We start from the raw sequence: 51,039 nt of genomic DNA, 5'->3' as shown, positions 1-51,039 counted from the left end.
CTCCCAGAACGCATTCCCGCGGGGTGGAGCAGCCCGGTAGCTCGTCAGGCTCATAACCTGAAGGCCGCAGGTTCAAATCCTGCCCCCGCAACCAATCGCAAGGGCCTCCATGTGCAAGCATGAGGGCCTTTGCGATTCTGGCTCCAGGCAGAGAAGTGACCCTGGGGAGGGAGCAGGTTCAGCCAAGGGGCCGACGGGCGGGAGCCTGGCGAAACAGCCCCCAAGGCCAGCGCAGCTAAATCCTGCCCCCGCAACCAAACATGACGAAGCCCGCCCTCTCCGTGAGTGCGGGCTTCGTCGTTTCAGGCCCCAAATGAGACTTGGGCCCCGAGTGTCCTGCCTTGGCCGGAACCTCGGCGTTGCGTTTCCGCTCACCCTATACCTGCCGATAGCGCACGTTCATCCAAGCTTCTACCGGCCTGAAGCGTAGATGTCAGCGCGGCGTGGCCGGCACGGGCGGTGGCGGCAGCAGCCGGCCTTGCAGGATGCGGTAGACCGTGCCAACGGCCACCACGCCCACCACCACATTGGCCAGCAGGAACAACGCCGGGGCCAGTTGCGCCAGGACGCCGGTATCGCCCCGCGCCACCATGCGGACCGGGGTGGTGGCCAGGGCGGTGGCGCCGAAGGTGAAAGCCCAGAAGGCCGGGGTGAACGGTTCCTTCAAAATCCAAGGCAAGAGGCGCAGCAGCACCAAGGCCTGCAATAGGCCGTAGCCGACCAGCATGCGGGGGAAGAAGGCGGGCAGATCTGGCGCCACGCTGATCAGGGCGACCGCACCCACCACCGGCGGCGCCAGTTGCACACCCAGGGTGGGGCGCAGGGCGGGGGCCAGGGCCGGTGCGGTCAGCAGCCGGTGCAGCAGTACGGATTCGATCGCTAGCCAGCCGAAGAAGCCGGCACCGAAGGCCATCTGTCCCGCCTCGCGATAGCCCAGGGCCGCCGCCACGATGCCGGCGACGAAGCTGCCCGCCACCGTGGGCAGGTACAACACGGCGGTGGTGGTGGCGGGGTCGCGCCCGCCCTGCCACAGCCCGCCCGTGCGCCACACGGCGAACAGCAGGGTGAAGGCGGCACCCAGGGCGTACAGCGCCAGGGCCAGGGGCCGTGAATGGGGCAGGGCGCCCCCGGCAACCAGCATGGTGGCGACGCCCGCCAAGCCAATGAAGCAGCATTGGACGGGGTGATCCACCTCCGCCAGGGCGGCCGCGCGGTGGTTGATCCATTTGGCGATGTACAGCAGCAGCACGACGGCCCACACGGCCGCGCCGGCGGCCATCAGCGCCTCACCCACCGCCGACGGCAGGCCCCAGGCGTCATGGGCCGCCCGCCAGCTGGCGCCCAGGCCGGTCAGGCCCAGCACGATGCCGAAGAAGGCGGCCGGCACGGGAGGCAGGAAGGGACGGGTGCTCATGGGGGCTCCTTGACGGGTCGAGCGGCATACGCCAGGGCAAACAGCCTGACCGACTAGCCGCGCCCGTCAAGGTGGCGCTTAAGCCCCGCAACAAAGTTGCCGCGGAACCTAAAACCTAAATGGAGTAGTTGAAGGAGTTGTAGGCTAGGTCGCTCAGCACCTGGTCCAGCTGCTGGGCCGCCTGCCGCCCCGCCTCGTCCACCTTCACCACCTTGGCCGGGATGCCAGCGACGGTGGAATAAGGTTCCGTGGGCCGAAGCACCACGGACCCGGCTGCTACCCGGGTATAGGCGCCGATCTCGATATTGCCCAGGATCTTGGCGCCGGCACCGATGATCGTGCCCTTGCGCACCTTGGGATGGCGGTCGGTCGTGTTCTTGCCGGTGCCGCCCAGGGTCACGTCCTGCAGCAACGACACATCATCCTCGATCACCGCCGTCTCGCCCACCACCAGGCCGGTGGCGTGGTCGAGGAAGACGCCCTGGCCGATGGCGGCCGCCGGATGGATGTCGGTCTGGAACACTTCGGATGAGCGGCTTTGCAGGTACAGCGCGAAGTCCCGCGCCCCGTTGATCCACAGCCAGTGCGCCAGCCGGTGGGTCTGGATGGCGTGGAAGCCCTTGAAATAGAGGAAGGGCTCGATCAGCCGCTCGCACGCCGGGTCGCGGTCCAGCACGGCGGTGATGTCGGCGCGCAGGGCCGCCGCCAGGGTGGTGTCGTCGGCCGCCGCCTGGTTGAAGGTATCAACGATCAGGGGCTGGGACACCACGTCGTTCTTCAGGCGCGCCGCGATGCGGTGGAACAGCGCCGTCTCGAACGAGGATTGGTTGATGATGGAATCCAGGAACAGCGGCGCCAGCATGGGCGCGCCGGCCAGCGCGTCCTCCGCCTCGGTCCGGATGCGGTCCCACAGACCGTCGCCGGTCAACTGGGCTGCTGCTTTTTCACGGCGCACCAAAGCCAACCGTCCCCCGAGCACCGGCATCGCCATCCCTCCGCCCACGCGTCCACGCGACAGCGAAGGCTGCGCCCGGAAGCTATAAAGCCCCCGTCGGGGCGTCAACAATTTGACAATGCTCAAGCGAGCCTCGCGGTTCCTTGAGCCGGCCTCATGAAAGCAGAAACGGCCGCGACAATAGCCGCTGCCGTTTCTTGTGTGAAATGACGCGTGTCACATGGGGACTTAGCGGCCCCTGGACTAACGACCGATCACCTGCACTAGGTCCGCCGGCGCCTTGGCGAAGGGCTCGTGGGCGCCCTCGGCCGTCAGCTTGCCCGCGTGATCGTCCCAATGCAGGGTGGCGGTGGCACCGCCCTTGCCCTTCTCATAGTCCAGGCTCAGGCCGTCGTCGTCATAGACGGTGAAGCTGGCGTCGCGGCCGGGATAGACCTTCAGGGCCACGATCTTTTGCTTTTCCGCCGTGGACTGCACGGGAGAGCCCAGGGGCAGGATGGACCCAGCGCGCACGAACAGGGGGATCTGGTCGATGGGGGACGCGACGGTCACCCACTGGCCGCCGGCCAGCTTCTCGTTGGTCCAGTAATTGTACCAGTCGGTCCCGGCCGGCAGGTAGACCTGCTTGCGCGTCTGGCCGGGCTCCGTCACCGGCGCCACGAGGAAGGCCGGACCGAACATGTATTCCGTGCCGATGTTCGCCACGGCGGGGTCATGGGGAAAGTCCATCCACAAGGCCCGCATGAAGGGCACGCCTGTGTCGTAGGTGGCCTTGGCCTGGGCGTAAAGGTAGGGCACCAGGGCATAGCGCAGCGTGTCATAGCGGGCCATGATGGCCTCCGCCTCCGGACCGAAGGCCCAGATCTCCGTGTGCTTGCGGTCGCCGTGCAGGCGCAGGGTGGGCAGGAAGGTGCCGTATTGGAACCAGCGGACCATCAGTTCGGGATAGTCGTGGTTCTGGCCCACCGTTTCCTCAGCGCCCACGGGGCTGACCAGGGGGGTGCCGGTATAGCTGGTGGTTTGCGGCAGGTACTGCCAGCCGCCGATGTCGTTGCCCCAATAGGCGATGCCCGAGGCCGTCATGTTCAGGCCGGTGGGGATCTGGCGGGCCAGTACCTCCCACTGCGGGCTGATGTCGGACGACCAGAACAGGGCGCCGGTGCGCTGGGACCCCAGGTAGGCGGCGCGCGACAGGATCAACGGCCGGCGGTTGGGCCGCCAGGCCCGCAGGCCTTGCGACGCATTTTCCACATGCAGCAGCGGGAAGACGTTGTGGTACCGGTCGCCGGAACCGATGGAATAGAAGAAACCGTCGGGTACCAGGTCCGGCTCCGTCTCGTCCAGCCAGGGATAGTCGAAGCCGTGGCTCAGCACATTGTCGCGGGCGTGTTCCCAGAACCACTTGCGGGCGGCGGGGTTGGTCACGTCGATCAGGCCGCCGGTGCGGTCGGAGCGGAAGGGCAGGCCATCCACGCTTCTGCCGTCCTCATCCTTCAGCAGATAGCCCTTGGCGTCCAATTCGTTGAAATAGCGGCCCGAGGTCTCGAAACGCGGCCAGATGGAAATGATGGACTGCATGCCCATGGCGTGCAGGTCCTGGTTCATGGCGTCGGGGTTGGGGAATTCCGCCGGGTTGATGTCCAACTGGCCCATGCGGGTCCAGTAGAACCAGTCAATGACCATGATATCCAGCGGGTACTTCTTCTGCCGGTAGGTCTTGGCCACCCGCAGGATTTCATCCTGGCTGTCGTACCGCGCCTTGGACTGGATCAGGCCGAAGGCGGCCTTGGGGGGAATGGGCGTCTTGCCGGTCAGGCGGGCGTAGGCGCCATAGATGTCGGCGGGCGTGTCGCCGGTGATGACGAAGAAGCTGACCCGCTCCCCCACGGTGGAGGTGAGGGAGGTGGCGCCGTTGATGCCGGCGTTCAGCACCGTCTCCGCCGGGTTGTCCCAAACAATGGCATAGCCCTTGGAACTGACCAGCACCGGCACGCACACGGTTTCACCACCAGGCGCGTCGTACCAGTGCTTGCAGTCCAGAGTGCGGCCGCGCAGGTCCAGCGGGCCGACCGACTGTTGGTTCTGCCCCATGCCGTAATAGTGCTCGTCCGCCGGCGACTTGAAGCTGGCGCCGACCTGATAGGTCTTCTCGCCGGCCACGGTATGTGGCGCCATGGACCAGCCGTCCATGTTCAGCACGACCTCACCGCGCGCGTTCTTCACCTGCAGGGTGACGGGCGGCAGCTGGGGGGCGAAGTACTTCTCCATGGTGGAGGGCACGCGCGGCGCCTTGGCCGCGTCGACATGCAGGGTCAGGGCGCTGGAGGCGAAGCTGTCGCCACCCTGATCGCTGGTCCGGTGGAAGCCGCTGTTGTCCACGGCGCCGGGCAGAAGGCCGTAGCCAGGGCCCTTCAGCGCTTGGTCCTTTTCGGTGGCGATGGTGACGCGCACGACGTTGGCGCCGTAGCCTTCGACCGAGACGTAGGCGCCGTAGCGATCCAGCACCGCGATGGGGTCGGCCTTGGCCCCCGTGGTCAAAGTCGCCGTGATGGCCAGGGCCGACACGAAACCCGCCAGCGCCGCCCGCAGGAACGGCTTCCTTTTTCTCGAACTCAGCATCTCGCGACCATCCCCTCCGGGTGCCGGGCGTATCCATCCCGCTGGGAAGGGGCCGGCTTTATTGGGCATTAATAATACAAAACCGTTCTCGCACGTCGCGGTCCAGGCGCCAAGACGGGAAAATGGGACGGGAACCGAATGCCACGGCACGTTGAAATGGATTTCAGATGGCGAGTCCGATGGGAATGCCGTCCAAGCGCGCGCCGCCGCCTCATAGAACCCGGAATTGGCATACCATGAAAAGTTTCAGCCCATCGCCGACGGCACTGGAGCGATCGGGCGGGGCTTCCTTCGTCCGGGAACTTTGCCCCCCGGCGGCCGGTTTTTTCGGCGTGCGAAACGGAGGGCTCTACGATGTCCAATACCCAGGAAATGACCGGTGACGGCACCCCGGCGGCGGAACTCAACATCAGTCTGGAAAAGGTCTGCTTCATCATCGTCAAGGCGCGGGAATTCGATGTGAAGGTTGATCCGGTGGAACCGGACCCGGCATCCAACCCCGCCGATGACGGCGAGCGTGGCATCCTGGAGGATTACGACGACGATCCCACCCAGGCGGAGCTGGTGGGTGCCATCACGTCCCTGAACGAGGATGAGGTGGTGGACCTGATCGCCCTGACCTGGATCGGGCGTGGTGACTACACCGCGGCCGAGTGGGCAGAGGCCCGCGCCCTGGCGTTCGAGCGTCACCGGGAAAGGTCCGCCCGCTATCTGATCGGCATTCCGACCTTGGGCGACTTCCTGGAGGAGGGGCTGGCCGCCCTGGGTTATTCCTGTGAGGAATTCGAGGTGGACCGCCTGTGACGGCGGCGGAACGGGCATTCAAAAATCCCGGAACCGGGTCGGGGTTCGGGAATTGAGTGCTGGCTGGCCACTCCAACCGAGGCCGGCGCCACAAACACATCCCGCGTCCAATCCCCAGGAGGAACACCATGGGTTTGTTCACCAAGGACATTGAGACCATGAACGACCTGTTCGTTCATCAGCTGAAGGACATCTATTACGCGGAGAAGCGCATCCTGAAGGCGCTGCCCGACATGATCGAAAAGGCCACCAACCCGGAACTGAAGCAGGGCTTCCAGACCCATCTGCGGGAAACCGAGGGCCAGATCCAGCGGCTGGAACAGGTGTTCCGCCAGCACGGTGTGGAGCCGGAGGCGGTGAAGTGCCCCGCCATCGACGGGATCATCGATGAGACCGACGACATCGCCGGCGACGTGGACGACAAGCAGGTGCTGGACGCCGCCCTGGTCGCCGCCGGCCAGGCGGTGGAGCATTATGAGATCTCGCGCTACGGCACGCTGGTGACCTGGGCCAAGCTGCTGGGCCGCGATGACTGCGCCGCCCTGCTGCACCAGAACCTGGAAGAGGAAAAGGCCACGGATGAGAAGCTGACCATGCTGGCCAAGTCGCATATCAACGCCATGGCGGCGGAATAAGCGACCCGGCGTCAGCCGGTCGTGGTCCGGGCGCCTCCCATGGTGGGGCGCCCGTCCTCGGCCATCCCGCTACCGGCTGGCCGCGCCCGTTTGGAGGCCGTCCCCCTCGCGCTTGCCCGGGGGACGGCCTTCTTCGTTGGGAGCCCGCCGGTCCCGTCGCGCTCCGTTTTGGTTCGCGCCATCTTGCGGTTGGCCAACGCGTCGGCGAAGGCCTCGCCCCACGCCAGGGCCGACGTGTCCTTGATGACGTCCCACAGATCGCGCCAGCGCTCCTGCCGCTCCGCCAGCGGCATCGTGAGGGCCCGGCGCATAGCCTCCTCGATCTGGTCGGGGTCATAAGGGTTGACCTGCAGGGCGGCGTCCAACTGCGTGGCGGCGCCGGCGAAGCGGGACAGCACCAGCACGCCCGGGTCGTCCGGATCCTGCGCCGCCACGAATTCCTTGGCCACCAGGTTCATGCCGTCGCGCAAGGGGGTGACCAGCCCCACACGGGCATGCCGCATATAGCTGGCGACGGTGTTGCGGGTGCTGCTTTGCGTCACCAGCTTCAACGGCGTCCAGTCGGGTTCGGCATAGGCGCCGTTGGTGGCACCGGCGATCCTTTCCAGGTCCCGCAACAGGCTGCGGTAGGCCTGCACCCCTTCGCGCGACTTGGCGGCGATCTGCAGGAAGCTGACACGGCGGTGCCATTTCGGCTCTGCCGCCAGGAACTGCCGGAAGGCGGTCAGGCGTTCCACCAATCCCTTGCTGGGATCCAGCCGGTCCACCCCCAGAACAAGCGCGCGGTCGCGCAGGTTGTGGGCCAGATCCTGGGCCGGCCGCCGTTCCATGGCTGCCTTGGTCACGCGTGCGAATTCCTGCGCGTCGATCTCCACCGGGAAAACCCCCAGACGGACGGTACGGTCGCCCAGGCTAAGCCCCAGTTTGCCCACCCGGCGGGCGCCGGCGTACAGCGCCGCCGTCTGGGCGAAATGCTCCGCGTCCGTCGCCGTCTGGAAGCCTATGAGGTCGGCGGCCAACACGTCACGCACCAGTCCCAGCAGGCCTTCGGAAATGGCCGCCACCACGGGCGGCGGGAAGGGGATGTGAAGGAAGAAGCCGATGGGGTTGCCAACCTTCTGGTCCCGCAGCGCCGCCGGCACGGCCAGCAACTGGTAGTCCTGCACCCAGATCAGATCGTCCTTTTTCAGCAGACCCTTCAATGCCGTGGCGAAACGGACGTTCACGGCGCGATACGTCTCCAGCTCGTTCCGGTGGAAGCTCACCACGCCGGGCAGGATGTGCATCAGCGGCCATAGCACGCCGTTGGCGAAGCCGAGGTAGTATTTGCGATGCTCGTCCGGCGTCAGGTCGATCATGGCGCAACTGATGCCCTGCCGATCGACCACCCGCGGCTCGGGGTCGGGATGGTCCGCCAACGCGTCGCTCCATCCGAACCAAAGGCCCTTGTGCCGGCGCAACAGGCCCACCAGCGCCACGACCAAGCCGCCGGCCTGCGGCGTGCCGGCGGCTGGAACCCGGTTGGAAACGATAACCAGGCGCTTCATGGGTGCCCCCTCGAATGATGTCTGCCCATGCAGGCAACATCCTCGGGCGCCACCGGTTCCCGCCTGAAATGAAAAAATCTCTACGCTTCAATGGCTTCGCATTAATGGCTTCCAGGGTGGCTCTCCATCCCCACAACGCTGGCGCCCGGCGTGGGCAGGGCGTAGGCCATGATGTAGTCGCCGTTGCGCGTGCGCAGGCCACCGTGCCCGCCGGCGGCGATGACCACGTACTGCCGCCCATCCTTGCCCTGGTAGGTCATCGGGTTGGCTTGGCCGCCCGCCGGTAGGCGCGCCTTCCACAGCTCCCGCCCCGTATGCTCGTCGAAGGCGCGCAGGTACTGGTCGGCGGTGGCGCCGACGAAGATGACGCCGCTGGCCGTCACCAGGTTGCCGCCGATGTTGAAGATGCCGGTCGGCAGGGGCAGGTTCGCCCGCGTGTTGAACAGGTTGGTGTCCCGCGTGGTGCCTAAGGGGCGCTGCCAGACGATCGTGCGGCTTTGCAGGTCGATGGCCACCAGCTTCCCCCAGGGCGGGGCGTGGCAGGGGGCGCCGAACGCGCCCAGCCACGGCTGGACCACGGCGGCATAGGGGGTGCCGTACTGTGGCCCGACGCTGAAGTCCTTGGGCTTTGGGTAGGGTTCGCTCCAGCCCTTCCACGGTTTGATCATGCCCTTCTTCATCGCCTTCTCGCGCGGCAGGATGTCGACGGTGAAGGGGATGTAGCTGGCGTTGGCGATCAGCAGGTGGCGGCTGGGGTCGATGCTGGCGCCGTGCCAGTCGACCACGCCATCGAAGGCGGGATAGGCGATGGTCCCGCGGTCCAGCGTGGGCGGAGTATAAAGCCCATCATAGCGCCGGCGCTGGAAATCCAGCCGGCACAGCAACTGGTCGATGGGCGTGGCGCCCCAGGCGTCCGTGGCCTTCAACGGCGGCGGGGTCAGCGAGGGCATGCCGGTGGAAAAGGGCTGGGTGGGGGACAGGCGCTCACCCGGCAGGCCCCGGCCGGGCACCGCCTTCTCCTCCACCCGCGCCAGCGGATGGCCGTCGCGCCGGTCCAGCAGGTACAGCTCCCCCATCTTGGTGGTCTGCACCAGGGCCGGGACGACGCCGTCCGGCGTCGACACCTCCACCAGCGAGGGGCCCACGGGCAGGTCGAAATCCCAGACGTCATGGTGCACGGTCTGGAAGTGCCAGCGCTCCTGCCCCGTGGCGATGTCCAGCGCCACCACGGCGCTGGAATAGGCGTCGTCGAAGGGGCGGCGGTCGGCGCCGTAATAGTCCGGCGTGGCGTTGCCCAAGGGGATGTAGACCAGGCCCAGCGCCGGGTCGGCGGTGTAGGTTCCCCAGCCGTTGGGCGTGCCGCGGGTATACACCTCACCCGGCTTCAGCGGCGCCGTGGGGTCGGGCCGGCCCATGTCCCAGGCCCAGGCCAGCGCGCCGCTGACGGGATCATAGGCGCGTACCACGCCCGAGGGTTCGCCCTTGGACTGGTTGTCGTAGATCCAGCCGCCCAGGATGACGCGGTTGTTCACCACCAGCGGCTGCGAGGTGATGAAGTGGAAGCCCGGTGGCACCGGACCCATGGCGTCTGTCAGGTTGACGTAGCCGTTGCTGCCGAAATCAGGGCAGGGCTGTCCCGTGTCGGCATCCAGGGCCATCAGCCGGGCGTCCGCCGTGGTGGCGATGATGCGCCGGGGGCAGGCAGCGGCCATGGGGTTGGCCGGGGGAGCAAGGGGCGTGGGTGCCGCCTCGGCCGGCTTCTCGTAATAGGCCACGCCCCGGCAGGCCAGGTACTCGTTGGCCGAGGTGTCGTTGTGGGGATCGTATTTCCACTTCACGGTGCCGGCGGTGGCGTCCAGGGCGATGACCTGGCGGTGCGGGGTGCAGAAGTAAAGGGTGTCGTTCACCTTGATGGGCGTCGCCTCGAAATTGAATTCCCGCCCGTTCTTGTTCTCGAAATCGCTGGGCAAGTCGCCGGTGCGGTAATACCAGGCCAAGTCCAGCTGGTTCACATTGTCCGGCCGGATTTGGCTCAAGGGGGAGAAGCGGTCGCCGTCGGCGGTGCGGCCGTAATACTGCCAGCCGCCCTCGGGCACCGGCGGGTTGGGCGCCGGTTCCGTGACGGGCTTGCCGCCCACCAGGGGGCCACCCTCCACCGTGCGGATGGCCGAGACGCGGTAGCCCAGCACGACGATCGTCAGTACCACCAGGGCGTAGACGCCCACGCCCAGCCAGGGTCGGTAGGTCAGGGGCCGGGGCCGGATGCTGTGCGTGGCCAGGGGATCATCCTCCGGCGGCCCTGCCGGGCGCGGCCCGCCATGCAGGGGACGCACCACCCACGGCAGGCTGAGCCAGACGCCCAGCAAGGCCGGCGTCAGCAGGCGGGGAACCAGCTGCCAGCCGTCCAGTCCCACCTCCCAGTAGGCCCAGAGCGCCGTCGCCAGGAACAGCACGGCGTACAACCATAAGGCTTCCCACCGGCCCAGGCCCAGCAGCACACCCACCGCAACCAGCGTCAGGCCGGCCAGCAGGTAGTACCAGCTGCCACCCGCCACGATCAGCCAGCCGCCGGGGATCGCCAGCGCCAGCCCGAAAAGGATGACGACGACGCCTGTCAGACCGGGCCAGGACAGCCAGGAGGAGACGTGGCGCGATTTCAGGGGCGTAGGCATGGGTCCGACCTCCGTTCGTCACGGGGAAACGCTCCAACTTGTGCCCGGTTCCGCCTCAGTAATCCGGCGGGTCGGGCAACCGCGCCGGATCCACCGGCTGCCAGCCCAACCCCAGGCTTTTCTGCAAGGCGATGTAGTCGTCGCTGGTTTGCGCCTGGGCCTGCGCCAAGCTCTGCTCCACCGTCAGGCGTTGGCGCTCGGCGTCCAGGGCCTCCAGCGCGGTGGCGGTGCCGCCGCGATAGCGGGCGTCGGTCAGGCGCTGGGCGCGGGTGGCCACCTCCAGCGCGGCCGCCAGCTGGAAGGTGGCCTCGCGTTGGTGGCCGTAGCGGGACAGGCTGCTCTCCGCGTCCTGCAGCGCCTGCAGCACCGTCCCCTGGTACTGTGCCAGACTTTCCTCGTTGGCGGCGCTGGCCTGGCGGATCTGGGCGCGCACCCGGCCCCAGTCCAGCACGTTCCAGCTCAGCATGGGGGCGCCGATCATGCTGAGGCTGCTGCTGCGGAACAGGGTGTCCACCTTGTTGGAACCGAAGCCGATGCTGCCGAACAGGCTGACGTTCGGAAACAGCTGGGCCATGGCGTGGCCGATTTCCGCATTGCTGGCGGCCAGCTGGCGTTCGGCGGCGCGAATGTCCGGCCGGCGCCGCAGCAGGGCGGCCGGGTCGGCCACCGGTACCACCGCCGGCGGCAGGGGCAAGGGGCGGGTGGGCGTCAGCTCGGCGTCCAAGGTGCCGGGCTCCTGGCCCACCAGCAGGGCCAACTGGTCCATGGCCTGTTCCACCTGGCCTTCCAGTGGCGGAATCTGGGCGTCGGTCTGCCGGGCCTGGGTCTCCATCCGGGCCACGTCGGCGTCGGTGGCGGTGCCCAGGCGGCGCCTGTCCACCGTCAGGTCCAGCATGCGGTGCTCGGCCGCCGCCGACGCGCGGGTCAGGTCCAGCCGGTGTTGGGCATCGCGCAGGCCGACATAGGCCTGGCCCACCTCCGCCGCCAGCTGCACCTGGGCGTCCTCGACCTTGGCGGCGGCCGCGTCGGTCTGGGCCGCCGCCGCTTCGATCTCCCGTCGCGTGCCGCCGAACAGGTCCAGCTCCCAGCGTGCGTCGAAGCCCAGGTTGTACAGCTCCGTCGTCACATGGTTGGGGATGTCGATGTGGGGCGGCGTGCCGCCGGGGAACAGGCTTGGGTTGGTGATGGCCTCCCGCGCCAGGGCGGCGTTGATCTGGTTGTCGGCCGTGGACAGGGCGCCGGTGGGGATGCGGGCCTTCGCCGCCAGGGCGGTGGCGTTGCCCTGGGGGAACAGGGCGGCCCGCTGTTGCGCCACCAGGGCGCGGGCCTCCAGCACGCGGGCCTGGGCGGCCTTCAGCGTCGGGCTGGCGGCCAGGGCCAGGTCCACCAGGTGGGCCAGCTCCGGATCGCCCCTGCCGTCCCAACCCATGCCGTCCCACCAGCGCGCCGGCGGGGTGGCGACATCCACCGGCGCGCTGCCGGCGCGGTGGAATTGGCCGGCGGCCTCGGATTGGGGCGCCGCGTCGGGTGGGCCCTTGTAGTCGGGCCCCACCGTGCAGGCGGCCAATAACAAAAGCAGGGGCAGCGGAGACGGGCGCCGCATCGTCAATGCCCCCCGCCGGGCGCGCCGCCCTTGGGCAGCGGCCGCATCATGAGCACCAGGGGGATGGAGCCGAACAGGATCATGCCAAACAGCCAGAACAGGTCGCTGAAGGTCAGGACGTTGGCCTGGTGAGCCACCTGCTGGCTGAACACCGCCAGGCCGCGCAGCCGGCCGCCCTCCGGATCGCCGTTGGCGAAGGCCTGGGTCAGCTGGGCGACGTAGGCCTGTCCCTCGGGGGAGTTGTAGGTGACGCTTTCGCCGATGCGGTTGATGTGCAGCGTGTCGCGCTGGTCCAGCAGGGTGGAGATGACGGCCAGGCCGAACGATCCGCCCAGGTTGCGGGCGGCGTTGAACAGGCAGGACGCGTCCTCCGCATGGTCCTTGCCGGCCGACGCGGTCGCCGCCTGGTTCAGGAACAGCATGGAAAAGAACTGGCCGACACCGCGCAGCAGCTGCGGCACCACCAGTTCCGGCCCGGCGATGTCGGGTGTCAGGTGGCTGTTCAGCATGCAGCTGATGCCGTAGAAGCCCAGGCCCATGGCGACGGCCAGGCGCACGTCGATACGGCGCACGGCGATGGGGAAGAGGGGCATGAGCATCAGGGTGGGCACGCCGCTGATCATGGCGATATAGCCCGACTGTTCCGGGTTGTAGCCCTGCACGTTGGCCAGGTACTGCGGGATCAGGTACAGCAGGCCATACAGCGCCCCGCCCACCACCAGGCTCATGGCGAAGACGGCGGCGAAGCTGTGGTTGCTGACCAGGATGCTGAGGCGGATGACCGGGCGTCGCGCCACGAACTGCCCCGCGATCAGCAGCACGAAGCCGAGGATGGACACGCCAGCCAGGGTGTTGATCATGTCGGATTCGAACCACCGCTCCCGCTGGCCCTCCTCCAGCAGGGTGGTCAGGCAGCCCAGGCCCAGGGTCAGCCCCAGGATGCCCAGCCAGTCGGCGTCGGCCAGCTGGCCCCAGTCCCCCTTTTCCGAAGGCAGCCCCAACGTCAGCAGGCCCAGCAGGGTCAGGCCGATGGGCAGGTTCAGGAAAAAGGCGTAATGCCAGCTGACGTTTTCCGCCAGATAGCCGCCGATGGCCGGCCCCAGCACGGGCCCCAGCACGGCGGTGGCGCCGAACATGGCGATACCCACCGGCTGCTGGCTGGGCGGCAGGCGGGTGGAGACGATGGTCATGGCGGTGGGAATCATGGCGCCGCCGGTCATGCCCTGGCCCACGCGACCGATGATCATCTGCACCAGGTTGCTGGAGATGCCGCAGGCCATGGACGACAGGACGAAACCGGCGGTGACGATCAGCAGGAAGGTGCGCAGGCCCAGCAGGCGAACGAACCAGCCGGCCAGCGCGATCATGATGATCTCCGCCACCAGGTAGGCGGTGGAGATCCAGGTGCCCTCGCTGCCGCTGGCGCCCACCTCACCCTGGATCAGGGGCAGGGCGGCGTTGACGATGGAAACGTCCAGCGTGGCCATTAGGGCGCCGATGGTGCCGGCCGCCACGGCCAGCCAGGCACCGCTGTCGGCCTTCGACGCATTTCCCTTCGGGGCCGCTGCCGCGGCGGCGGCACTCATTTCCCGGCCCCGTTCTGCGGCTGGTTGTTCTTCTCCGCCTCCCGGTTGCGCTCAACGGCGTCGTCATGCTCGCGCTGACGGCGCTCCTCCGTGCGTTTGGCCTCTTCCTTGATACGGCGCTGCTCCTCCTTGGCGCCGATGGTGTCGACGGTGACGATGACCGACAGCCCCGGCACCAGCACCTTGCGCGCCTCCGGCCCGGCCTCGATGCGGATGCGCACCGGCACGCGCTGTACGATCTTGGTGAAGTTGCCGGTGGCGTTCTGCGGCGGCAGCAGGGCGAACTGGGCGCCGGTGCCGGGGGCGAAGCTGTCCACGGTGCCGTGGAACTCCCCGCCGCTGACGGCATCGACGGTGAAGGTGGCGGGCTGGCCGATGCGCATCAGGCCGATCTGCGTCTCCTTGTAGTTGGCGACCAGGTAGACGCCCTCCAGCGGCACGATGGACATCAGGCGCGTGCCCGTTTGCACGTATTGGCCGACGCGCACGGTGCGGTCGCCTACCCGGCCCTTGATGCTGCTGCGCACCAGGGTGCTGCGCAAATCCACGTCCGCCTGGTCCACCTGGGCCTGGGCTTGTTCCACCTGGGCCTGGGCGCTCTGGATCTGGGCGTTCAGCACATCGATCTGGCGCCGCGCGCTTTCCAGCTGCGCCTCGTCGGCGACGGCCTCGGCCTTGGCCTGGTCGCGGGTCTGGCGCATCTGGTCCAGCTGCTCCGCCGTCTGGGCGCCGCTGGCGGCCAGGGGGGTGTAGCGGTCGACCTGGCGCTGGGCATAGAGGGCGGTGCTGCGGGCGCCGGCCAGTTGGGCCTGGGCGCGCACAATCTCCGCCTCCTGCCGGCGGATCTGGGCCTGGTACTCCACGATGGCGGCTTTGCCCTGGGCCACCTGGGCCACGGCCTGGTCGTGGCGAGCCTTGGTCTCGCGCTCATCAATCTTCACCAGGGGCTGGCCGGGCTCCACCAACTGGTTGTCCTCGACCAGCACCTGCTCGACATAACCGCCTACCTTGGGCGCGACGGTCACCATGTCGGCCTGCAGATAGGCGTCGTTGGTCTCCTGCTCGTACTGGCCGGTGGTCCAGTAGTAGACGCCCCAGGCGATCAGGGCCGCGACGACCACCACGGCCGCGATGATCAGGCCGATGCGCACCCGCGGGTTGGCGAGGGGGGAGGGTTTCTTCTCCTCCTTGCCGTCCTTGTCCCGGCCGTCCTCATCCCGCTTCTTGTCGTCCTGTCGCTTGTCGTCGCCCTGATGCCGATCACCCTGGGGCTGCTGGTCCTTGCGTGGCGTCTCGTCATCACTCATGGGCAGGCCTGCTCGGGTAGGGGGCGGCTGGGTGAACGGCCGCTGTAAACGGACAGGCCTGTCCAGATGTTCCGTGACAATCGCTGTGGTGGGAAATTTTTGAGGCCGTGCAACCCGATACGCCACCGGGATGTTCCGCTTGAGTAATCTCCCAAGGGAAGGAGCGGCCCCGTGCGTCGGGATGCGCAGGACCGTCGGGAACGGCTGATCACGGCGGCGGCGGCGCTGTTCCAGTGCCACGGCTATCATGTCGCGCTGGAGGCCATCGCGGCGGAGGCCGGGGTGGGCCGCGCCACCCTCTATCGCAACTTCGCCGATCGGCGCGCGCTGGCCCTGGCGGTGTTCGAGCGGCAACTGGCGGCCTTGGCCCAGGACTGGGCGGGCACCGGCGGCGACCCGGCGGCCTTCTATCCCTTCCTGTGCCGCATCGCCCGTCAGGCCGTGCTGCACGGCCCCCTGATCGCCAGCCTGGAGGCGGAGGAGGACGGGCCCGTCCTCATCCAAGGGCTACACCGGCTGCTGGACGCCGTGCTGGCCCCGCCGCTGGCCTCGGCGCAGGCGGCGGGCCTGGTGCGGGCGGACCTGACGGTGGGGGAGTTGCACCGCGCGGCCAAGATGCTGGTGGGCGCCGCCGACCGCTTGGCGGTGGAGGCGCAGGAGCAAGCCCTGGCCGAGGCCTTGGCCCTGCTGGTCGAGGGCTTGCGGCCGCGATAGGGTCAGCCCGCCAGGAAGGGGCGCGTGATCGCCATGAACGCGTCAAGGCGGTCGTGATGCGGCCAATGGCCGGCGTCTGCGATCATTGCCGTCCGGCCCTGCGGGAACAAAGCGGCGGCACCATTGGCCACCGGATCCTCCACCCAGCTTTTCCCGCCATTGATCAGCAGGGTGGGGCAGGTCACCGCCGACCAAAGGTCCCGCAGCTCATCCAGGCTGATACGGAAGGGATAGGCTGTGCGGATGTAGTTGTCGAACTTCCAGCTGTAGGTGCCGTCCTCATTCTGGTGCAGGCCGTGGACCGTCAGGTGATGCGCCTGGTCGGTCGACAGGAAACTGTTCTCCGTCTGCATGCGGGCCACGGCTTCCTCCAGCGTCTGGTATTTGCGGGGGCCCCTGGCTGACAGTTCGTGCACCTTGTCCACCCAGTCGCGGAAACGGTCGGCCAGGGGCTTCTGCGTCCGCAGTTCCTGCCAGGGCCAGGTGCCCTCCACCACCGCCAGCCGCTCCACCAGCTCGGGGTACAGGCTGGCCAGGAACAGGGCCGCCGCCCCGCCGTAGGAATGGCCCATGACCACCACCTTGCGGCCGGCGCGCTGGCGCAGCAGCTGCACCAGGTCGGCCACCACCTCCGCCAGGGTGTAGGCGCCCCCTTGCGACCAGGCGGAGTCGCCGTGGCCGCGCAGGTCGGGCGCCAGGATGTGGAATTCGCGCGCCAACTCCTGCGCCACCCAATCCCAGCTGCGGCAATGGTCGCGGCCGCCGTGGACCAGCAGCAGGGTGGGCTTGTCCTCCCGGCCCCACTCGACATAGTGCAGGCGCAGGCGGTCGGAGAAATAGAAGCGAGAGACGGGCCCGTTCATCGGCGTTATCCCTGTGACGTTACGGGGGCGGAATGACTGCCGCCCCCTTCTTGTTGGCTCAGTCGCGGGGGGCGATGGACTCCCGCTCCACCTCCGGCGACACCCAGTCCAGCATCAGGCGGTTCTGCCGACGCGCCAGCAGCACGGCCATTTCCGGGTCGCGGGCCAGGATGGCGTCCACCATGCGCAGGCGGCCGGTGCGCCAGTGGGCGCAACGGTCGGGATGGCCCTGGAAGACGCGCAGGTTGGCGTCGCGCTGGCCGAACTCGAACAGCGTGCGGTGGAACAGTTCCAGCGCCGGGTTGCCCGCCATGCGCATGAGGATGGCGTACAGGGCCACCTCGTCCCGCACCACGTCGGCCGCCAGGTAGGTCACGTCCTTGCGGTCCATCAGATGCTGGCGGAATTCCGCCAGGTCCAGCCGCGCGCCCGTGGCGTCGGCCGCCATCGTGTCCGCCAGGGCGGCCAGGCGGGCAGCCTCCACATTCACCAGCTGGAAGGCGTCCAGCACGTCGCGCACGGTGGTCTGGCGCAGGCGCAGGTAGAGCGCCGCGGCCTGGGTGACGGCGCCGATGTCCGGCCGCCGGCCGTAATAGCCGCCGCCGTTGCCCCGGCGCACGACCAGCAGCTGTTCCTGCTCCAGGATACGCGCCGTCTGACGCAGGGTGGGCCGGCTCAGGCCGTAGCGGGCCAGCAGTTCCTCTTCCGAGCCGAGCGGCGCGCCATCGGGCAGGGCCAGGATCTCATCGCGCATCCGCCGCGCCGCCTGGGCCGGCGCCCCGCCACGGGGGGGAACCGCGGGCGTCTTTGCAGTCTGGGTCGTCACGGTGTTGGTTTCACGAGCGGGCAGGGCCATAGGTACCGGTTTGGGGCCGCCAGGCCCGCGCATCGCGGCGGATCATTCCAGGATTGCCCGTAACAGGCAACCTTTCGGGCTTGGGCATGGCGGCGCGGCAGCTGTGCGCGAGCCAGTTCACAAACTTCGCAAGCCCCTTTTCCAGCCTTCACCCCCTTTTCCTAGTCAGGCCGGGCGGATCGCTGAATAATCCTGGGAACTTCGGTATTCGCTGCCCTTTCCAAGGTATGGGGCAGTTTGCAGGGACTGTCGGGGCCTTGGTGCGCTCCCGGTCCCACCCCGGCGCCGACGAGACGACGCCCGCGGCAATCATCCTGGAGAGGACCCCAATGTCCGAGTTCGCCTACGAGAACATCCTGGTCGAGGTGCGGGGGCCCGTGGGCCTGATCCGCCTGAACCGTCCCAAGGCGCTGAACGCCCTGTCGGACGGCCTGGTGACCGACCTGCAGGACGCGCTGGACCGGCTGGAGGCCGATGATTCCATTGGCGCCATCGTCGTGACGGGCAGCGAGAAGGCCTTCGCCGCCGGCGCCGACATCAAGGAGATGCAGTCCAAGACCTATATGGACGCCTACCTGGGCGACTTCATCACAAAGAAGTGGGGCCGCCTGGCCACCTGCCGCAAGCCGACCATCGCGGCGGTCGCGGGCTATGCCCTGGGCGGCGGATGCGAACTGGCCATGATGGCCGATATTCTGCTGGCCGCCGACACGGCCAAGTTCGGCCAGCCTGAAATCACCATCGGCACCATTCCTGGCGCCGGCGGCACCCAGCGCCTGACCCGTGCCATCGGCAAGGCCAAGGCCATGGAGCTGGTGCTGACCGGCCGCATGATGGACGCGGCGGAGGCCGAGCGGGCGGGTCTGGTGGCGCGCATCATCCCGGCCGCGGAGCTGGTGGATGAGGCCATCAAGGTGGCGGAGAAGATCTGCGGCTATTCCCGCCCCGCCGTGATGATGGCGAAGGAGGCGGTGGATCGCGCGTTCGAGCTGACGCTGGCCGAAGGCCTGCGGTTCGAGCGCCGGCTGTTCCACTCGACCTTCGCGCTGGAGGACCAGAAGGAAGGCATGAGCGCGTTCGCCGAGAAGCGTCCGCCCCAGTTCAAGGGCCGGTAGCGCCTCCATTCGACATCAGACGACGGCGACGCGGAACGGGAGACGACCAACCCAGGGAGGACGGCATGGCGGCGGCGGAAGGGCCGGGGCAATGGGGCGACCGGTGGATTGGCACGCAACGGATAGCGGCGGCCCTGCTGGCCCTTGTCGACGCCCTGCACCCCTGGCGCATCTACCTTCTGGTGCCCTCGCCGATGCGTGCCGAGGGTGCCGCCGGCCACTTCCTGATCGTCATTGATGACGAGGCGCCGTTGCCCTGCTGGGACGGCAACCTGGCGCTGGCCACCCTTGGCCGCCTGGACCTGCCCGCCGCCGTCACCGTCCTGTGCATGGGCGACTTCCGCAGCGCCCTGCAGGTCGATGGCTCCATCGCCCAGCGTATGGTGGAGGAGGGCGAACTTCTCTTCGCCGCCCGGTCCCCCTGGAAAGACGGGGAAGTTCGCCTGAAAGCCTAGAGTTGATTTTCACCAGATACTTGGACGCCGTTTCTAACACTCAAGGTGAGAGCATGCGTAGCGCCGCCAAACTGGGCCCCGCGCGATCCTGGGATGAGGAAAGCCTGGCCCAGCTGATCGCCATGAACGCCGCCGGGCAGGGCGACCGGGAAATCGCCCAAGCCCTGGGCCGCACCGTCGCCTCCGTCCAGCACAAGCGTCACCTGCTGCGCCTGGCAACGCCGGTGGATCATCGCCGCGGCCGGCGCATGCGGCTGGAGGGAACGGCCGTTCCCGCCTAGAGCAAGATGCGATCAGCCATGATCGCGTTCCGCTCTAGGCGGGCCGGCGGGCGACCAGGACGAAGGTCGCGATGCCACTCAACACCGCCACCGGGATGATGCCCATCAGCACGTCGGCGCTGCTACCGCCGCTGGCGATCAGCTGGCCGGCCAGCAGCGGCCCGGCGACGGAACCCAGGCGGCCAGCGGCGACGACGGCGCCCACGCCTTGTCCGCGCACCTCCGCCGGGTAATAGCTGGGTGCCAGGCCATAAATCAGCGCCTGGGCGGCCAGCACCGCTGCGCCGGCGACAGCGGCCACGGCCATGAGGAAATTGGCCTCCACCCCGGCGAGGCCGGCCAGGGCCAGCGTCAGGGCCAAGAAGATGACGATCACGGCCAGCCGGCGGTCCACCCGGTCCATCAACTGGCCGGCGATGCCGGAGCCGCAGGCGCCGCCCATGTTGAAGACGATCTGCACGCCCAGCACCAGGGTGCGGGGCAGGCCGCGCGACAACAGCAGCACCGGCAGCCAGTTCAGCAGCAGGTACAGGACCAGCAGCGCGAAGAAGGACCCCAGCCACAAGGCGCCTGTGTCCACGCGTCGCCCCGAGGCGAACAGGGCCTGAACGATGCCCTGGCGCGGGGTATCCGCCGCCGGCGCCACGCAAAAGGCCGGCAGAGCCACGGCCAGGATGGGCAGCAGCGCCAGCGGGGCGACGCCGCCCATCCAGAACACCGTCTGCCAATCGCCGTGTCCGCCACGCAAGGCCATGGCGGCGGCCAGTGCCCCGCCCAGGGGCATGCCGGCATAGATGACGGCCACGGCGCCGGCCTTGCCCCGCTCCGTGCTTTCCGAGGCGATGGCGATCAGGTTGGGAAAGGCGCCGCCCAGGCCCAGGCCGGTCAGGAAGCGCGCGGCCAACAGGCTGGGATAATCCCAGGTGAGCGCCGTGAGGCAGGAGAACAGGCCGAAGACGCCCAGCGACAGCATCAGCGCCACCTTGCGCCCCTTAAGGTCGGAGACGCGGCCCCCCACCAAGGCGCCCACGATCAGGCCGGCGATGGCGGCGCTGAACACCAGGCTCATCTGTGTGGGGTCCAGCTGGAAGGCGGGACCCAGCCGGGGGGCGGCCACACCGGCCGACTGCAGGTCGAACCCTTCGATGGCGGCCGCCAGGAAGCACAGCCCCATGGTCAGGCGCTGCGCACCCGCCGGCATCCCCGCAGGTCCGGCCGACCCGGCCATCGGCAATGTTTCGCCCATCCCGTCCTCCGCCGTTGTTCTTTAATGGCGTTTCGCATCAGATTTAGCTTCGATCTGATCCGTCCGCTAGGCAGGTTTGAAAATCCGCCGTACCACCTGGGACCAAAAATACACGACCGTATGCGATCAGCCGATCGGTTAGGCTGCCGGCATGGGGACACGAAGGCTTGAGATCATGACGTTCACGATAGACCGCACCGCCAATCCGACCGACGACGCCACGCGCGCCCGCATCCTGGAGAACCCCGGCTTCGGCAAGGTATTCACCGACCACATGGTGACGATCCGCTGGACGGAGGGCCAGGGCTGGCATGATGCCAAGGTCACGGCGCGGGTACCATTCGCGCTCGATCCGGCGGCGGCCGTGCTGCACTACGCCCAGGAAATCTTCGAGGGCATGAAGGCCTACCGGGCGGCGGATGGCGGCGTGACGCTGTTCCGGCCCGACGCCAACGCCAAGCGCTTCCGGGACTCGGCCGAGCGTATGGCCATGCCGCTGATCCCGGAAGAGCTGTTCCTGGAGGCGGTGGAGCAGTTGGTGCGCATCGACCAGGCCTGGATCCCCGACAGCGAGGGCGGCAGCCTGTACATCCGCCCCTTCATGTTCGCCAACGAGGCCTTTCTGGGCGTGCGGCCGGCGTCGGAGTACATCTTCTGCGTCATCGCCTGCCCGGTGGGCGCCTACTTCAAGGGCGGGGCCAAGGCCATCACCATCTGGGCGCCGGAGAACTACACCCGCGCCGCCCCCGGCGGCACCGGTGCGGCCAAGTGCGGCGGCAACTATGCCGCCAGCCTGATCGCCCAGCTGGAGGCCAGCAAGCACGGCTGCGACCAGGTGGTGTTCCTGGACGCGGCGGAGCATCGCTGGATCGAGGAGCTGGGCGGCATGAACGTCTTTTTCGTCCGCGACGACGGCAGCCTGCTGACCCCGCCGCTCAGCGGCACCATCCTGCCCGGCATCACCCGCGACAGCATCATCCAGCTGGCGCGCAGCCTGGGCCACACGGTGGTGGAGCAGCCCTATACCCTGGCGCAGTGGAAGGAGGATGCCGCCACCGGCCGGGTGCGCGAGGCCTTCGCCTGCGGCACCGCCGCCGTGCTGGCGCCCATTGGCACCGTGCGCACGGCCGAGGGCGACTTCGTCATCGGCAATGGCGAAGGCGGGTCTACCACCGCCAGCCTGCGTGAACGCCTGGTCGGCATGCAGCGCGGCAGCCAGGCCCCGCTGGTGGATGGCTGGATCCGCCGAGTGATCTAAACCCAGTCCGATCAGGCGGGCATCCGGCTGCGGGTGCCCGCCTTCGGCTTTTCCGGGGCGGCCTGGCCCGGCAGGCGCCGGGCCACGGACCGCGCCACCTCCTCCGCCTGAATCAGCACTTGGGGCAGGCCCATCAGCTCGCCGAAGGTGGCGCGGGCCAGGGGGCCGGCCACCCATAGCGTCTCATCCGGAACGCCGCGCACGTCGATGACGCGGCTCTGCTCGTCCACCGCGATGCCCAGGCCCAGCGCGTCGGGATGAAGCCGTCCTGCCGACACCAGCGGGGCCAGGGCGGGAACGGCGTCGATCAGATGGTCGTGCGCCGGCCCGGTGGCAACCACCACCGCGTCCACCGTGCGGGTCAGGGTGGGGCCGCCCCGGCGGGGACGCAGGGTGACATGCACGCCATCGGCGTCGGCCCGGATGTCGGCCAGGCTGGCCGCCAGGATTTCCAGCTGCCCCCGCGCTTCCAGCTCATGGATCGTCGCCTCCGGCTGCGGGGCGATGCGGTAGCGGTGTGCGTCCCAGAAGGGGCGCAGGTGGCGCAGCACCTTGCGTTTCTCAGGCAGCGGCAGCGCCTGCCAGATGGCGCGGGCGTCGCGGCGCACGGCGTCCAGCACCACCTGCCACGGCTTGCCCTCGAGCTCCGCCGCTTTCACCGTGGCGCGGATGCGGCGCAGCAGGGCATGGGCCGTCACCTCGGGCCGGGTGGCGAAGTCGCCCACCAGATCGCCCGCATCCAGGGCGTGGCCGCGCGGCGTCAGCCCCCGTCGGGAGAAGACGGTGATTGGGCCCTTGTGCCCCCCGGCCTCCAGCGTGGCCAGGATGTCGGCCATGGTCAGGCCCGAGCCCACCACCAGTACCCGGGCATCGGCGTCCAGGTCCTCCAGCGCGCCGGGCGCCCAGGGGTTCGCGATGAGGCGTGGGTCGTCGCCCAGAGCCTCCTCCAGGATGCGGGGCGGGGACGGTGGCGGATGGCTGGTGGCGATGATCACCACGTCGGCCACCAGGCGGCCGCCATTCTCCAGCGCCACGGCATAGCCGAAGGATTGGCCCGGCGGCGCGTCACGGGGGATGGGGGTGATGGATGTGGCGCGCTGCTGCACATGGCGGATGTGGGCGGGCCCGTCGGACGCCGCCTGTTCGCGCACCAGTCCGTCGAGATAGCGCCCAAACTCCAGCCGGCTGGAGAAGATATGACCGCCCTTGACCAGGGCCTGCGGATCGGTGGCCAGCACGCCGGAGCGGCGCAGCCAGCGGTCGAAATGGCCCATGTCGGCGGAAAAGGCGCTCATGCGCGCGGCTGGCACGTTGATGCGGTGCTGCGGGTCGGGGGTGGAATAGGCCACCCCGCTCCCCAACAGCAGGCGCGGCTCCACGATATCGATGTCCACCGGCACGGGCGTGCTGCGGGCCAGGTGCAGGGCGGCGACGGCCCCACTGAACCCGCCGCCCAGTATGACGACGCGGGAGGCGGTTCTTTGGTGGGGCGCATCACCCAGGGACATGTGGAACCCGATCAAGTGATACCGGTTGCAGCGATGCCGTCTATAGGGCGGCGGCGGTCAGGCTGTCGGGAGCCAGAGTGTCAGGGGCCAGCGATTGGTTCAAGGCGGCACGTAGTTGCCTTTTGTGAACTTCAAAAGTGATCGTTGCGCGTCCAGGGGCGCTCTCTTCTAGACGGCGCCCAGGATGCGGCGTTCCAGCTCCGCGAGGCGGGGGGCGCCGGTGGCGCGGGCACCGCGCGGGATATCGACGGTGATGTCCTCGGCCACGCGGCCGTCGCGCAGCACCAGCACGCGATCGGCCAGGGCCACGGCCTCCGCCACGTCATGGGTGATGAGGATGGCGGTGAAGCCGTGCTGGCGCCAAACCCGGGTCAGCAGGCGGTGCATGTCGGCCCGGGTCAGGGCGTCCAGGGCGCCGAAGGGTTCGTCCAGCAGCAGGATGCCGGGCTCCGTCACCAGGGCGCGGGCCAGGGCCACACGCTGCTTCTGCCCGCCGGACAGGACGTAGGGCCAGTCGCCCGCGCGATCCGCCAGGCCCACCTCGGCCAACAGCGCCTGGGCGCGCTCCTTCCAGCCGGGGCCACGGGCGATGCCGACATTGCTCAGCACCCGCTGCCAGGGCAGCAGGCGGGCGTCCTGGAACAGCAGGCGCACGTCGGGCTGCAGGCCTCGGCGGGCCGTGCCGTCGATGCGGATGGTGCCGCTGGTTGGGCCGTCCAGCCCGGCGATGAGGCGCATCAGCGTGGTCTTGCCACCGCCCGAGCGGCCGACGACGGCGACGAACTGACCGGCCGGGATGACCAGGTCCAGGCCCTTCAGCACGCTCACGTCGCCGAAGGCCTTGGTGACGCCGTCGAAGGCCAGTTCCAAGCCCTTGCCGGTAACGGTAGCTTCGGGCTGAACTTCGGGTGGGGGCGCGGCGCGCAGGGGGACCATCATGCCGCCTCCAGCCCGGTATGGAAGGACGGATTCCACTCCAGCGCCCTGCGCTCCAGCCAGCGCGACGCGATGTCGGCCAGCTTGCCCAGCAGGGCGTAGACGATGATGCCCAGCAGCACCATGTCGGTCTGCAGGAACTCCCGCGCGTTCATGGTCATGTAGCCGATGCCGGAGGAGGCGGAGATGGTCTCCGCCACGATCAGGGTCAGCCACATGATGCCCAGGGCATAGCGCAGGCCCACCAGGATGGCGGGCAAGGCGCCCGGCAGGATGACGCGCAGGTAAAGGGCCACGGGGCCAAGGCCATAGACCCGTCCCATCTCCACCAGGCCCCGGTCAACCGAGCGGATGCCGTGGAAGGTGTTGAGGTACATGGGGAACAGCACGCCCACGGCCACCAGGAAGACCTTGGCCTCCTCCCCGATGCCGAACCACAGGATGACCATGGGAATGATGGCCAGGTGCGGCACGTTGCGCAGCATCTGCAAGGAACTGTCCAGGATGTCCTCGGCCAGGGGCAGGGCGCCGTTGATCAGCCCGAGGGCAAAGCCCAGGCCGCCGCCGATGACCAGGCCCAGCACGGCGCGTTCGGCACTGATGCCGACGTGGTGGGGCAGGCTGCCGTCCTTCAGCGTGGTCCAGAAGGCGACGGCGATGTCGCTGGGCGCCGGCAGCACGCGGGCCGACAGCCACCCCGCCTTGGCCGCCACCTCCCACACCGCCAGCAGGGCGAGGGGCAGCAGCCAGGGGACCAGCCCCCGGCGCAGGGCTTTCGTCCTGGTCATGATGCCGATGCCTGGCGCAGGGCGGCGGTCTCCTTGGGCGCCGGGGGCAGCGTGTTGGCGATACGCTCGCCAAAGGGGCCGTGGTTGGTGGCCTCGCCCTTGTCCCGGCCATTGCCGGGGGCCAGCGGCAGCAGGGGGAAGACCAGCTCCGCGAAGCGGTAGGCTTCCTCCAGGTGCGGGTAGCCCGACAGGATGAAGCTGTCGATGCCGACGGCCATGTATTCCTTCATGCGCTGCGCCACCGTTTCCGGATCGCCCACCAGGGCGGTGCCGGCGCCGCCGCGCACCAGGCCCACGCCGGCCCACAGGTTGGGGCTGACCTCCAGCTTGTCGCGCCGGCCGCCGTGCAGCGCCTGCATGCGGGCCTGGCCCACGCTGTCCATGCGGGCGAAGGTCTTCTGCGCCTGTTCGATGGCGGAGTCATCCACGTGCTGGATCAGCTCATCGGCGGCGCGCCACGCGGCCTCGTTGGTCTCACGCACGATGACGTGCAGGCGGATGCCAAAGGTGACCTTGCGGCCCTTGGCGGCCGCGGCGGCACGGACGACGGCCACCTTCTCCGCCACCTGCGCCGGTGGCTCGCCCCAGGTCAGGTATTTGTCGACCGTCTCCGCCGCCACGTCGATGCCGGCGGAGGATGATCCGCCGAAATACAGGGGCGGGTAGGGCCGTTGCAGGGAGGGGAAGAACAGCCGCCCATCCTCGATGCGGATGTGCTTGCCTTCATAATGCACCGTCTCGCCGGCGATCAGGCGGGTCCAGACCGACAGGAATTCCCGCGTCACCTCATAACGCTCGGTATGCGACAGGAAGATGCCGTCGCCGGCGTTCTCCACCGGGTCGCCGCCGGTGACGACGTTGATCAGCAGCCGGCCGTTGGACACCCGGTCCAGTGTGGCCGCCATGCGGGCCGAAACGGTGGGCGACTGCAATCCGGGCCGTACCGCCACCAGATAGCGCAAGCGCTCCGTCAGCGGGGCCAAGGCCGAGGCGATGACCCAGCTGTCCTCGCAACTGCGCCCGGTGGGCAGCAGCACGCCGTAGTAGCCCAGGCTGTCGGCCGCCTGCGCGATCTGCTTCAGGTAATCGAAGCTGACGGCGCGGGCGCCGTGGGTGGTGCCCAGATAGCGGCCGTCGCCATGGGTGGGGATGAACCAGAAGACGTTCGCTTCCGTCACCGGTTCGGCGGGGTGAAGGGGGGTGTCGCTCATGACTTCGATCCGGGAATGGCGTCGGAGACGCGGATGGGCTTGGGGATCAGCCCCAGCTGGTGGAAGGTGTCGGCGATCTTCTGCTGGGCAGCGATCACCTCGGGCGTGATGGGCTGCACGCCGTAGCCCATGCGGGCCAGCGCCGTTTCCAGCACCGGCGCCGGGATGCCCACCTGCGGACTCAGGCGCTGGGCCACGGCCTTCTGGTCGCCCTTGGACTGGGCGTCGATGTCGCGCAGGGCGGCCAGGATGGTCTGCACCACCTGGGGCCGGCTGTCGTTGAAGCCGCGTTCGGCCAGGTAGAACTGGTGGTTGGCCACCAGGTTGCTGCCGTCGGGGCGCACGCCGTCCAACAGCACCCTGGCCTGGGTGGCGGCGGCCGCGGCGGCGTAGTAGGGGTCCCAGATGACCCAGGCATCGACGCTGCCCTGCTCGAACGCCGCGCGGGCGTCGGCCGGCGCCAGGTAGGTGGGCTGGATGTCGCTGTATGCCAGGCCCGCTTCCTCGAGCGCCTTCACCAGCAGGTAGTGGACGTTGGAGCCCTTGTTCAGTGCCACCTTCTTGCCCTTCAGGTCGGCCACGCTTTTCAGCGGGCTGTCCTTGGGCACCAGGATGGCCTCGCCCTTGGGCGCCGGCGGTTCCACGCCGACATAGACCAGGGGGGCGCCGGCGGCCTGGGCGAAGATGGGGGGCGCTTCGCCGGTGATGCCGAAGTCCAGCGCGCCGACGTTCAGCGCCTCCAGCAACTGCGGGCCGCCGGGGAATTCCCGCCATTCCACAGCGACGCCTTGGGCTTTCAGCTGTTCGTCCAGCTTGCCGCTTTCCTTCAGCAGAAGCAGGGTTCCGTATTTCTGATAGCCGATGCGCACCGGCTTTTCCGCTGCGGATGCCGCGCCAATCCCCAGGGCCAGGACTGCAGCCAGGGCCAGGCGGCAAAGGGCGGAATAGGCTTTACCCATCATGGTCTCCCGCAAATCCACACTTAACGATGCGCTATTTAACGACCAATGTGCGTTATTTTACGATCTGCGCTGAGGCTAAATTAACGATATATTGAGAGTCAATCTGTATAATTGACTGCAAAATTATGTTGAATAAGGAAGCTATGCGCTGCGGCGGCTTGACAGGATGGCGGCAGGATGATCACCATCCGCCCATGGTCACGACGCTGCCCCTCTGCTGCACGTATTACGCGCCCTCCTCATAGGAGCGGCGTTGTTCGACCATGTTGAAACGATGCCGCCGCCAAGGCGGCAGTCGTTTCCCAAAAGCGGTTTCCTCCTTGGTGGCGGTCCCACCTTAGGAACACCGCTTCATGGATACCCAGGACCTACCCCGACATGATGTCCGCTCCGCCGCCCTGCAGGTGTTGCAGGCGCGTGGCTACATCCATCAATGCACCAACCTGGACGGGCTGGACGCGGCCTTCGCCGCCGGTGTGGTGCCGGTCTACATCGGCTTCGACGCCACGGCCGACAGCCTGCACGTCGGCCATCTGCTGCCCATCATGACGCTGCGCCGCCTGCAACGGGCGGGGCACAAGCCCATCGTGCTGATCGGCGGCGGCACCACCCGGGTGGGTGACCCCAGCTTTCGCGCCACCGAACGTCCGCTGCTGAGCGAAGACCAGATCGCCGCCAACATCCAGGGCATCCGCCGGGTGTTCGAACGTTTCCTGACCTTCGGCGGTGGCCCCATCGATGCCGTCATGGTGAACAACGCCGACTGGCTGGACCGCCTGGGCTACATCGACCTGCTGCGCGACATCGGCCGCCACTTCTCCGTCAACCGCATGCTGTCCTTCGACAGCGTGAAGGCGCGGCTGGAGCGGCAGGATCCGATGAGCTTCCTGGAATTCAACTACATGATCCTGCAGGCCTTCGACTTCCTGGAACTGCACCGCCGCGCCGGCTGCCTGGCGCAGATGGGCGGGTCGGACCAATGGGGCAATATCGTCAACGGCATCGATCTGGTGCGCCGGCTTGAGGGGCGGGAGGTCTTCGGCCTGACCACCCCGCTGCTGACCACCGCGTCCGGCACGAAGATGGGCAAGACCGCCGGCGGCGCCGTCTGGCTGAACGCAGACCGGCTGCCGCCCTACGACTACTGGCAGTTCTGGCGCAACACGGAGGATGCCGACGTCGGCCGCTTCCTGCGCCTGTTCACCGATCTGCCGCTGGAGCGCATCGCGGAACTGGAGGCGCTGCCGGGGGCGGAGATCAACCAGGCCAAGGAGGTGCTGGCCAACGCCGCGACCGCCCTGGCCCACGGGCCCGAGGCCGCCCAGGCCGCCAATGAGACCGCCCGCCGGGCCTTCACCGGCACCAACGCCGAGGGCCTGCCGGCGGTGGCGCTGACGGGGGAGGAGGTGCCGGACGGCGCCCTGGTGGTCGACCTGCTGGTGCGCGGCGGCCTGGCGGCCTCGAAAGGGGAGGCGCGGCGCCTGATCGCCGGCGGTGGCGTGCGGGTCGATGGGGTGGCAGTGGCGGACCTGGATGCCCGCATCGTGGCGCGAGCTCTGCCGGTGCGCCTGTCGGCGGGGCGCAAGCGCCACGTCCTGGTGCGCGGTGCCTAGGGTGCAAAACGGTGGGTGCCCAGGCGATCCCTTGCGCCCACCGTTGCCCTTAGGCACAGTTCACCCGGGTAAGCACTGGGGCGTTGGGGGCGTCATGGGCAAGCGGGCGGTCATCACCTTTCTGGCGGTCGTGTTGGGAAGCGGCGGGGCGGTGGCCGCGGAGGCGCCCGTGCCCGGTCTCACGCCGGCGGACTGCCAGGCGCCCACCTCGGCCTCCTTCCAGGCGCTGTGCGCCGATCCCGGCCTGCGCCAGTTGATCGACAGTGTTCAGGATGTGCCCTATGTCCGCCTGGGCCGTGCCTGGACGGTGGACGAGGCGATGTTCCAGCGCTGCGATGCCACGCTGGACGCCCGCGCCTGCCTGGAACGGGAGTACAGGGTGAAGATCAAGGCGGTGCAGGCGGAATCGGCCAAGCGCGCCATGGCCTACGCCCCCGATGGCAGCAAGGCCGACGCCAAGATGCTGCTGGCCCGCATCGCCGGCATCTACCGTCACCCGGTCAAGACCGCCGACAGCATCCACGGGGCGGAGGACGTGCTGCAGGTGACGCCGGTGGCGGATGGCGCCGCCTACCTGGACATGCGCCTGTCCTTTTATAACGGGCAGAGTTGCACCCTGACCGGCATCGCGGAATACAAAAAGATCGGCAGCTTCGTCTTCCAGGATCCGGCGCCCACACAGCGCTGCCTGCTGACCATGACCCTCAGCGGCGATGAGGTGGGCTTCAGCGATCCCACCGGCGCCTGCGCCAAGTTCTGTGGGGAGCATGCCAGCCTGACGGCGGAAACCTTCGTGCTGAAGCAGAAAAAGAAGCTCCGCGCCCTACCGGCCGCGCAGCAATCCCCGGCGTACCAGGAAGCCCTGCAAGCCTACCAGGCGCGCCACGCCACGGCCAAGGCCACCCCCTGACGGCCAGTCCCCGCATAAAACTTGCCGTCACCCGCCCGGCGGGCGGGATAACGCAAAAACATTCCGCCGTCGGCCGGTATTATCTCCCCCTGACAACAGGGCGCCTGCGACAGGGGGACGACGATGACCGGGAAAGCCACCGGACGTAAAGTGGGGGGCCTGCTGGCCGTGCTGATGTTGGCCACATCCATGCCGGCATTGGCGGACGCGCCGACCGTGACCCACCACACCACCACGCTGAACGGCCACAAGCTGGCCTACACCGCGACGGTGGAAGGGACGGACGTGAATGACGCCGCGGGCAAGCCGGGCGCGCACCTGGTGAGCTTCGCCTACACCGTGGAAGCCAAGGACGCGGCAAAGCGGCCGGTGACCTTCGTCTTCAACGGCGGGCCCATCACCGCCTCCCTCTGGCTGCACCTGGGTGTCATGGGGCCGAAACGCGTGGCCGTGCCGGATGACCTGAAGGCTGATCCCTCCACCTTCACGCTGGTGGACAACCCCTATTCGCCGCTGGACGCCACCGACCTGGTGTTCATCGACCCGGCCTCCACCGGTTTCAGCCGCGTGGCCGAGGGCGTCGATCCCAAAAGCTATTTCTCGGTGAAGGCGGACGGGCAGGAGGTCACTGCCTTCATTCAGGCCTGGCTGGCGCAGCATCACCGCGAGGGTTCCCCCGTTTACCTGCTGGGTGAAAGCTACGGCACCATGCGCGCGGCCGAGGTGGCGGGCCAACTGGCCGAGTTGCCCAAGCCCATCCCGCTGGCTGGCGTGCTGCTGATGGGCCAGGCGGTCAACATCATCGAATACGTGCAACGGCCGCAGAACATCATGAGTTACGTGGTGTCGCTGCCCACCCTGGCGGCCATTGCCTGGTACCACCAGAAGGTGGACCGCCACGGCCTGTCGCTGGAAGCTTTCGTGGATGAGGCGCGGCGCTACGCCCAGAGCGATTACATGCCTGCCTTGTACCAGGGCGGCGAATTGCCGGCGGCGGACCGCGACCGCGTGGCCCAGCGCCTGCAGGATCTGACCGGCATTCCCGCCGCCTATTACCGCGACCATTCCCTGCGCATCAGCAAGGAGCAGTACCGGGGCGAATTGCTGAAGGACCAAGGCCTGCTGCTGGGCCGCGCCGACGCGCGCTATGCCGCCCCCATCACCGACAAGGGCATCGGGCCCGATCCGTTCGCCGCGGCCGTCATGCCGGCATTCTCCCGCCTGTTCAAGGACTACCTCCACACCGACCTGAAGGTCGACCGCGCCGAACCCTATGCGGAGATAGCGGAGGTCCAGGGGCTGGACGACTGGGGATGGGGCTTCGCCTCGCCCTTCGCCAACTGGGCCTACAGCGATCGCCTGCTGAAGGCCATGAAGGCCAATCCCAAGATGCGGCTGTTGATCGGCAACGGCTATTACGACACCCAGACCACGGTGGGGGCGGCGGAGCTGCTGGCCCGCCAGGGGGGCTGGCCCGAGGGCCGCGTGCGCCTGACCTTCTATGAGGGCGGGCACATGGCCTACACGGATGAGGGCGCCGCCCGCAAGTTCGGCGCCGACATCCGCGCCTTCGTCCATACTGCACCCTGACGCCGGCGATCCCGGAAATCCACGCCCGCAGGTGCCGCCTGCGGGCGTTTGTTTTTTGGCTTTGCGACAGGCACCGGCTTAGCGTGCGCATTCAGGGAAAATCTATTCCTCGATCCAGGATCGACGGCATTGGAAATGCCATCTTCTGACAGTCGAGGGGTGTTCGGTTCCGCCTGATGGTCCTTCACCCGCCTGTGCGGAATGGGCGGCCGACCAGTCCCGGCAGAAAATTTCCGCAGCGCACACCTCGGGAATAAAATTTTCTCCCCACCCGCTTCGACATACGCAATTTGGAAAGAAAAGCCCAAGCGTGGCGGTATCATAAATTATCTTTTTCGACCCCGCCGAATAACAAAATCCCACAAGGATTGGTGGCGGCAGGGGGCGCTCATAAGAACAGGGGGTAGTAATATGCAGGGCAAGAATGGAATCCGGGCGTTGCTCGCCACGACTATTCTTACAACCTTTTCTTTCTGGTCGCTGCCCAGCTACGCCGATGGCGCGGCGGCTGATGACAGCTTGGATGAGCTGCAAGAGATCGTCGTCACGGCGCAGAAGAAGACTGAGCGCCTGATGGATGTGCCGGCCTCCATCGCCGTCGTTTCCAGCCAGTCGCTGCTGCAGGCCAACAACACCCAGCTGCGTGACTTCTACACCCAGGTGCCGGGCCTGAACGTCACGTCCAGCGGCAACGGCCGCACCACCATCGCCATCCGTGGCATCACCACCGGTGCCGGCAACAACCCCACCGTGGGCCTGACCATCGACGACGTTCCCATCGGCTCCGCCACCAGCGGCGGCCTGGGTGACGCGGTGGTGCCGGAAATCGATCCGTCCAGTCTGCAGCAGATCGAAGTGCTGCGCGGACCCCAGGGCAGCCTTTACGGCGCCAGTTCCATGGGCGGCCTGATCCGCTACGTGACGGCGGCGCCCAACCTGACCGAGACCTTCGGCCAGGTGGCGGTGTCCGGTTCCAGCGTCGCCCACGGCGGCGAGGGCGGCGGCGGCCGCGCCTACATCAACGTGCCCATCGTCGAGGACAAGCTGGGCCTGCGGGTCAGCGCCTTCGCCCGCATGGACCCGGGCTACATGACCAACGCCAACAGCGGCCAGACGGAAATCAACGTCAACCGCACGGAAGGCGGCCGCGCCAGCCTGCTGTGGCAGATCACGCCCAGCATCAGCTACCAGGCCTCCGCCACTTACCAGCACATGACGGCCGGCGGCTCGGCCAACGAGTACGTCTCGGTGGATCGCGTGCCCACCTATGGCGACTACACCCAAGCGCCCATCGCCGGCCTGAACACCGGCTATCTCGACATGGGTATCTACAACGGCAACCTGAAGGCCGACCTGGGTTTCGCCAACCTGGTGGCCGTCACCTCCTACAGCCACACGGTGTTCAACGGCCCGCAGGACACCACCGGCACCTTCGGCCGTTACCTGGGCTTCTTCTTCCCCGCCCCGGCCCTGCCGGCGTTGGGCACCGGCATCTACAACTATTACCAGACGAACAAGCTCAGCCAGGAAATCCGCCTGGAATCCCAGCCGGGCGGCATGATCGACTGGATGGTCGGCGGCTTCGCCACCAATGAGGACAACCTCAACCGCCAGAACGTCTACGTCGCCAACAAGGCCAACGGCGAGAACGTCGGCTTCCCCGACCTCTACACCGTCTTTGGCCCGTCGCATTACCGGGAGTATGCCGGCTTCGGTTCCGCCACCTATCACTTCGACGACAAGCTGGACTTCACCTTCGGCGGCCGCTTCAGCCGGCAGTTCCAGGAAAGCTACCAGGATGTCGGCGGCGTGCTGCAGGGTGACAACGAGATCACCGACATCCATTCCGGCACCAGCGTCTTCACCTACTCCCTGGGGCCGCAGTACCACATCAACAAGGACATGATGGTCTATGGCCGCGTGTCCACGGGCTTCCGTCCCGGCGGCCCCAACGCCGCCCCGGGTGAGCCCGCCGCCTACAACTCCGACACCACCACCAACTACGAGGTGGGCTTCAAGGGTGTCGTGGTTGATCACCTGCTGACGGTGGACGCCGCCCTGTTCGACATCGAGTGGGATGACATCCAGTTGCAGGCGGCGTCGCCCACCGGCTTCTCCTACGTGCAGAACGGCGGCACGGCCCGGTCGCGTGGTGGCGAGCTGACGCTGACCCTGACGCCCTCGGAAGGGCTGAGCGTGGTGGCCAACCTGGGCTACACCGACGCGACGCTGACCGAAAACATCAAGACCTCGGGCCTGTACGGCCTGAAGGGCCAGCGCCTGCCGTACTCCGCCAAGTTCAGCGGCAGCCTGTCGGCGGACCAGAAGTTCCGCATCGTGGACGGCTTCAATGGCTTCGTCGGCGCCACCGTGTCCTACATCGGCGACCGCTACAGCGTGTTCCCGACCAAGTCCACGGGCCAGCGTTTCTTCATGCCGTCCTACACCACGGTGGACCTGCGCGCCGGCGTCACCCACGACGACTGGAACCTGTCTGTCTACGCCAAGAACCTGGGCAACGAGATCGCCTTCGTCTCCGGCGGCCCGCTGGATACCATCACCCGCACGGGCATCTACTCGGCGGCCATCATCCAGCCGCGTACCTTCGGCATGACCATCAGCAAAGACTTCTGATGACCAAGCCTTGATGGACGCGTGAGTGATGGGGCCGGTCCGGCAGCACCGGGTCGGCCCCCTGTTTTCCGGGGTCGGTAGAAGCAGGCGGGGGCGATGCGGTATTTCAAGACGGGTGGCTTGGCGGCCCTGCTGGCGTTGTCCGCAGCACCGGCGGCCTTGGCGGCAGCGCCCCAGCTGGCCGTGACGTTGAAGCCAGCGGCGGCGGAGGGGGTAGGGCCCAATGGGGAAGGGATCGTACCTTTTGTCGACGTCACGGTTGAGATCCCGGACGTGGCGGTGGAGGCGGGCGCGCCGCTGCTGCGCCTGCCGCTGGTGGCCAACAACGTCAAGAGTGTCGCCGACACGCTGACGGACCTGACGGCCAGAGACGCCGCCGGTCCCGTAGCACTGACGGCCAAGGACGATGCCGACAGGCCGGCCATGGCCTACCGCCACTGGACGGCGGCGCGGGCGGTCAAAGGCGCGCTGACGGTCCGTTACCGCGCCCCCAACACCACCCTGGCCAACCCGCGTGGCGCCGCCCCGCCGCTGGAACTGCGCACCGACGGCGGCGGCTTTTCCGGCGCTGCCGAGACCTTCCTTATCCTGCCGGAGGCGGATGCCAAGTATGGCCTGGCACTGCGTTGGGACCTGTCGGCGGCCGGCCCAGGCGCCGCCGGCGTTTCCAACTTTGGCACGGGTGACGTGACCTCCAGCGGTCCCTTGAGTGCGGACGACCTGGGCGCCACCTATGTCATGGGGGGGGCCATCCACCGCTACCCCGAGGCGCCACCCAAGCAAGGCTTCTTCTCCGCCTGGCAGGGCAGCCCGCCCTTCGACGGCAGGGAACTGATGCGGTGGACGGAATCGCTGTATCACCATTACCTGGGCTATTTCAAAGCGGTGGGCACGCCGCCCTACGGCGTTTTCCTGCGGCCCAACCTGGTGAACGCTGGCGGTGGCGTGGAACTGAACGGCGCCTTCATCGGCACCTTCGACCAGAAGACCGACGTGAAGGACTTCAAGTTCACCCTGGCGCACGAAATGGTGCACACATTCGTGCGGTCGCTGGATGCTTCAAAGGAAGACGGGCCGCAGGGCCTGGCCTCGTCCTGGTTCAGCGAGGGCATCGCGGTCTATTACCAGAACCGCCTGCCGCTGCGCGCCGGCATGATCACGGGTGATGAGTTCCTGAAGGATCTCAACACCACCGCCGCCCGCTACTACACCAACGCCCTGAACGGCACGCCCAACAGCGCCATCCCGGACCGCTTCTGGGCCGACACCCGCATCCGCGTGCTGCCCTACGACCGGGGTGCCCTCTACTTCGCCCTGGTGGATGGCGAGGTGCGCAAGGCCAGCCACGGCAAGCGCTCCCTGGATGACCTGATCCTGGCCATGCTGGACCGCCGCCGCCACGGCCGGCCCATGGACCACGCCGCCTGGGTGGAGATCATCACCCATGAACTGGGCCCGCGCGGCAAGCTGGAACTGGACGCCATGCTGAACGGCGCCCTGGTCCTGCCGGACGACGATGCCTTCGGCCCCTGCTTCACCCGCACCACCGCCCCCTTGCGCCGCTATCAGCTGGGCTTTGATCCCGAGGTGCTGATCCAGCCCAAGCGCATCGTGCATGGCCTGATCCCCGGCTCGGCCGCGGCGGACGCCGGCCTGCGCGACGGGGATGAGATCGTGAAGCCCGTGCCGCAGGACATGATCCAGGGAAACCAGCAGGCCACGCTGACCCTGCAGATACGCCGCGACAGCCAGGTCTTCCCCATCACCTACCTGCCCCGGGGCGAAACGGTGCAGGCCTATCAATGGGCCCGTCGTCCGGATGCGCCGGCCAATTGCCGATAGGGCGGGAACCGGTGCGGTCAGCTTATGCGCGGCTCCGGCGAGATGCCGCATAAACCGACCGTCGGCACCCTGCCGGACCCGGCCATACGCAAAAAAGCACCCGCCAAGTCGAATAGAATTTTGGCATCGCCGGCTTCGGTGGCCTTTCACGCCCGAACGCCTCGCCCGAATAGGAAGTACGCCTTGAAATCTGCCGGTAAATCCGTCGGTCCCGCATCCAACGTCCCGTCCGGCACCCCGTCCGGCGGCGACTTCTTCGCGGCCGCCCAATATTCCGACTGGGTGCGGGGGGCTATGCGCGCGCTCGCCGGCCGGCCCAACGCCATCGCCCTGTACGACAGCACCATCAGCGAACCTTCGGATCTGCTGGCGGGGCTGGTGGCCAAGTCGCTGGTCGCCGTGGATGACGACGGCGCGCCACAGCTCAGCAGCCGCTACGTCAGCGTCTTCGCCAACGGCAACCGCTTCCTGGTCGACGCGCTGTGCGCGCGCTACGACGAGACGCCGGAGCGGTTGCAGACTGTCACCGGCGTCACCGGCGCCCTGCAGCTGATCCTGCGCGCCCTGGTGAAGCCGGGCGAACGGGTGCTGATCGAAAACCCGGGCTTCAAGCTTCTCACCAACCTGGCCCTGGAGGCGGGCGCCGCGGTGGATGAGCTGGACCGGCCGGCGCCGCATTTCGGCATCGACCCTGCCCAGGTGGCGGCCAGGCTGACGCCCGATACCCGCCTGGTCATCCTGACCAATCCGCACAACCCCACCGGCGTGTTCCTGGACCACGCCACCCTGAAGGCTGTGGCGCAGGCGGCGGCCACCGTCGGCGCGTTGCTGGTGGTGGATGAGGTCTACGGCGATTTCGCCCGGCGCCCCTCGGCCGGGCTGGCGGCCAAGCTGGCGCCCAACATCGTCAGCCTGGCCAGCCTGACCAAGGTGTTCGGCCTGTTCGCGCTCAAGTGCGGCTGGATGGTGGCGGCACCCGAGGTGCTGGCCCGCATCCGCGCCGGCCAGCCGGAGGGGGACGTCGGCGTGTCCAAGCTGTCGCACGCCGTGGCCGCCCATGTCATGGAAAACGCCGACACCTTCGACCGGCATTGGCAGGCGGTGATGACCGCCACCACGCCGGTGCTGCACCGCCACGCCGCCGCCATGCGGGACGAGGGCCTGATCGAGGGCGCCGTGCCGGCGGCCGGTTGCCTTTATTTCCCCCGCATCGTCGGGGTGGCGGACACCCTGGCGCTGACCCGTCACCTGTGGAACCAGGTCGATCTGCTGGTGGCGCCGGGCGAGTATTTCGGCCTGGCCGGCCATGTCCGCCTGGGCTACGCCGGTGATGCCGAGACATTGGACCGGGGATTGAGCCGGCTGCACGCCGGCCTGCGGGCCTGGCGGGATCGCTGAGGGAAACGCGGCAACGGGGGGAGTGGGGGCATGCGGGCGGCGATACGGAACGGCATCAGCGCGGTGGCCCTGGCCTTGGCGGGCTGTGCGGCCCATGACCCGGCGATGGCCCCCCCTTCCGGGGTCGCCCAGCAGATCACCCTGGCGGGCAAACCGCTGCGCTACGTGGCCGAGGCCGCGACCCTGGACCTGACCGATGCGCAGGGTGTGGTGCGGGGCCACATCTTCTACGTCGCCTATCATGTTCCCGGACAGGGCGGGCGGCCGGTCACCTTCCTGTGGAACGGTGGGCCTGGTGCCAATTCCACGCTGCTGCATTTCGAGGCCTTTGGCCCGAAGCGGCTGGAGGGCGGCGCCCTGGTGGACAACGCCCAGACCCTGCTGGCCGATAGCGACCTGGTGTTCGTCGATCCCGTGGGCACGGGCTTCAGCCGCCCGGCGACGGCGCAGGATGGGTTGCGTTTTTACAGCACCCTGGGCGACCAGTCTTCCATCACCGACTTCGTGCAGGCCTGGACTCAGCGCCATGCCGATGCCCGCACACCGGTCTACCTCATCGGTGAAAGCTTCGGCGTCTGGCGCGCCGCCGGCGTGGCGGAGGCGCTGGAGAAGCGCGGCCGGCCGGTGGCGGGCGTCGTCCTCATCTCCGGCGGCATTCCCGTGGGGCCGGTGCTGCCCAAGGAACTGGTGACCGCGCTAAAGCTGCCGGGCCGTGCCGCCGCCGCCCAGGTGCACGGCCGCCTGCCGGCCAGCCTGGCGGGGACCAGCCCGTCGGCCACGGCCGATGCCACCCGCGCCTGGGCGGAACAGGTTTACGCCCCGGCTCTGGCCCATCTGGGCGATCTCAGCGCCCAGCAAAAGGCCGCCCTGGCCCAGGATGTGGCCCACCACATGGGCGTGGACCCGTCCCTGGTCGACAGGACCAGCCTGACGGTTTCCTCCCGCCAGTTCCTGAACAATCTGCTGCCTGGCCGTCGGCTGGATACCTTTGACATGCGTATCAGCACGCCGCTGAACCCGGGGGCCGGCCAGGTGGACGCCGAGGAGCCGGGCGCCGCCGTCATGGTGCGCTATTTGCGCGAGACCTTGGGCTATCGCACCGACTTGCCTTACCTGGGGCTGGAGAAGGACACCGATCCGGGGGCCAAGCCGGTGGGCGAGCAGTGGGACTACAATTCCGGGGATACCTCACCGGCCGCCTTCGCCGCCGCCATTGCTGTCGCGCGCGCGGGTGAGGGGCCGCCCGGTGCGGAACCCTGGATCCGCAGGGCCATGGAGATGGACGGCAAGCTGCGCGTCTTTGCCGCCGCAGGGTTGTACGACAGCCTGAACAGCTGTGCTGCTAACGAGATTCTGAAGGCCAAGCTGGAACCGGGCCTATCCGCCCGGCTATCGGTGAACTGCTACGGCGGCGGCCACATGATGTACCGCGACGCTGAGGCGCGGGTGCGCCTCAGCGCCGACCTTGGCCGCTTCATCACCCGCCAGCCCTGACCGGGCCCGGCGGGTAATTTTATTCACTGGAACTGGCGTGGTTTCAGCGGCACGGCGGTGGTGTGCTTGGCCTCCGACAGGGTCACGATGGAGCGGATGTCCTGCACGCCCGGCAGCTTCATCAGGCTGCTGAAAATGAACTGCTGATACCATTTGACGTCCGGCGCCACGACCTTCATCAGGATGTCCATCTCCCCGAATACGGTATAGCATTCAAGGATCTCTGGAATGTTCTCCACGCCCCGGAAAAAGGTCTGGCGTTCCTCGTCCGACAGCCGGGCCATCTTCACCTGGGCGAAGATCTGCATGTGGAAGCCCAGTTTCTCCCGGTCGACGATGACCACCTGGCCCTTGATATAGCCCTCGCCCTGCAGGCGCTGGATGCGGCGCCAGCAGGGGGACTGGGAAATCCCCACCTTTTCAGCCAGTTCCGCCGTGGTCAGTGACGCGTCTTTCTGCATCAGCGTCAGGATTTTCATGTCTATGGCGTCGAGTTCCGCAGCCGGCATATCCTATGTGGTCCCCTGTTCAATCTGGTATCGCCCATGGGGGTCTTCCGCCCCTGTCCGGCATAAATCTACCTGCTTTGAACCGCCTCCGGTAGCGCCGGTTTCGGGGAACCACCGGCCGGCGGCGGCCCAGCGGAGGCCATGAAAAAGGGCCGGGAAAGACCCGGCCCCCGATGTGTCGACCCAGCCGATCAAAGATGGCAGGCGCTGTCCTCCACCCCCTGCACGCGTTCCCAATGCCAGCTGGCTACGGCTTGGCCGCGCGGCAGGTAGGTGAAGCTCCGCTCCTGGCCGTCGCGCTTGACGGTGATTTCCATCTGCTTGGCCGGGTCGTCCATCAGCGCCTGCTTGGGACTGGACTTCACGATCAGGTCGCCTTCCTTCACGCCGGCCCGGGCGGCCGGACTGTCGGCGCGCAGATCGGCCACCACACCCAGGCGCATCTCGTCATAGCCCAAGTCGAAGGGACGCTCCGCCGCCTCCACGGCGCGATAGCAGGGGGCGAATCCGGTGGGCGCGGGCTCGATCAGCTTGCCGGCCACCATGTCCTCGTACTCCTGTCGGGCGCTGTCGCCCAATTCGCGCACCACCATGGCGACCCATTGCTCCAGGCCCACCTTCTCGCCTTTGCGCTGGCGCTCCAGCACCTCTAAGACCAGATCGTCCAGGCTACGCGTGCCGCCGGATTTGGCGCGGATTTCGGCATCGACGCGGGCCAGGTACATGAAGCCCCGGCCGTAGGGCACGCGCTGGGCGCGGGCGTCGCTCCAGAACTTGGCACCGGCCTGGGTGTTGGTCAGCGCCACGTAGGGGTTGCTGTAGTAGCCGGAGGCATGGTCGTTGACCACGCGCAGGAACTTGGCCTGGTCGATCACGCCGGCGCGCCGGGCCAGCACGACGGAATAATATTCGGCCATGCCCTCGGTGTACCAGGCGGTGGCGGGATGCTCCCCGCCGTCCAGCCTGGGCCAGTTGTGGGTCATCTCATGCGCCAGCAGCATCTGGGTGTCGCTGGCGGCGGTGGTGCCATCCACGCCGTAGCCGAACATGAAGGACTTCGCCAGGGCCGTGCCGCCGCCGGCGGGGTAGGGATTGGCCCGGATGAAGACGCGGTAGGGCGCGCCGTCATCCTTGAAGAAATGGGCCATGTAGCCGTAGAGGCGCTGGATGCCCGTGGACAGGTCGTTCATGTCGAACGGCGGCTGGACCAGCCAGTACAGGCCGAAATTGCCCTTCCCCGCCGCCGGCACGCTCTTCACCGAACCGGTGGCGTAGAAGGAGAAGGCCAGCAACTCCGCCGGGGCGACCGTGGACTGGTCGCCTTCGCCCAGGCTCCAGATCCCCCGGGCGCCCTTGGGCATGTCGGACAGATCCCACTTCAGGCTGATGCGGTAGGGCTGCTCCCCCGCCGGCAGGGCCATGAAATAGACGCCTGCACCCATCAGGCCGTCCGCCTGCTGGCGCAGGTCGAACAGCGGGCCGTTGCGCGTGGCGACGCTGACGGCGCGGGGCGGGGTGCCGTACCGCACCACCACGTCGCCCACCGTGGCCCGGCCCACGTCATAGTGGCGGTAGGTGCCGGTGGGCGTCGGCGCTTCATCCGCCATGGTCAGCGGCAGGGGGCCCTTGTCGTCCCGCGCCACGATGGCGCTGGCATCATAGCCCGCCGTGGGGGTGGAGACGATGGTGGTGGGCATGCGCAGCAGGGGCTGGCCGGCGGCCACGCCGGGATGCGCGATGCGCAGTTCCACGTCCATGCGATCGGCCACGCCGCCGCTGGCGTGCGGACGCAGCACGACGTCCAGGGGGGCTGGCGCCTCGGCGGCGGCGGCAGTGAACGTGAGCATGGAGGTGGCCAGCAGGCCCAAGGTCAGTTTTCTCATGGATGGTCCCCACCTGTTCTGTCCGGCCGTATGCCGGCCGCTCGTACGCCCCCGCGTTCCCGCATGATGGCGGACGGCGGCAGGTTTATGTTTTCCCAGTGCCGGCCCCGCACTGGGGCCCGGGCATAGGCTATGCATCGCAGGGACGCTTATTGGAATGTGCGCGGCTTCAGCGGGATGGCCGTGGTGCTCTTGGCCTCCGACAGGGTGACGATGGAACGGATGTCCTCCACCCCCGGCAGCTTCATCAGGGTATTGAAGATGAACTCCTGGTACCACTTCACGTCCGGCGCCACGATCTTCAGCAGGGCGTCCATTTCACCGAAAACGGTGTAGCACTCCAGCACCTCGGGGATGTTCTGGATGCCCCGGAAAAAGGTCTCGCGCTCCTCCTCCGATAGGCGGGCGATCTTCACCTGGGCGAAGATGTGCATGTCGAAGCCCAGCTTCTGCCGGTCGACCAGCACCACCTGGGACTTGATATAGCCCTCGTCATGCAGGCGCTGCACGCGGCGCCAGCAGGGGGATTGCGAGATGCCCACCCGCTCCGCCAGCTCCGCCGTGGTCAGCGAGGCGTCGCGCTGCATGTGGGTCAGGATCTTCATGTCGATGGCGTCCAGTTCCGCGTTCGCCATGGTTTCAATCCTTCTTCAGCAGGGGCCAGGCGGCGGCCAGGTCCTGGACCACATGGCCCAGCGACTTGTAGAGCGTGACCTGCTCCGCTGACTGCCGACCTTCGGCGTGGCCGGCCAGCACCTCCCCAATCTCCGCCACCACATGGGCGTCGTCGATCAGGCCGGCGGCCTTGGCCCGCAGGAACTCCGCCCCCTGGCGCAGCACATGCTCCCGGCAATCGGCGATGAAACGCGACCGGATGACCAGATCATGATCCACCTCCACCGGGCCGGCGATGCTGGAGCCCACGACGTTCACATGCGTCCCCGGCGCCACCCAGGCCCCGTGCAGGATGGGGTCCTTCGCGGCTGTCACGGTGCAGACGATGTCGGCGTCCACCACCGCCTCCTGCGCGCTGGCGGCGGTGCGCACGGACAGGTCCAGTTCCTCCGCTAGCCGCGCGGCGAAGGCGGCGGCGCGGCCGGGGGCGCGGCCCCAGACGGTGATGCGGGTCAGGCGGCGCACCCGGGCGATGGCGCGGGCATGGGTCAGCGCCTGCTCGCCGTAGCCCAGCAGGGCCAGCGTCGAGGCCTCGGGCCGGGCCAGGGCGTCGGTGGCCACGGCGCTGGCCGCCGCCGTGCGGATGGCCGTCACCTCCCCACCGTCAACCACGCCCATGGGCCGGCCGCTGTCCCGGTCGAACAGCACGATGACGCCCTGGTGTGAGGGCAGGCCCTTGTTGAAATTGTCCGGGAACACGGCCACCAGCTTGGCGCCGAAGGGCCCGCCGCCAGAGGGCCCGCCGTTGAGGGCACCGGGCATGACGCCGAACATATGGCCATGGTCCAGAGGCAGCACGCCGCGCGGCAGCTGCTGCGTCTCCCCCTTCGACAGGGCGGTCATTGCTTGGCGCACGAGGGGAATGCAGGTGTCGTAGCCCAGGCGCTCCGCCACGGCGTGCCCGTCGATGATGGGCAAGGGCGACACGGCGGGATGACGGGCGTTCTCATACAGCCAGGCCGTGGCGGCCAGATCCTGCACGGCATGGCCCAGGGACTTGTAAACGGTGATCTGCTCCGCCGACTGCCGGCCTGGCGCCCGGCCCGCCAGCACCTCCCCGATCTCTGCCGCGATGTGATCGTCACCGAGGATGCCGGCCGCCTTGGCGCGCAGGAACTCCCCGCCATGGACCAGCACATGCTCCCGGTGGTCGACGATGAAGCGGCTGGCCGCCACCAGGTCGGTATCAATCTCCGCCTGGGCCGGACCGCTGGAGCCAACGACGTTCACATGCGTGCCGGGGGCGATCCAGTCGCCGCGCAGGATGGGATCGGCGGCGGCGGTGACGGTGCAGACGATGGCGGCACCGGCCACGGCCCGCTGCACGCTGTCATGGGCCTGGGTGTCGATGCCGGTGGCGGCCTGCACCTGGGCGGCGAAGGCCAGGGTCTTGGCGGGGTCGCGGCCCCACACGCGAATGTGGCGCACGGTGCGGATACTGGCCAGCGCCAGGGCATGGGCCAGGGCCTGCCGCCCGATGCCCACCAGGGCCAGGGTGTCGGCGTCCGGCCGGGCCAGGGCGTCGGTGGCGACGGCGCTGGCCGCCGCCGTGCGCATGGCCGTGACCTCCGCCGCGTCGGCCAGGCAGACGGGCCGCCCGCTGGCGCCGTCGAACAGCACCACCAGGCCTTCATGCGCCTTGCGACCCTGGCCATCGTTATAGACGCTGACCAGCTTGGCGCCGAAATAGCCGGGCTGGTCCGCACCGACGAAGGCCGCCGGCATGATGGCGAAGGTGCGGCCGGCGCCCAGGCTGATGAAGCTGCGCAGCTGCTGGCGCACCCGTCCGGTGCTCAAGTCCACCATGGCCTGGCGGATGGCGGAAATGGCCGCCCCATAACCCAGGCCCGCACGGACGGCGGCGGCATCGAAAACGGCAAGGCCGGACGGCGCGAAACCCATAGGTGTCTTCCCTGTCATCCTGTTCCCGAACCACCTTAGGGCAGGGGATGGGGTTTTTCTTTCCGGAGTTCGCAGAAAAGCCGCCGTCGGTCCGGTGGAATTTCCATCGTCCTGACCAACATGAGCAGGTTTTATGCAGAGATGCCGCCAAAGCGGGTGAGAAGCACCGCCGCGCCATCGTCAATGGGGCGGAAGGATAATTCCGGGAACACCCCCTCAGGGCACGTCCATGCGCGGTCTATCCGGCCAACGGATAAAATTTCCCGGGCACCGCCCAAATGCCTGCAACTTCGCCAAAAATGCCCCCGGGGTTTCCGTTAGCATGGGTTTCGGTCAGGGAACCTCTTGGCCAACGGGCGCCTTTTCCAAACCTACGAGTACACGGATGAGAATGACGCGCAGGGACGTGATGCTGGCCGCCGGCACCCTCACCATGGCCGAAGTCGTGCCGGCCGCCGTGGGCGCCCAGACGGCCCCAACCGGCGCGTCCAAGCCGACCCTGCCTACGCGCTTTCCGGACAAGGCGTCCTTTTTCCCCCACGACCTGGTTTATCTCGACAGCGGGTCCCAGCACCCCGTCAGCACGGGCGCCAAGGCCGCCGTCGACACCTATCTGTCCAAGCGCATGCTGGACCCGGCGGCGGCGCACTATGACCTGCCCGACGACGGCGTGCGGGAGAAGTTCGCCCGTCTGGTGAATGCCGACGCCGACGACATCGCCTATGTGCAGAGCACCACGGCGGGGGAGCAGATGGTGCTGCGCGGCCTGGGCCTTCCCAAGTCGGGCGGCCACATCGTCACCGACACGCTGCACTTCTTCGGTTCCTTGCCGCTGTATGAGGAGATGCAGCGCCATGGGGTGGAGGTCACGTGGGTGGAGCCCAAGGACGGCCGCATCCTGCTGGCCGACCTGAAGCAGGCCATCCGCAAGGACACCAAGCTGGTGGCCCTGTCGCTGGTCTCCACCATCAACGGCTTCGAGCATGACTTGAAGGCGGTGTGCGATCTGGCGCATGCCAACGGCGCGCTGGTCTACGCCGACATCATCCACGCCGCCGGCTGCGTGCCCGTTGATTTGAAGGGCAGCGGCGTCGATTTCGCCGCCTGCGCCAGCTACAAGTGGCTGATGGGCGATTTCGGCCTGGGTTTCATCTATGGAACCAAGGCCGCCCGCGCCCAGTTGGCCCGTACCGAGTACGGCTATTACGGGATGAGCGCGTTCAAGCCGCACATCTACCCCTTTGATCCGCCGGGGGAGATGATCGCCGACTACGCCTACGCCGACACGGCGGAGGGCACCTTCGCTCACGGCACCCATGCCCATATGGTGATCGCACAGCTGGACCATTCCCTGGACTATATCCTGGGTGTGGGGGTGGCGGCCATCCAGGCGCATGCCCAGGACCTGATCCGCCGGCTGAAGCAGGAATTGCCCAAGCTGGGCTACAGCCTGATGACCCCGCCCGAGGCGACCACGCCCCTGGTCACCTGCGCCTATGAGAACGCGCGGGAGAAACTGGGGGCCAAGCTGGCGGCGGCCAAGATCAAGATGACGGTCAGCGCCAACCGCTTCCGCGTCACGCCTTCGGTGTTCAACGACCACACCGATATCGACCAGCTGCTCGCCGCACTCGGTCATGCCTAGGTCGTACGTTCAGGTCGCCTGTTAAAAAGAGAGTTTTGGCAGTTGGGTTCATTCAGAAAAATACCGGGCAGGGTGGGGCGGTGACAAGCCTCCCACCCGCCGGAACAGGGACATGTTTACATGCGCATCATCAGTTTGGCTTTGCTGGGCTGCCTGCTGGCCGGCCCGGCCCTGGCCCTGACGGCCGCCCCGCCCGGTGGCCCGGATGAGGGTGGCGCCATGACCAATGGCACCATCGCGGCACCGCCGGCCGGCGTGCAATTCTACCGCCCGGAGACGACCAAGGCGCCCTATTCCCAAGTCGTGCGCGTGGGCGACATCCTCTACGTTTCCGGCCAACTGGGTGTGAACCAGGATGGCAAGGTGGTGGGCGACATGGGCGTCCAGGCCAAGGCGGCCATGGACAACATCAGCGCCGCCCTGGGCCGCGTGGGCAGCGGCATGGACGCCGTCTTCAAATGCACGGTCATGCTGACCGACATGACGCAGTGGGCGGCCTTCAACCAGGTCTATGTCAGCTATTTCAAGCCAGACCAGCTGCCGGCCCGCAGCGCCATGGGCGTCGGTGCCCTGCCGCTGGGCGCGGGCGTCGAGGTCGAGTGCTGGGCCTACGCGCCCAAATAACGCCAGCGGTTCGTGCCGCTGTAGGCCCCGACTGGGGCCGCCGGAGTTTTGCGGGGAGCATCAGCGGACTGCAAAACGAGGAAGCCAAGGGCGCGGATGCGCCCGCCCGGCGACTGAGGGAACAAATAATGGGGATACTATGATGGGCAAACGGGTGCGCAGCCTGGTTCTGAGCCTGATGATGACGGCCGTCCCGGGGACGGCGCTCGCTCAAGGTGCGCCGGTGCCCGAGATCGCGGGCCCCATCCTGGGGCCGGTGACGACACCGCACAGCATCACGCTGAACGGCAAGACCGTGCGCTACACCGCCACCTTCGCGGAGAAGGTTCTGACGGACGCGGCCGGCAAGCCCTTGGCCTCGATCTCCGCCACCGCCTATGTGGCGAGTCCGGTGGTGAAGACCCGGCCGGTGCTGTTCGTCTTCAACGGCGGGCCCGGCGCCTCATCCTCCCCCCTGCATTTCGGTGCCTTCGGGCCGCGCAGCATCGTGAAGGGCGCTGACGGCAACCGCATGCTGGCCGACAACCCGCACAGCCTGCTGGCCGATGCCGACCTGGTGTTCATCGACCCCGTAGGTACCGGCTTCAGCCGGGTGCTGCCCGGCGGCGACGGCCATCCCTACTGGAACGCCGACGGTGATGCGCAGGCGGTGCTGGGCCTGATCCGGGATTGGCTGCGCGACAATGGCCGCGCCGGTTCCCCCGTCTACATCGCCGGTGAGAGCTATGGCGGCTTTCGCCTGGCCACCATGATGAAGTTCGTGGGCGACCTGCCCATCGCCGGCCTGATCCTCATCTCCCCCGCCTTGGACTTCACCGCGACGGCAGAGAATCCCGGCAACGACCTGCCACACATCTTCGAACTGCCGGCCATGGCGGTGACGGCCTGGAAGCATGGCCGCGCCAAGATCGACGCGCAGACACCGGACCAAGTGTTTCAGATCGCCGCCGACTATGCCGAAGGCCCCTACGCCCAGGCCCTGCTGAAGGGCGGCCAGCTGCCGGCGGCGGAGCGCGACGCCGTGGCCGCCCGCCTGGGCGACCTGATCGGCCTGCCGGCCAAGACCATCGCCGACGCCCACCTGCGGATCGGCACCCAAACCTTCCTGGAAACGCTGCTGGCCGATCAGGGCCTGGTGGTGGGCCGCCTGGATGGCCGCGTCACCGGCCCCGCGCCCAAAGACGCGCCCGCCGACCGCCCGGCCGCCGCCAAGGATCCGGCGCTGGGGCTGGGGCGCACCAACGTCATCACCTCCAGCGTCGCCACCGATTATTTCAAGCGTGAGCTGAACGTGCCGGTGGACCGCGACTATGTGTCCCTGACCCTGGACGTGAACTTTGGCTGGAACTTCCAGCCGGCCAGGCGCGAGGACGGGTTCTACCTCAATGCCGCACCCGACATCGCGCCGGTGATGAAGGCGCAGCCCAGGACCCGCCTGCTGCTGGTCGGCGGCTATTACGACATGGCCGTGCCGCTGCTTTCCGCCCGCTACGCCATCGACCGGGCCGGCATTCCTCTTGACCGCGTGACCGTTGCCGCCTTCGATGCGGGCCACAGCCCCTTCGACGGGGAGGCGGGGCAGGTTCGGATGCAGGAGATGATGCATGGCTTCTTGGTGGGGCGCTGATCGCGGGTTTGTTGGGGCAACGGCGATCGGCCTGGTGCTGGCGGTGTCTGGCACGGCATTGGGGGCACAGGCTGGGGCCGCGCAGGCCGCCAGGTCGCACCAGTACACCGGCCTCAGCCTCTCGGGTGACGGCAAGCGCCTGGCGGCGGTCGAGGCCGACAAGGCCGAGGGGGCCGGCAGCGCCGGCCATGGCACCGTGGTGGTGCGCGGCACGGACGGCGCTGTCGCCCTGACGCTGGATCCATGCGCCGCCTGCCGCTATGCCGGGCCCGCTTGGTCACCGGACAACAAGGTCCTGGCCTTCGTCGGCACCTCCGCCGGGCAGGCCATCCTCTATCTGGCAGAGAGCGGGACGGTGCGTCCGCTGACCGCCGTCCAGGGTCTGGCCAGCACGCCGCGCTGGTCGCCGGACGGCACGGAAATCGCGCTGCTGGTCACGGAAAACGCCAAGAAAGAGGCGGGCGCCACCCATGCTGGTGCCCGCCAGGTGGGGGAGCAGGGCGAGGGCGACGACGTCCAGCGCATCGCCATCGTCACGGTCACCAGCGGTGCCGTGCGCCTGGTCAGCCCGGACAAGACCTACGTCTACGACTATGACTGGATGCCGGACGGCAAGGGCTTCGTCGCAACCGCCGCCGAGGGCAACGGCGACAACAACTGGTGGATCGCCAGCCTGCGCGCCTTCGGCCGCGATGGCACCATGCGCGTCATCGCCAGCTCTTCAATGCAGATCGCCTTCCCGCGCGTGTCGCCCGACGGCAAGACCGTGGCCTTCATCGGTGGGCTGATGAGCGACTTCGGCTCCTTCGGCGGCGACGTCTACACCGTGCCTGTCAAGGGCGGGGAGCCCAAGGACGTGACCGCCGGCTATGCCGGCACGCTGACCTCATTGGCCTGGCGGGGCAACCAGCTGGTCGCCGGAGTCACCCTGGGCGGGGAGACGGGCAGCGCCGTGGTCGATCCCGCCAAGGGCACCGTAGCGGAGGTCAAGACCGCCGCGGCCACTCGCACCGCCGGCGATGGCCGACTGGCGCTGGACCGCGCCGGCACCCACGCCGCCTGGGTGGCGGAGGGCTTCGATTTCGGCCCGCGCATCGAGTATGGGCGCCTGGGCGACCTGGTGGCCATCACCCACGACAACGACGGCCTGGCGCCGTTGGTCACCGTCACCAGCCTGAGCTGGAAGAACGACGGCATGACTGTCCAGGGCTGGCTGGTGACACCCAGGACGCCGGTGGCCAATGATGCCAAGCGGCCTATGGTGGTGAACATCCATGGCGGCCCCTCGGCCGCGCATACGCCACGCTTCGTCTGGGGCGACATCATGGCCGCCTTCGCCAAGGCCGGCTATGCCGTGTTCCTGCCCAACCCGCGCGGCAGCTTCGGCCAGGGGGAGGCGTTCACCCGGGCCAACATCCGCGACTTCGGCGGCGGCGACCTACGCGATATCATGGCCGGCATCGACGCGGCGGAGGCGCAAGCGCCCATCGATGACAACCGCCTGATGATCTTCGGCCGCAGCTATGGCGGCTTCATGAGCATGTGGGCCATCACCCAGACCCAGCGCTTCAAGGCTGCCGCCATCGGCGCCGGGCTGTCGGACTGGTATTCCTACTACGGCCAGAACGGCATCGACCGCTGGATGATCCCCTTCTTCGGCAAGTCGGCGTACGAGGATCCGGAGATTTACGACCGGCTGTCGCCCATCCGCTACATCCGCAATGTGAAGACGCCCACCCTGCTGCATGTGGGGGAACGCGACATCGAAACCCCGGTGATGCAGACACGCGAGTATTGGCACGCCCTGCGCGCCATGCGCGTGGAGACCAGCTTCATCGTCTACGCCGATGAGGGCCACGTCATGCAGAAGGCGGAAAACATTGAGGATTTGAACCGCCGCATCATCGCCTGGTTCGACCGGCACATCGGCGGCGCCGGTACGGCCGGTGGCGCCCAGCACTAAGGGCGGATGGGGTGCCGGCGGCGCCGGCACCCTTATGCCGGGACCGGGGCCGTGGCGGCATAGTTTATGCGACACCCGAGTGCTTTCCTCCATATCGGCATAATCTATCCCCCCAGCGCGCGATAGGCTTTCCCCAATACAGGGATCCTGGTCCGGCGGCGCCATCGACGCGCCGGACAGGCTGGGCCGGCAACCGGCCTGATGGGAAGAAGCAGGAGCACCGGGCATGAACACGCGCGTTTCCCCCCGCCATCTGGCGACCATCCTCTGGCTGAACGGCGCTGCCGCGCTGGCCCTGACCGCCGGGACGGCGCAGGCCGCCGCCGTCACCGAAAAGCTGGTCATCGTTCAGAATGGGGAGAACATCGGCACCGTCACTGGCACGACCGACGGCGCGTCGGTCAGCGTTGACTATTACGTCGACGACAACGGCCGGGGCCCGAAGCACAAGGAAGATCTCACCATCGGTGCCGGCGGCATTCCCACCAGCTGGACGGTGGGCGGCACCTCGCTGATGGGGGGCAGCGTCAACGAAAGCTTCAAGTGGGAAGGCGGCCAGGCTAGCTGGACCAGCCAGGCGGACAAGGGGGCGGTGCCGGCGGCCAAGGCGCCGCTGTACGTCGTCAACGACGACAGTCCCTGGGCCCTGGGCGTCTATGCCCGCGCTCTGTTGAAGGCGCCGGGCAACAGCCTGCCGCTGCTGCCTGCCGGCACCATGCGCCTGGTGAAGGTCAAGGCCACCACGCTGGGTGCTGGCAAGGACGCCGTGCCCCTGACGCTCTATCGCATTGAGGGCGTGAACCTGCAGCCGGACTATGTGCTGCTGGACAAGGCGGGCCGCCTGTTTGCCACCTTCGGCGGCCACTACCTGACCATCCGTCAGGGGCATGAGAAAGAGGCGCACGCCATCCAAGCCCTGGGCGCGGAGGCGGAGCGCGCGCTGGCACGCGACCGGCAGAAGGCGCTGGCCCATCGCTACACTCAACCGGTTCGCATCCGGAACGTTCATGTGTTCGATCCGCGCACCGGCACGCTGGGCGGCCTGTCCACCGTTATCGTGCTGCGCGATCGCATCACCGCCGTCATGCCGTCGGACCAGGACCCATTTGGTGGGAATGGGGCCCAACCTGACGACCAGGTGATCGTGGACGGGCAGGGCGGCACCTTGATGCCCGGCCTGCACGACATGCATTCCCACACCACGCTCGATTCCGGGCTGTTCTACCTGGCGGCTGGCGTCACCGAGACGCGGGACATGGGCAACGACAACGCCTTCCTCCAGGACCTGATGCCCCGCATCGAGGCGGGGGAACTGGCGGGGCCGCGCATCACGCCCAATGGTTTCCTGGAAGGCCGCAGCCCCTATTCCGCCCGCTTCGGCATCATTCCGGAAAC

Annotated in this window: 39 protein-coding genes and 1 tRNA gene (1 of these 40 cut by a window edge); 20 read left to right on the top strand and 20 right to left on the bottom strand. The window is 68.0% G+C overall.

Annotated features, from left to right (window positions below; all coding sequences use genetic code 11):
• Nucleotides 1-17 precede the first annotated feature (17 nt).
• A tRNA-Met gene (locus tag FBZ88_RS21600) sits at nt 18-94 on the top strand.
• Nucleotides 95-433: 339 nt separating this feature from the next.
• Here the strand turns inward: FBZ88_RS21600 and tehA are convergent.
• The 3 genes from tehA to FBZ88_RS21585 form a co-directional block, all read right to left on the bottom strand.
• Nucleotides 434-1,414: a dicarboxylate transporter/tellurite-resistance protein TehA gene (tehA, locus tag FBZ88_RS21595; protein ID WP_145619194.1), complete on the bottom strand. Its 981-nt coding sequence runs from the start codon at nt 1,412-1,414 to the stop codon at nt 434-436.
• 115 nt (nt 1,415-1,529) lie between these two features.
• Nucleotides 1,530-2,399: a serine O-acetyltransferase gene (cysE, locus tag FBZ88_RS21590; protein WP_186464540.1), complete on the bottom strand. Its 870-nt coding sequence runs from the start codon at nt 2,397-2,399 to the stop codon at nt 1,530-1,532.
• Between the two features lie 213 nt (nt 2,400-2,612).
• Entirely contained in the window at nt 2,613-4,988 is a 2,376-nt protein-coding gene (locus FBZ88_RS21585) for a glycoside hydrolase family 31 protein (RefSeq protein WP_145619193.1), read from the bottom strand.
• Between the two features lie 354 nt (nt 4,989-5,342).
• Between FBZ88_RS21585 and FBZ88_RS21580 the strand changes: the two genes are divergently transcribed.
• Nucleotides 5,343-5,792, top strand: coding sequence for a DUF3775 domain-containing protein (locus FBZ88_RS21580; protein ID WP_211102756.1), 450 nt, complete (start codon nt 5,343-5,345; stop codon nt 5,790-5,792).
• A 128-nt stretch (nt 5,793-5,920) separates the two neighbouring features.
• Nucleotides 5,921-6,427, top strand: coding sequence for a YciE/YciF ferroxidase family protein (locus FBZ88_RS21575; RefSeq protein ID WP_040846655.1), 507 nt, complete (start codon nt 5,921-5,923; stop codon nt 6,425-6,427).
• A gap of 11 nt (nt 6,428-6,438) precedes the next feature.
• Here FBZ88_RS21575 and FBZ88_RS21570 read toward each other — a convergent pair whose 3' ends face one another.
• From FBZ88_RS21570 to FBZ88_RS21550, 5 genes are all read right to left on the bottom strand, one after another.
• Nucleotides 6,439-7,974, bottom strand: coding sequence for an alpha,alpha-trehalose-phosphate synthase (UDP-forming) (locus tag FBZ88_RS21570; protein WP_145619192.1), 1,536 nt, complete (start codon nt 7,972-7,974; stop codon nt 6,439-6,441).
• Between the two features lie 101 nt (nt 7,975-8,075).
• Nucleotides 8,076-10,646, bottom strand: coding sequence for a membrane-bound PQQ-dependent dehydrogenase, glucose/quinate/shikimate family (locus FBZ88_RS21565; protein WP_145619191.1), 2,571 nt, complete (start codon nt 10,644-10,646; stop codon nt 8,076-8,078).
• 55 nt (nt 10,647-10,701) lie between these two features.
• Nucleotides 10,702-12,249 carry an efflux transporter outer membrane subunit gene (locus tag FBZ88_RS21560; RefSeq protein WP_145619190.1) on the bottom strand — a complete coding sequence of 516 codons (1,548 nt, stop codon included), beginning with the start codon at nt 12,247-12,249 and terminating at the stop codon, nt 10,702-10,704.
• Nucleotides 12,250-12,251: 2 nt separating this feature from the next.
• A complete protein-coding gene (locus FBZ88_RS21555; RefSeq protein ID WP_145619189.1) occupies nt 12,252-13,835 on the bottom strand; it encodes an MDR family MFS transporter in 1,584 nt (527 codons plus the stop codon).
• On the bottom strand, nt 13,832-15,142 hold the full coding sequence (locus FBZ88_RS21550; protein ID WP_145619188.1) for an HlyD family secretion protein: 1,311 nt from the start codon (nt 15,140-15,142) through the stop codon (nt 13,832-13,834). Before FBZ88_RS21550 ends, FBZ88_RS21555 begins: the two co-directional genes overlap by 4 nt.
• Nucleotides 15,143-15,313: 171 nt before the next feature.
• Between FBZ88_RS21550 and FBZ88_RS21545 the strand changes: the two genes are divergently transcribed.
• On the top strand, nt 15,314-15,856 hold the full coding sequence (locus FBZ88_RS21545) for a TetR/AcrR family transcriptional regulator (RefSeq protein ID WP_145619187.1): 543 nt from the start codon (nt 15,314-15,316) through the stop codon (nt 15,854-15,856).
• Between the two features lie 2 nt (nt 15,857-15,858).
• On the opposite strand, the gene FBZ88_RS21540 is transcribed toward FBZ88_RS21545, so the two are convergent.
• Nucleotides 15,859-16,719, bottom strand: coding sequence for an alpha/beta fold hydrolase (locus FBZ88_RS21540; protein ID WP_145619186.1), 861 nt, complete (start codon nt 16,717-16,719; stop codon nt 15,859-15,861).
• A 58-nt stretch (nt 16,720-16,777) separates the two neighbouring features.
• The gene (locus FBZ88_RS21535; protein ID WP_281290153.1) at nt 16,778-17,575 is read right to left on the bottom strand and encodes a FadR/GntR family transcriptional regulator; all 798 of its coding nucleotides are present in this window, start codon (nt 17,573-17,575) and stop codon (nt 16,778-16,780) included.
• Nucleotides 17,576-17,904: 329 nt separating this feature from the next.
• Between FBZ88_RS21535 and FBZ88_RS21530 the strand changes: the two genes are divergently transcribed.
• From FBZ88_RS21530 to FBZ88_RS21520, 3 genes are all read left to right on the top strand, one after another.
• Nucleotides 17,905-18,690 carry an enoyl-CoA hydratase gene (locus FBZ88_RS21530; RefSeq protein WP_145619184.1) on the top strand — a complete coding sequence of 262 codons (786 nt, stop codon included), beginning with the start codon at nt 17,905-17,907 and terminating at the stop codon, nt 18,688-18,690.
• A gap of 65 nt (nt 18,691-18,755) precedes the next feature.
• Nucleotides 18,756-19,145, top strand: coding sequence for a hypothetical protein (locus FBZ88_RS21525; RefSeq protein WP_145619183.1), 390 nt, complete (start codon nt 18,756-18,758; stop codon nt 19,143-19,145).
• A 53-nt stretch (nt 19,146-19,198) separates the two neighbouring features.
• Nucleotides 19,199-19,426, top strand: coding sequence for a hypothetical protein (locus tag FBZ88_RS21520; RefSeq protein ID WP_088874750.1), 228 nt, complete (start codon nt 19,199-19,201; stop codon nt 19,424-19,426).
• A 34-nt stretch (nt 19,427-19,460) separates the two neighbouring features.
• Here FBZ88_RS21520 and mhpT read toward each other — a convergent pair whose 3' ends face one another.
• On the bottom strand, nt 19,461-20,672 hold the full coding sequence (mhpT, locus tag FBZ88_RS21515; RefSeq protein WP_246138787.1) for a 3-(3-hydroxy-phenyl)propionate transporter MhpT: 1,212 nt from the start codon (nt 20,670-20,672) through the stop codon (nt 19,461-19,463).
• Nucleotides 20,673-20,847: 175 nt separating this feature from the next.
• On the opposite strand from mhpT, the gene FBZ88_RS21510 reads away from it, so the two are divergent.
• Entirely contained in the window at nt 20,848-21,930 is a 1,083-nt protein-coding gene (locus FBZ88_RS21510; protein WP_145619182.1) for a branched-chain amino acid aminotransferase, read from the top strand.
• 11 nt (nt 21,931-21,941) lie between these two features.
• On the opposite strand, the gene FBZ88_RS21505 is transcribed toward FBZ88_RS21510, so the two are convergent.
• From FBZ88_RS21505 to FBZ88_RS21485, 5 genes are all read right to left on the bottom strand, one after another.
• Nucleotides 21,942-23,438, bottom strand: a complete 1,497-nt coding sequence (locus FBZ88_RS21505; protein WP_145619181.1) for an FAD/NAD(P)-binding protein — start codon at nt 23,436-23,438, stop codon at nt 21,942-21,944.
• A gap of 168 nt (nt 23,439-23,606) precedes the next feature.
• Nucleotides 23,607-24,377 carry an ATP-binding cassette domain-containing protein gene (locus tag FBZ88_RS21500; protein WP_211102755.1) on the bottom strand — a complete coding sequence of 257 codons (771 nt, stop codon included), beginning with the start codon at nt 24,375-24,377 and terminating at the stop codon, nt 23,607-23,609.
• A complete protein-coding gene (gene ssuC, locus FBZ88_RS21495; protein WP_088874744.1) occupies nt 24,374-25,162 on the bottom strand; it encodes an aliphatic sulfonate ABC transporter permease SsuC in 789 nt (262 codons plus the stop codon). Before ssuC ends, FBZ88_RS21500 begins: the two co-directional genes overlap by 4 nt.
• Nucleotides 25,159-26,373, bottom strand: a complete 1,215-nt coding sequence (ssuD, locus tag FBZ88_RS21490; protein WP_145619180.1) for an FMNH2-dependent alkanesulfonate monooxygenase — start codon at nt 26,371-26,373, stop codon at nt 25,159-25,161. The genes ssuC and ssuD overlap by 4 nt, the downstream gene beginning before the upstream one ends.
• Nucleotides 26,370-27,335 (bottom strand): sulfonate ABC transporter substrate-binding protein, encoded by a 966-nt coding sequence (locus FBZ88_RS21485; RefSeq protein ID WP_145619179.1) that lies wholly within the window; start codon nt 27,333-27,335, stop codon nt 26,370-26,372. Before FBZ88_RS21485 ends, ssuD begins: the two co-directional genes overlap by 4 nt.
• Nucleotides 27,336-27,688: 353 nt before the next feature.
• Between FBZ88_RS21485 and tyrS the strand changes: the two genes are divergently transcribed.
• The 7 genes from tyrS to FBZ88_RS21450 all read left to right on the top strand — a co-directional run bounded on the left by tyrS (nt 27,689) and on the right by FBZ88_RS21450 (nt 38,816).
• The gene (gene tyrS / locus FBZ88_RS21480; RefSeq protein WP_145619178.1) at nt 27,689-28,948 is read left to right on the top strand and encodes a tyrosine--tRNA ligase; all 1,260 of its coding nucleotides are present in this window, start codon (nt 27,689-27,691) and stop codon (nt 28,946-28,948) included.
• 94 nt (nt 28,949-29,042) lie between these two features.
• Nucleotides 29,043-29,858 carry a hypothetical protein gene (locus tag FBZ88_RS21475; RefSeq protein WP_145619177.1) on the top strand — a complete coding sequence of 272 codons (816 nt, stop codon included), beginning with the start codon at nt 29,043-29,045 and terminating at the stop codon, nt 29,856-29,858.
• A 123-nt stretch (nt 29,859-29,981) separates the two neighbouring features.
• Complete coding sequence (locus tag FBZ88_RS21470; protein ID WP_246138786.1) at nt 29,982-31,448, top strand: S10 family peptidase; 1,467 nt, start codon at nt 29,982-29,984, stop codon at nt 31,446-31,448.
• Between the two features lie 438 nt (nt 31,449-31,886).
• Nucleotides 31,887-34,082, top strand: a complete 2,196-nt coding sequence (locus FBZ88_RS21465; protein WP_186464539.1) for a TonB-dependent receptor — start codon at nt 31,887-31,889, stop codon at nt 34,080-34,082.
• Nucleotides 34,083-34,178: 96 nt separating this feature from the next.
• Entirely contained in the window at nt 34,179-35,924 is a 1,746-nt protein-coding gene (locus tag FBZ88_RS21460) for a M61 family metallopeptidase (RefSeq protein ID WP_145619175.1), read from the top strand.
• A gap of 183 nt (nt 35,925-36,107) precedes the next feature.
• A complete protein-coding gene (locus FBZ88_RS21455; RefSeq protein ID WP_186464538.1) occupies nt 36,108-37,322 on the top strand; it encodes a pyridoxal phosphate-dependent aminotransferase in 1,215 nt (404 codons plus the stop codon).
• A 30-nt stretch (nt 37,323-37,352) separates the two neighbouring features.
• Nucleotides 37,353-38,816, top strand: coding sequence for a S10 family serine carboxypeptidase-like protein (locus tag FBZ88_RS21450; RefSeq protein ID WP_145619173.1), 1,464 nt, complete (start codon nt 37,353-37,355; stop codon nt 38,814-38,816).
• 23 nt (nt 38,817-38,839) lie between these two features.
• Here FBZ88_RS21450 and FBZ88_RS21445 read toward each other — a convergent pair whose 3' ends face one another.
• The 4 genes from FBZ88_RS21445 to FBZ88_RS30585 form a co-directional block, all read right to left on the bottom strand.
• Nucleotides 38,840-39,325, bottom strand: a complete 486-nt coding sequence (locus tag FBZ88_RS21445) for an Lrp/AsnC family transcriptional regulator (protein WP_088874737.1) — start codon at nt 39,323-39,325, stop codon at nt 38,840-38,842.
• 191 nt (nt 39,326-39,516) lie between these two features.
• Nucleotides 39,517-41,208, bottom strand: coding sequence for a M61 family metallopeptidase (locus FBZ88_RS21440; protein ID WP_186464537.1), 1,692 nt, complete (start codon nt 41,206-41,208; stop codon nt 39,517-39,519).
• Nucleotides 41,209-41,357: 149 nt separating this feature from the next.
• Nucleotides 41,358-41,843 carry an Lrp/AsnC family transcriptional regulator gene (locus FBZ88_RS21435; RefSeq protein WP_145612652.1) on the bottom strand — a complete coding sequence of 162 codons (486 nt, stop codon included), beginning with the start codon at nt 41,841-41,843 and terminating at the stop codon, nt 41,358-41,360.
• 4 nt (nt 41,844-41,847) lie between these two features.
• Nucleotides 41,848-43,785, bottom strand: a complete 1,938-nt coding sequence (locus tag FBZ88_RS30585; RefSeq protein ID WP_211102754.1) for an ornithine cyclodeaminase family protein — start codon at nt 43,783-43,785, stop codon at nt 41,848-41,850.
• Between the two features lie 391 nt (nt 43,786-44,176).
• Between FBZ88_RS30585 and FBZ88_RS21420 the strand changes: the two genes are divergently transcribed.
• The 5 genes from FBZ88_RS21420 to FBZ88_RS21400 all read left to right on the top strand — a co-directional run.
• On the top strand, nt 44,177-45,430 hold the full coding sequence (locus FBZ88_RS21420) for an aminotransferase class V-fold PLP-dependent enzyme (protein WP_211102753.1): 1,254 nt from the start codon (nt 44,177-44,179) through the stop codon (nt 45,428-45,430).
• A 120-nt stretch (nt 45,431-45,550) separates the two neighbouring features.
• Complete coding sequence (locus FBZ88_RS21415; protein WP_211102752.1) at nt 45,551-46,054, top strand: RidA family protein; 504 nt, start codon at nt 45,551-45,553, stop codon at nt 46,052-46,054.
• A 139-nt stretch (nt 46,055-46,193) separates the two neighbouring features.
• Nucleotides 46,194-47,681 carry a S10 family peptidase gene (locus FBZ88_RS21410; RefSeq protein ID WP_186464536.1) on the top strand — a complete coding sequence of 496 codons (1,488 nt, stop codon included), beginning with the start codon at nt 46,194-46,196 and terminating at the stop codon, nt 47,679-47,681.
• Nucleotides 47,659-49,644 (top strand): alpha/beta hydrolase family protein, encoded by a 1,986-nt coding sequence (locus tag FBZ88_RS21405; RefSeq protein ID WP_246138785.1) that lies wholly within the window; start codon nt 47,659-47,661, stop codon nt 49,642-49,644. Before FBZ88_RS21410 ends, FBZ88_RS21405 begins: the two co-directional genes overlap by 23 nt.
• Nucleotides 49,645-49,870: 226 nt before the next feature.
• Nucleotides 49,871-51,039: the 5' portion of an amidohydrolase family protein gene (locus FBZ88_RS21400; protein WP_246138784.1), read on the top strand. Its footprint extends 982 nt past the window's final position; 1,169 of the gene's 2,151 nt are visible here — the first part of the coding sequence; it begins with the start codon at nt 49,871-49,873; its stop codon lies beyond the right edge, outside the window.

It is taken from the genome of Nitrospirillum bahiense, from assembly GCF_007828025.1.
Lineage (GTDB): Bacteria > Pseudomonadota > Alphaproteobacteria > Azospirillales > Azospirillaceae > Nitrospirillum > Nitrospirillum amazonense.
The sequence above is the reverse complement of the archived record's forward strand: the minus strand, read 5'-3'. Positions and strand labels throughout refer to the sequence as shown.

Bases quoted from the DNA above. Each gene is read 5' to 3' on its own strand.
- FBZ88_RS21460 (WP_145619175.1), top strand. From the start codon at position 34,179: ATGCGGTATTTCAAGACGGGTGGCTTGGCGGCCCTGCTGGCGTTGTCC.
- FBZ88_RS21550 (WP_145619188.1), bottom strand. From the start codon at position 15,142: ATGAGTGATGACGAGACGCCACGCAAGGACCAGCAGCCCCAGGGTGAT.
- ssuD (WP_145619180.1), bottom strand. From the start codon at position 26,373: ATGAGCGACACCCCCCTTCACCCCGCCGAACCGGTGACGGAAGCGAAC.
- mhpT (WP_246138787.1), bottom strand. From the start codon at position 20,672: ATGGGCGAAACATTGCCGATGGCCGGGTCGGCCGGACCTGCGGGGATG.
- FBZ88_RS21580 (WP_211102756.1), top strand. From the start codon at position 5,343: ATGTCCAATACCCAGGAAATGACCGGTGACGGCACCCCGGCGGCGGAA.
- FBZ88_RS21530 (WP_145619184.1), top strand. From the start codon at position 17,905: ATGTCCGAGTTCGCCTACGAGAACATCCTGGTCGAGGTGCGGGGGCCC.
- tehA (WP_145619194.1), bottom strand. From the start codon at position 1,414: ATGAGCACCCGTCCCTTCCTGCCTCCCGTGCCGGCCGCCTTCTTCGGC.
- FBZ88_RS21420 (WP_211102753.1), top strand. From the start codon at position 44,177: ATGACGCGCAGGGACGTGATGCTGGCCGCCGGCACCCTCACCATGGCC.
- FBZ88_RS21585 (WP_145619193.1), bottom strand. From the start codon at position 4,988: ATGCTGAGTTCGAGAAAAAGGAAGCCGTTCCTGCGGGCGGCGCTGGCG.
- FBZ88_RS21405 (WP_246138785.1), top strand. From the start codon at position 47,659: ATGGCTTCTTGGTGGGGCGCTGATCGCGGGTTTGTTGGGGCAACGGCG.
- FBZ88_RS21415 (WP_211102752.1), top strand. From the start codon at position 45,551: ATGCGCATCATCAGTTTGGCTTTGCTGGGCTGCCTGCTGGCCGGCCCG.
- FBZ88_RS21505 (WP_145619181.1), bottom strand. From the start codon at position 23,438: ATGTCCCTGGGTGATGCGCCCCACCAAAGAACCGCCTCCCGCGTCGTC.
- tyrS (WP_145619178.1), top strand. From the start codon at position 27,689: ATGGATACCCAGGACCTACCCCGACATGATGTCCGCTCCGCCGCCCTG.
- FBZ88_RS21500 (WP_211102755.1), bottom strand. From the start codon at position 24,377: ATGATGGTCCCCCTGCGCGCCGCGCCCCCACCCGAAGTTCAGCCCGAA.
- FBZ88_RS21540 (WP_145619186.1), bottom strand. From the start codon at position 16,719: ATGAACGGGCCCGTCTCTCGCTTCTATTTCTCCGACCGCCTGCGCCTG.
- FBZ88_RS21575 (WP_040846655.1), top strand. From the start codon at position 5,921: ATGGGTTTGTTCACCAAGGACATTGAGACCATGAACGACCTGTTCGTT.
- FBZ88_RS21560 (WP_145619190.1), bottom strand. From the start codon at position 12,249: ATGCGGCGCCCGTCTCCGCTGCCCCTGCTTTTGTTATTGGCCGCCTGC.
- FBZ88_RS21570 (WP_145619192.1), bottom strand. From the start codon at position 7,974: ATGAAGCGCCTGGTTATCGTTTCCAACCGGGTTCCAGCCGCCGGCACG.
- FBZ88_RS21535 (WP_281290153.1), bottom strand. From the start codon at position 17,575: ATGGCCCTGCCCGCTCGTGAAACCAACACCGTGACGACCCAGACTGCA.
- FBZ88_RS21565 (WP_145619191.1), bottom strand. From the start codon at position 10,646: ATGCCTACGCCCCTGAAATCGCGCCACGTCTCCTCCTGGCTGTCCTGG.
- FBZ88_RS21440 (WP_186464537.1), bottom strand. From the start codon at position 41,208: ATGAGAAAACTGACCTTGGGCCTGCTGGCCACCTCCATGCTCACGTTC.
- cysE (WP_186464540.1), bottom strand. From the start codon at position 2,399: ATGCCGGTGCTCGGGGGACGGTTGGCTTTGGTGCGCCGTGAAAAAGCA.
- FBZ88_RS21470 (WP_246138786.1), top strand. From the start codon at position 29,982: ATGACCGGGAAAGCCACCGGACGTAAAGTGGGGGGCCTGCTGGCCGTG.
- FBZ88_RS30585 (WP_211102754.1), bottom strand. From the start codon at position 43,785: ATGGGTTTCGCGCCGTCCGGCCTTGCCGTTTTCGATGCCGCCGCCGTC.
- FBZ88_RS21555 (WP_145619189.1), bottom strand. From the start codon at position 13,835: ATGAGTGCCGCCGCCGCGGCAGCGGCCCCGAAGGGAAATGCGTCGAAG.
- FBZ88_RS21435 (WP_145612652.1), bottom strand. From the start codon at position 41,843: ATGGCGAACGCGGAACTGGACGCCATCGACATGAAGATCCTGACCCAC.
- FBZ88_RS21525 (WP_145619183.1), top strand. From the start codon at position 18,756: ATGGCGGCGGCGGAAGGGCCGGGGCAATGGGGCGACCGGTGGATTGGC.
- FBZ88_RS21485 (WP_145619179.1), bottom strand. From the start codon at position 27,335: ATGATGGGTAAAGCCTATTCCGCCCTTTGCCGCCTGGCCCTGGCTGCA.
- FBZ88_RS21520 (WP_088874750.1), top strand. From the start codon at position 19,199: ATGCGTAGCGCCGCCAAACTGGGCCCCGCGCGATCCTGGGATGAGGAA.
- FBZ88_RS21450 (WP_145619173.1), top strand. From the start codon at position 37,353: ATGCGGGCGGCGATACGGAACGGCATCAGCGCGGTGGCCCTGGCCTTG.
- FBZ88_RS21510 (WP_145619182.1), top strand. From the start codon at position 20,848: ATGACGTTCACGATAGACCGCACCGCCAATCCGACCGACGACGCCACG.
- ssuC (WP_088874744.1), bottom strand. From the start codon at position 25,162: ATGACCAGGACGAAAGCCCTGCGCCGGGGGCTGGTCCCCTGGCTGCTG.
- FBZ88_RS21410 (WP_186464536.1), top strand. From the start codon at position 46,194: ATGATGGGCAAACGGGTGCGCAGCCTGGTTCTGAGCCTGATGATGACG.
- FBZ88_RS21475 (WP_145619177.1), top strand. From the start codon at position 29,043: ATGGGCAAGCGGGCGGTCATCACCTTTCTGGCGGTCGTGTTGGGAAGC.
- FBZ88_RS21445 (WP_088874737.1), bottom strand. From the start codon at position 39,325: ATGCCGGCTGCGGAACTCGACGCCATAGACATGAAAATCCTGACGCTG.